This window comes from Streptomyces sp. Tue6028 (genome assembly GCF_002300165.1).
In the GTDB taxonomy this organism is placed as follows: Bacteria; Actinomycetota; Actinomycetes; order Streptomycetales; family Streptomycetaceae; genus Streptomyces; species Streptomyces siamensis.
This window is the reverse complement of the sequence record NZ_MLCE01000032.1, coordinates 62,562-120,232: the sequence shown is the minus strand read 5'-3', so window position 1 is coordinate 120,232 and position 57,671 is coordinate 62,562. Positions and strand designations below refer to the sequence as shown.

At 72.8% G+C, this 57,671-nt stretch carries 37 protein-coding genes and 2 pseudogenes (1 of these 39 only partly in view); 23 read left to right on the top strand and 16 right to left on the bottom strand.

The features are described 5' to 3' along the window. The 3 genes in view from BKI49_RS30630 to BKI49_RS30620 are tightly spaced (at most 59 nt apart) and all read left to right on the top strand, a layout consistent with a single transcriptional unit that may run on beyond the window. Positions 1-881 carry the 3' portion of an MFS transporter gene (locus BKI49_RS30630; protein WP_095937530.1) on the top strand. Its footprint begins 589 nt before the window's first position, so the window shows 881 of its 1,470 coding nt (coding positions 590-1,470); its start codon lies beyond the left edge, outside the window; it ends in the stop codon at positions 879-881. Beyond that, on the top strand, positions 865-2,475 hold the full coding sequence (locus tag BKI49_RS30625) for an FAD-dependent oxidoreductase (RefSeq protein ID WP_179332638.1): 1,611 nt from the start codon (positions 865-867) through the stop codon (positions 2,473-2,475). Before BKI49_RS30630 ends, BKI49_RS30625 begins: the two co-directional genes overlap by 17 nt. Positions 2,476-2,534: 59 nt before the next feature. Then, positions 2,535-3,092 carry a TetR/AcrR family transcriptional regulator gene (locus BKI49_RS30620; RefSeq protein ID WP_095937528.1) on the top strand — a complete coding sequence of 186 codons (558 nt, stop codon included), beginning with the start codon at positions 2,535-2,537 and terminating at the stop codon, positions 3,090-3,092. Positions 3,093-3,142: 50 nt separating this feature from the next. Here the strand turns inward: BKI49_RS30620 and BKI49_RS30615 are convergent, their stop codons facing one another. From BKI49_RS30615 to BKI49_RS30605, 3 genes are read right to left on the bottom strand one after another with little or no spacing between them, the layout of a single operon-like run. Next, on the bottom strand, positions 3,143-3,352 hold the full coding sequence (locus tag BKI49_RS30615; RefSeq protein ID WP_095937527.1) for an acyl-CoA carboxylase epsilon subunit: 210 nt from the start codon (positions 3,350-3,352) through the stop codon (positions 3,143-3,145). A gap of 21 nt (positions 3,353-3,373) precedes the next feature. Beyond that, positions 3,374-4,948 (bottom strand): acyl-CoA carboxylase subunit beta, encoded by a 1,575-nt coding sequence (locus BKI49_RS30610; protein ID WP_095937526.1) that lies wholly within the window; start codon positions 4,946-4,948, stop codon positions 3,374-3,376. After that, the gene (locus BKI49_RS30605) at positions 4,945-6,030 is read right to left on the bottom strand and encodes a 3-oxoacyl-ACP synthase III family protein (RefSeq protein ID WP_095937525.1); all 1,086 of its coding nucleotides are present in this window, start codon (positions 6,028-6,030) and stop codon (positions 4,945-4,947) included. Before BKI49_RS30605 ends, BKI49_RS30610 begins: the two co-directional genes overlap by 4 nt. A 170-nt stretch (positions 6,031-6,200) precedes the next feature. Between BKI49_RS30605 and BKI49_RS30600 the strand changes: the two genes are divergently transcribed. Together BKI49_RS30600 and BKI49_RS30595 are read left to right on the top strand one after the other, a co-directional pair. Next, positions 6,201-6,806, top strand: a complete 606-nt coding sequence (locus BKI49_RS30600; protein WP_095937524.1) for a TetR/AcrR family transcriptional regulator — start codon at positions 6,201-6,203, stop codon at positions 6,804-6,806. A gap of 281 nt (positions 6,807-7,087) precedes the next feature. Continuing rightward, positions 7,088-7,717: a TetR/AcrR family transcriptional regulator gene (locus BKI49_RS30595; protein ID WP_179332637.1), complete on the top strand. Its 630-nt coding sequence runs from the start codon at positions 7,088-7,090 to the stop codon at positions 7,715-7,717. 606 nt (positions 7,718-8,323) lie between these two features. Here BKI49_RS30595 and BKI49_RS30590 read toward each other — a convergent pair. Further along, the gene (locus BKI49_RS30590; protein ID WP_095937522.1) at positions 8,324-9,385 is read right to left on the bottom strand and encodes a type III polyketide synthase; all 1,062 of its coding nucleotides are present in this window, start codon (positions 9,383-9,385) and stop codon (positions 8,324-8,326) included. 578 nt (positions 9,386-9,963) lie between these two features. On the opposite strand from BKI49_RS30590, the pseudogene BKI49_RS36070 reads away from it, so the two are divergent. The 3 genes and pseudogenes from BKI49_RS36070 to proB all read left to right on the top strand — a co-directional run. Further along, positions 9,964-10,218: pseudogene (locus BKI49_RS36070) on the top strand (WhiB family transcriptional regulator); the annotation flags it as partial. A 302-nt stretch (positions 10,219-10,520) separates the two neighbouring features. Continuing rightward, a complete protein-coding gene (locus BKI49_RS30580) occupies positions 10,521-11,522 on the top strand; it encodes an alpha/beta fold hydrolase (RefSeq protein ID WP_179332636.1) in 1,002 nt (333 codons plus the stop codon). Continuing rightward, on the top strand, positions 11,519-12,754 hold the full coding sequence (gene proB, locus BKI49_RS30575) for a glutamate 5-kinase (protein ID WP_373557610.1): 1,236 nt from the start codon (positions 11,519-11,521) through the stop codon (positions 12,752-12,754). The genes BKI49_RS30580 and proB overlap by 4 nt, the downstream gene beginning before the upstream one ends. A gap of 597 nt (positions 12,755-13,351) precedes the next feature. Here proB and BKI49_RS35455 read toward each other — a convergent pair. Genes BKI49_RS35455 through ccrA form a run of 5 tightly spaced genes read right to left on the bottom strand, consistent with a single transcriptional unit; the run spans position 13,352 to position 18,249 of the window. Next, positions 13,352-13,516 (bottom strand): hypothetical protein, encoded by a 165-nt coding sequence (locus tag BKI49_RS35455; RefSeq protein ID WP_179332635.1) that lies wholly within the window; start codon positions 13,514-13,516, stop codon positions 13,352-13,354. A gap of 16 nt (positions 13,517-13,532) precedes the next feature. Beyond that, the gene (locus BKI49_RS30570) at positions 13,533-14,981 is read right to left on the bottom strand and encodes a glutamate-5-semialdehyde dehydrogenase (protein WP_257005021.1); all 1,449 of its coding nucleotides are present in this window, start codon (positions 14,979-14,981) and stop codon (positions 13,533-13,535) included. Next, positions 14,978-15,142 carry a hypothetical protein gene (locus tag BKI49_RS36065; protein WP_257005020.1) on the bottom strand — a complete coding sequence of 55 codons (165 nt, stop codon included), beginning with the start codon at positions 15,140-15,142 and terminating at the stop codon, positions 14,978-14,980. The genes BKI49_RS30570 and BKI49_RS36065 overlap by 4 nt, the downstream gene beginning before the upstream one ends. A gap of 24 nt (positions 15,143-15,166) precedes the next feature. Next, positions 15,167-16,873: a 3-hydroxyacyl-CoA dehydrogenase family protein gene (locus BKI49_RS30565; RefSeq protein WP_095937519.1), complete on the bottom strand. Its 1,707-nt coding sequence runs from the start codon at positions 16,871-16,873 to the stop codon at positions 15,167-15,169. Continuing rightward, positions 16,870-18,249: a crotonyl-CoA carboxylase/reductase gene (gene ccrA, locus BKI49_RS30560; RefSeq protein ID WP_095937518.1), complete on the bottom strand. Its 1,380-nt coding sequence runs from the start codon at positions 18,247-18,249 to the stop codon at positions 16,870-16,872. The genes BKI49_RS30565 and ccrA overlap by 4 nt, the downstream gene beginning before the upstream one ends. Positions 18,250-18,511: 262 nt before the next feature. Between ccrA and BKI49_RS30555 the strand changes: the two genes are divergently transcribed. The 5 genes from BKI49_RS30555 (at position 18,512) to BKI49_RS30535 (ending at position 24,770) form a co-directional block, all read left to right on the top strand. Next, positions 18,512-19,846, top strand: coding sequence for a cation:proton antiporter (locus BKI49_RS30555; protein ID WP_179332634.1), 1,335 nt, complete (start codon positions 18,512-18,514; stop codon positions 19,844-19,846). A gap of 209 nt (positions 19,847-20,055) precedes the next feature. After that, complete coding sequence (locus tag BKI49_RS30550) at positions 20,056-21,471, top strand: citrate/2-methylcitrate synthase (protein ID WP_179332633.1); 1,416 nt, start codon at positions 20,056-20,058, stop codon at positions 21,469-21,471. 51 nt (positions 21,472-21,522) lie between these two features. Further along, on the top strand, positions 21,523-22,662 hold the full coding sequence (locus tag BKI49_RS30545; protein ID WP_095937515.1) for an acyl-CoA dehydrogenase family protein: 1,140 nt from the start codon (positions 21,523-21,525) through the stop codon (positions 22,660-22,662). Next, positions 22,659-24,134 carry an amino acid adenylation domain-containing protein gene (locus tag BKI49_RS30540; protein ID WP_095937514.1) on the top strand — a complete coding sequence of 492 codons (1,476 nt, stop codon included), beginning with the start codon at positions 22,659-22,661 and terminating at the stop codon, positions 24,132-24,134. The genes BKI49_RS30545 and BKI49_RS30540 overlap by 4 nt, the downstream gene beginning before the upstream one ends. 105 nt (positions 24,135-24,239) lie before the next feature. Next, positions 24,240-24,770 carry a flavin reductase family protein gene (locus tag BKI49_RS30535; RefSeq protein ID WP_095937636.1) on the top strand — a complete coding sequence of 177 codons (531 nt, stop codon included), beginning with the start codon at positions 24,240-24,242 and terminating at the stop codon, positions 24,768-24,770. A 258-nt stretch (positions 24,771-25,028) separates the two neighbouring features. On the opposite strand, the gene BKI49_RS30530 is transcribed toward BKI49_RS30535, so the two are convergent. After that, the gene (locus BKI49_RS30530) at positions 25,029-25,799 is read right to left on the bottom strand and encodes a thioesterase II family protein (protein WP_095937513.1); all 771 of its coding nucleotides are present in this window, start codon (positions 25,797-25,799) and stop codon (positions 25,029-25,031) included. Beyond that, positions 25,787-26,890 (bottom strand): 4'-phosphopantetheinyl transferase family protein, encoded by a 1,104-nt coding sequence (locus BKI49_RS30525; RefSeq protein WP_179332632.1) that lies wholly within the window; start codon positions 26,888-26,890, stop codon positions 25,787-25,789. Before BKI49_RS30525 ends, BKI49_RS30530 begins: the two co-directional genes overlap by 13 nt. Before the next feature lie 173 nt (positions 26,891-27,063). Between BKI49_RS30525 and BKI49_RS30520 the strand changes: the two genes are divergently transcribed. The 7 genes and pseudogenes from BKI49_RS30520 to BKI49_RS30490 form a co-directional block, all read left to right on the top strand. Next, positions 27,064-27,333: an acyl carrier protein gene (locus tag BKI49_RS30520; protein WP_095937511.1), complete on the top strand. Its 270-nt coding sequence runs from the start codon at positions 27,064-27,066 to the stop codon at positions 27,331-27,333. A gap of 74 nt (positions 27,334-27,407) precedes the next feature. Then, on the top strand, positions 27,408-28,766 hold the full coding sequence (locus BKI49_RS30515; protein ID WP_095937510.1) for an NAD(P)/FAD-dependent oxidoreductase: 1,359 nt from the start codon (positions 27,408-27,410) through the stop codon (positions 28,764-28,766). Positions 28,767-29,017: 251 nt separating this feature from the next. Continuing rightward, on the top strand, positions 29,018-37,705 hold the full coding sequence (locus BKI49_RS30510) for a type I polyketide synthase (RefSeq protein ID WP_095937509.1): 8,688 nt from the start codon (positions 29,018-29,020) through the stop codon (positions 37,703-37,705). Next, the gene (locus BKI49_RS30505; RefSeq protein WP_095937508.1) at positions 37,705-43,098 is read left to right on the top strand and encodes a type I polyketide synthase; all 5,394 of its coding nucleotides are present in this window, start codon (positions 37,705-37,707) and stop codon (positions 43,096-43,098) included. The genes BKI49_RS30510 and BKI49_RS30505 overlap by 1 nt, the downstream gene beginning before the upstream one ends. Before the next feature lie 91 nt (positions 43,099-43,189). Beyond that, positions 43,190-44,857: an NAD(P)/FAD-dependent oxidoreductase gene (locus BKI49_RS30500; RefSeq protein WP_095937507.1), complete on the top strand. Its 1,668-nt coding sequence runs from the start codon at positions 43,190-43,192 to the stop codon at positions 44,855-44,857. 14 nt (positions 44,858-44,871) lie between these two features. Beyond that, positions 44,872-47,058, top strand: coding sequence for a hypothetical protein (locus tag BKI49_RS30495; protein ID WP_095937506.1), 2,187 nt, complete (start codon positions 44,872-44,874; stop codon positions 47,056-47,058). A gap of 229 nt (positions 47,059-47,287) precedes the next feature. Continuing rightward, positions 47,288-47,941: pseudogene (locus BKI49_RS30490) on the top strand (TetR/AcrR family transcriptional regulator); the annotation flags it as partial. Here the strand turns inward: BKI49_RS30490 and BKI49_RS36385 are convergent. After that, a complete protein-coding gene (locus tag BKI49_RS36385) occupies positions 47,885-48,877 on the bottom strand; it encodes a DMT family protein (protein WP_373557609.1) in 993 nt (330 codons plus the stop codon). The pseudogene BKI49_RS30490 and the gene BKI49_RS36385 sit on opposite strands and share 57 nt — an antisense overlap. Before the next feature lie 220 nt (positions 48,878-49,097). Further along, positions 49,098-50,846 carry an MFS transporter gene (locus BKI49_RS30485; RefSeq protein ID WP_095937504.1) on the bottom strand — a complete coding sequence of 583 codons (1,749 nt, stop codon included), beginning with the start codon at positions 50,844-50,846 and terminating at the stop codon, positions 49,098-49,100. 320 nt (positions 50,847-51,166) lie between these two features. Here BKI49_RS30485 and BKI49_RS30480 point away from each other — a divergent pair, with 320 nt between their 5' ends. Continuing rightward, a complete protein-coding gene (locus tag BKI49_RS30480) occupies positions 51,167-51,652 on the top strand; it encodes a hypothetical protein (RefSeq protein WP_095937503.1) in 486 nt (161 codons plus the stop codon). A gap of 351 nt (positions 51,653-52,003) precedes the next feature. Here the strand turns inward: BKI49_RS30480 and BKI49_RS30475 are convergent, their stop codons facing one another. Then, entirely contained in the window at positions 52,004-53,617 is a 1,614-nt protein-coding gene (locus BKI49_RS30475; protein ID WP_095937502.1) for a serine/threonine-protein kinase, read from the bottom strand. A 256-nt stretch (positions 53,618-53,873) separates the two neighbouring features. Here BKI49_RS30475 and BKI49_RS30470 point away from each other — a divergent pair, with 256 nt between their 5' ends. Beyond that, positions 53,874-55,076: an IS110 family RNA-guided transposase gene (locus BKI49_RS30470; protein ID WP_095937501.1), complete on the top strand. Its 1,203-nt coding sequence runs from the start codon at positions 53,874-53,876 to the stop codon at positions 55,074-55,076. Positions 55,077-55,094: 18 nt separating this feature from the next. Here BKI49_RS30470 and BKI49_RS30465 read toward each other — a convergent pair whose 3' ends face one another. Continuing rightward, complete coding sequence (locus BKI49_RS30465) at positions 55,095-55,328, bottom strand: hypothetical protein (RefSeq protein ID WP_086737115.1); 234 nt, start codon at positions 55,326-55,328, stop codon at positions 55,095-55,097. 202 nt (positions 55,329-55,530) lie between these two features. Then, positions 55,531-56,076 carry a TetR/AcrR family transcriptional regulator gene (locus tag BKI49_RS30460; RefSeq protein ID WP_095937500.1) on the bottom strand — a complete coding sequence of 182 codons (546 nt, stop codon included), beginning with the start codon at positions 56,074-56,076 and terminating at the stop codon, positions 55,531-55,533. A 354-nt stretch (positions 56,077-56,430) separates the two neighbouring features. Here BKI49_RS30460 and BKI49_RS30455 point away from each other — a divergent pair. Further along, positions 56,431-57,671: 2-oxoacid:acceptor oxidoreductase family protein (locus tag BKI49_RS30455; protein ID WP_373557608.1), on the top strand; the 1,241-nt coding region annotated here is incomplete at its 3' end.

Here is a 57,671-nt window from a genome sequence, read left to right as displayed (position 1 = left end):
CGGCGGCCGCGCTCGACGGTGGGCGGCCGCTGCCGTGGAAGCGGCGGTTCAGTGTGTTCCGGGACCGCCGCTTCGCTCTCCTGACCGGGCTCAACTCGGTGGTCAGCCTGCACGTCACCGTGCTGACCGCCGGTGTCCCGCTGTGGGTGCTCGCCCATGACCGCCTCCCGCGGGCGGCCATCGCCTGGACGCTGGTCCTGAACACCGTCGTGGTGGTGCTCTTCCAGGTGCGTGCCACCCGGGGCATCGAGAGCGCCGGGGACGGCGGGCGCGCGTTGCGGCGCAGCGGGCTGCTGCTCGCGGTGGGCTGCGGCGGGCTCGCCGTGACCGGGGCGGTGCCGACCCCGTTCGCCGTCGCGCTGCTGCTCGGCGCGGTCGCCTTCCAGGCGTTCGCCGAGATGCATCAGCAGGCGGGGGCCTGGGCGATCTCGTACGACCTGGCGCCCGAGGACAGCCGCCAGGTGTACCTGGCCTTCTTCGGCCTGGGGAACGCGGCCCGCAACACCTACGGGCCGCTGGTCGTGACCTTCCTGGTGGTGCGGCAGGGTGCGGTGGGCTGGCTGCTGCTCGGGGCCCTGGTGCTCGCCGCCGGGACCTGGTCCGCCCGTGCCGGCCTGTCGTCCTTCCCCTCACCCGGCGCCGGTTCCACCGGGGAGAACGCGGCTCCGGCCGCGGCGCCGTCGGCCGGCCCCGCCGTTCCGCCCTCGGCCGGCCCGGCCCTTGCGCCGTCCGCGGACCCGATCCCGGCCCCTTCCGCAACCCCTGTTCCCGCGCCGCACGCGGACCCGGTCCCGGCGCCGTCCGCAGACCCGGCCGCCGCGCCGCACGCGCCGTCATCCGTGCCCCACGTCCAAGGAGGAATCCGTGGCCATCGCTCCTGAGCAGTCCGTCATCGTCGTGGGAGCCGGGCCCACCGGGCTCGCCCTGGCGTGCGAGCTGGCCGCGGCCGGCGTGTCCTGCACCGTCCTCGAACGCCGGCTCGCGCCGTCCACGCAGTCCCGGGCGATGGGCCTGTACAGCAGGACCATGGAGGTGCTCGACCTGCGCGGTCACGCCGACGCCCTGGTGGCCCTCGGCCGGCCGGTGGGCCGGATGGTGCCGGCGCGCGGTGCCCGTGTCGACTTCGCCGAGCTGGACACCCGCTTCCCCTCCCTCAACGTGATCCCGCAGAGCCGCACCGAGGAGGTGCTCCAGCAGCGGGCCCTCGACCTCGGCGTCACCATCGAGCGCGACGCGGAGGTGTACGGCCTGACGCAGGACGGCTCCGGCGTCACGCTCCAGGTACGCACCGCCGACGGGGAGTGGGAGGAGAGCGCCGACTTCGTCGTCGGCTGCGACGGCGCCCACAGTGCCGTACGCGAGCTGGCCGGCATCGCCTTCCGCGGCCGTACGTACGACATCGCGCCGATCCTCGCCGACGTGCGGCTGCGCAAGCCGCCGCCGGACGACGTGCTCGTCGTCTCCGGCGGCGGCGGGGTGATGGTCTCGGTGCCGTACGGCGACGGGCTGTACCGGATCGCCGTGGCACGCCGCGACCGGCCCTGGACGCGGGAACCGGTGACGCTGGAGGAGCTCGGCGAGGTCCTCACGCGGGCGCTGGGGTTCGATCCCGGACCGTACGAGCCGGAGTGGCTGGCCCGGTTCAAGATCCACCAGCGGATCGCCGACCAGTACCGGACCGGGCGGGTGCTGCTCGCCGGGGACGCGGCGCATCTGCACTCGCCGCTGGGCGGGCAGGGGCTGAACCTCGGCATCCAGGACGCGGTGAACCTGGGCTGGAAGCTCGCCGCCGAGGTGCAGGGCTGGGCGCCCGCCGGGCTGTTGGACTCGTACGAGACGGAGCGCCGGCCGCAGGCCGAGCGGATTCTCGCGGCCACCGACCGGGCCACCCGGCTGGCCACCACCTCGTCCCCGCTGGTGACCGCGCTGCGCCGTGCGGCGATGGCCAGGGCCCTTTCCCACCGGCGGATCCGGAAGGCCGCCGGCGAGGCGATCTCCGGGCTGCGGACCGGGTACGCGCGGCGCGGGGCGTCCGGCGCCCGGCTGTCCGTGCGGGCGGGGCAGCGGGTGCCCGACCTCACCGTGCCGCGCGCCGGAGGTGCTCCGGTGCGGCTGTACTCGCTGATGCGCGACGGGCGGTTCCTGCTGCTCGACCTCGGCGAGGACGGGCGGTGCGCCGCGGTGACCGAGGCGTGGGGGTCGCGGGTCAGCCCGGTGCGTGTCGGCGCCCCACTGCCCGAACTACCCGGTGTGGGCGCCCTGCTGGTGCGCCCTGACGGCTACACCGCCTGGGTGGACGGGACGGGCGACGCCGACGGGCGCGAGGGGCGGATGCGGTCGGCTCTGCACGAGTGGTGCGGCGAGGAGGGACCCGCGCCGCAGCCGGCGGCCCGCGAGGCCGGCCGGGCGGGCGCCGCAGCGCCCGGTGCGGCGACGGCCGCCGAGCAGGAAGCCTCGCCCGTCGAGCAGGCCTGAGGGCGCAACGCCCGGTCCCGCCGGACGGTGGGGCCGGGCCCGGGTGAGGGAGGAAGGCCGTGGTGACAGTTCGTTCCCAGCGGACCCGCGAGGCGATCCTGTACGCCGCTCGCGTGCACTTCGCGGCCGACGGGTACCAGCGGGCGACCATACGGGCCATCGCCGCGACGGCGGCCATCGACCCCTCGATGGTCATGCGGTACTTCGGGAGCAAGGAGCGGCTGTTCGAGGCCGCCCTCGACGTCGATCTGGGCCTGCCCGACCTGACGGGCACGCCGGTGGAACGGCTGCCGCACGCCCTCGTCGCGCATTTCCTGGCGCCGTGGGAGCAGGACACGGCCGAGGGGTCGCTGCGCCTGCTGCTGCGTTCGGCGGCCACCAACGAGCGGGCCGCGGAGCGGCTGCGCAGCGTGCTGCACGAGCAGTTCACCAGCAGTCTGACCGGTGTGCTGGGCGTGGAGCGGGCGGCGGCCGGCAGCGGACTGGTCGCCGCACAGCTGCTGGGGGTGGCCTTCGCGCGGTACCTGCTGCGGCTCCAGCCGATCGCCGAGTTGTCCGTGCAGGCCCTGGCCGACCTGGTCGCCCCGTCGATGAGGGCCGCGCTGGCCGGTCTGTGAGACATGGGGAAGGGGCCCGACGCCGACGGCGTCGGGCCCCTTCCCCTGTGTCAGCTGCGCCAGCTCTGCGGCGAACGGTAGGACGCCGGGCGGTCCCAGAGGGGGACGACCGGCGCGACCGGCACGGGCGGTGCCTCGTCGGCGGCGGGCGTGGCCCGGGCCAGGAGGACCGCGGTCAGGGCGGCCAGCTCCTCGGCGGGGAGCGCGCCTCCCCTGACCACGCGGACGAGGGGCGCTGCTGTTTCGGTGGCTGTGGTCATGACGCTCCTTCGGGTGCGCGGTCACTGAGGGGGGTTGCCGTGTTTGCGGGATGCCAGGTCGGCGTGCTTGGTGCGCAGCATGCGGAGCGACTCAGCGAGGACGCGGCGGGTCTCGACGGGGTCGACGACGTCGTCGAGCAGTCCGCGCTCCGCGGCGTAGTACGGGTGCATCAGCTCGGCCTTGTACTCCTTGACGAGCTGGCGGCGGGTGGCCTCGGGGTCGTCGGCGGCCCGGATGCGGCGGCGGAAGATGACATTGGCGGCACCCTCCGCGCCCATCACCGCGATCTCGTTGGAGGGCCAGGCGAACGAGAGGTCGGCGCCCACGGAACGGGAGTCCATGACGATGTACGCGCCGCCGTAGGCCTTGCGCAGGATCAGGGATATCCGGGGCACGGTGGCGTTGCAGTACGCGTAGAGGAGTTTGGCGCCGCGCCGGATGATGCCGTTGTGCTCCTGGTCGACGCCGGGCAGGAAGCCGGGGACGTCGACCAGGGTGACCAGCGGGATATTGAACGCGTCGCACATCTGGACGAAGCGGGCCGCCTTCTCGCTGGCGTCGATGTCGAGGACACCCGCCAGGACCAGGGGCTGGTTGGCGACGATCCCGACGACCTCGCCGCCGATGCGGGCGAGGGCGACGATCACGTTGGCCGCCCAGCGTTCGTGGATCTCCAGGTACTCGCCGTCGTCGACGATCTCCTCGACGACCCGTCGCATGTCGTAGGGCCGGTGTCCGCCGGCGGGGACGAGGTCGAGGAGCGGGTCGCAGGGCCGGTCCACCGGGTCCTCGGGGTGGACGACGGGCGCGGTCTCCCGGTTGTTCTGCGGGAGCAGCGAGAGGAGGTAGCGGACCTCCTCCAGGCAGGTCTCCTCGTCGTCGTACGCGAAGTGCGCGACGCCCGACACCTCGGCGTGCACGTCGGCGCCGCCGAGCCCGCCCAGGGTCACCTTCTCGCCGGTGACCGCCTGGACGACGTCGGGTCCGGTGATGAACATCTGCGAGGTCTCGCGGACCATGAACACGAAGTCGGTGAGCGCCGGAGAGTAGGCGGCACCGCCCGCGCAGGGACCGAGCATCACGCTGATCTGCGGGATCACCCCGGAGGCGCGGGCGTTGCGGCGGAAGATCCCGCCGTAGCCGGACAGCGCGGTCACGCCCTCCTGGATCCGGGCGCCCGCACCGTCGTTGAGCGAGACGAGCGGGGCCCCGGCGGCGAGGGCGCGGTCCATGATGCGGTGGATCTTCTCGGCGTGGGCCTCGCCCAGGGCGCCGCCGAAGATGCGGAAGTCGTGGGCGTAGACGAACACGGTCCGTCCGTGGACGGTGCCCCAGCCGGTGATGACACCGTCGGTGTGCGGCCGGCGGTCCTCCAGGCCGAATCCCGTGGCGCGGTGCCGGCGCAGCGGCTCCACCTCGGTGAAGGTGCCCTCGTCCAGGAGGAGTTCGATGCGTTCGCGGGCCGTCAGCTTGCCCTTGGCGTGCTGGGATGCGGTCGCCTTCTCGTCCGGGCCGCGGCGGACCTGCTCGCGCAGTCCGCGCAACTGCGCCACGCGTGCCCTGATGTCGGGGGCGGCCGGGTCGTCGGCGGTCACGGCGCGAGGGGGCCGACACGGCCGCCGACGGTGAGGAGGTGCGGGACGGCGGGGTCGGCGTCGGGCGCGGGGGCGCCCGCACGGGGGTCCATCGACCAGTTCAGCAGGGCGATGCCGAGGCTCATCCCGCCGCCGAACGCGGCGAGCACGACGAGGTCTCCCGGTGCGGCGGCTCCGCTGCGGTTCATCTCGGCGAGGGTGATCGGAACGGAGGCCGCCCCGGTGTTGGCGTAGCGCTCCAGGGTGAGGTGGAGGGCGGCGCGGTGCAGCCCGAGGTCGGGCCAGAGTTCGGCGAGCATGATGCCGTTGGCCTGGTGCGGGACGAAGTGCTGCACGGCGTCGGCCGGGACGCCCGCCCGGCGCAGCAGCCGGCCGGTCTCGTAGGGCAGGGTGCGGGTGACGAAGTCGCGCACACCCCGGCCGTCCATGCGGAAGTAGTGGTCTCCGTCGGTCACGGTCTGCGGGGAGGGCGGGCGGCGGCTGCCGCCGGCGGTGACCTCGATCAGCCGGTGCGCGTCGCCGCGGGAGACCAGCGATATCTCGCGCAGGCCGAGTCCGGAGGCGACGGGCCCGAGTACGGTCGCGCCGGCACCGTCCCCGAAGAGGGCGGCGGTGCGGCGGTCGCCGTAGTCGAGGATCCGGGAGTAGATGTCGGCGCCGATGACGAGCCCGTGGCGCGGTTCGCCGTCGGGGGCGCCGCCGAGCAGCTTCTCCACGGTCTTGAGCGCGTAGACGAAGCCGCTGCACACCGCGTTGACGTCGAAGGCGGCGGCCCGGCGGGCTCCGATGCGGTGTTGCACGAGGGCGGCCGTGGCGGGCTGCGGATGATCGGGGGTGGAGGTGGCGACGACCACATAGGCGAGCTGATCGGCCGTCAGGCCCGCGCTCTCCAGCGCCCGTTGCGCCGCCGCGACGGCGAGGTCCGAGGTGGCCTCGTGCGGGGCGGCGCGGCGTCGCTCGCGGATTCCGGTCTTGCGCACGATCCACTCGTCGGTCACGCCGGCGCCGTGCCCGATCTCCGCGTTGCTGATGATGGCCTCGGGCAGGTAGGAGCCCACTCCGATGATGCCGATGGACTGCACGATTCCTCCTCGGGCAGCGGCGAGCCACTCCTTAACTCACCAGGCGTTGAAATCATCGCAGAGCCGCTTGACAAATTCAACACCGAAAGAGTTCACTGACGCATGAATTAATCGGCGCGCACCGCCCGCCCCGCCGACGAAGACGCCCCACACCAACGGGAGTTGCCGCGATGACCGCCACCGACACAGCGACCACGTCCGAGGCCCGCGCCGAGGCGACCCAGACCCTGATCTCCGCGGGTCGCACCCTCTTCACCCGGCTCGGATACCGGCAGACCGCCTTCGCGGAACTGGCCGCCGCGGCCGGCCTCGACGAGGACCGCGCGCGCGAACTCCTGCCCGACAAGGCCGCGGTCTTCGGCGCCCTCGTCGAACGGACCGTCAAGGTGGCCGGAATTCTTCGCCCCGCGGTGACCGAAGGTGTCGACGAGGACCTGCCCGTCCGTCTCGCCCGCACCTATCTGTCCCTGTGGGAGCCCGGCGAGGAGGACTCCCCCATGGTCGAGCTCTACCGGGTCGCACTCTCCGACCAGGAAGCTTCCCTGATCCTGCGCGACCGGGTCAGCAGGGCCCTGAACAGCCAGGTCGACCACGAGCTGCCCGGCGCCGAGGCCGAGCTGCGCACCGCGCTCTTCGGGGCGCAGCTCGGCGGAGTAGCCTTCGTGCGACACCTCATGAGGGTGGACTCCGTCGCCGCGGCGGACCTGGAGACGGTCGTCGAGACGATCGCACCGGGACTGCGGCAGACTCTGCTCGGGAGCGACACCACACGATGACCACACCCCGGCCGCGTCGGTGAACACCACCCGGACCGGAGTCGTCGCGCACGCCAACGCCCGGACATGACCATGTACTTGCCGAGCGCTTCCTGTGGATGGAATCCCGGGGGACCGCCTGATAGGATAGTTTTCACTACTCAGTGAATTATTCGCTCACGGACCCCCCGAAGTGCAGTGATCCCATGACATCCAGGCGCACAGACGGTTCGCCCACCCCCGCCCGCAAGCCCGGCTCGCCTCGGCGGGCCGCCTCTCCCGCAGCGAAGAAGCCGCGCCCGGTGCGCGCGCGCAGCGGGCGCCGGCCCGGTGACAGCGGCACGAGAGAACAGATCCTGGAGTCGGCGCTCCAGCTCTTCGCCGACCGCGGCTACGCCAGGACCACCATCCGCGCCATCGCGGAGGACGCCCAGGTGGACCCGGCGCTGGTGCACCACTTCTTCGACAACAAGGAAGGCGTGTTCGACGCCGCGGTGAACTCGCCGCTCAGCGTCTCCTCCGTCTTCGACGAGATGCCCCCCTCCATGGAGGAGACGGGCACCTCGGAGGCCTCCTGGCTCGCCCGCGCGTACCTCACCTTCTGGGAGAACGAGGAGACCCGGCACGGCATGACCGCCATCTACCGGGCCGGCCTCGCCGACAGCGCCACCTCGGAGACGCTGCGCGCCCGTGTCGAGGCGAGCACCAAGAGCTGGGCGGCGAGTTCGGGCTACAAGGACCGGCCGGACGCGGAGACCCGCGCCGCCCTGGCCTCGGGCCACCTCGTCGGCCTGGCTCTCATGCGTTACGTGCTCAAGATCCACCCGCTGGCCTCGATGGACTTCGAGGAGTTCCTCGCCTGGGTCGTACCGGCCCTGGAACAGCGCCTGTCCAGCGAGCTGGAGCCGCGCACGGCTCCGGCGCAGGACTGACGCGCGGCACCGAGCCGGGCCCCGGGCCCGGCTGTCACCTCGGACGCCCTCGCGGGCCCGGGTTCGGCGGCAGGTCCCGCGGGGCCGCCGGGCCGGAAGGGCGTACGGGGGACGGCGCGTCCGGGGGCGGTGGTCGTGCGGTACGGCGGTACGGGGGCCGCACGTCACGCACGGGCCCGCCCCCGCGTGGGCGGCGCCGGTACCGGTGCCTGCCGCGGGTGCGGATTCGGGCACGGGTACAGGTGCGGGTGCGGGTGCGGGTGTGTACGGACGGCCGACACGGTCGCGCGCGCCGGGGGTGCGACCGATGCGGTCACGGACCCATGCGGGTGCGGTCGATACGGTCACGGACGCGCGGGTGGGGTCGCTGCGGTCACCGACCCGTGCGGGTGCGGCCGACGCGGTCGAGGGCCGAGGACGGACGGCCGGTGCGATCGCCGGGCCGTGCGCACCGGGTCGGCGCGGTCGCGGGAGCGGGGGACGAGAGTCGGGGCGAAGGGCCGGTGCGGTGTCCGTCCTCGCTTCGACGGCCCGACGCACACGGTGATGTGACCGTGCGTCAGACCCCTGGCGGGCGGCCGTGGTGCGAGGCGCGCAGCCCCGGGGTCACTGCCAGGGTCGCCAGACGGCTCGGGCGGCGAACAGGGAGACGCCGGGACCGGCCGCGAGGACGAGCCCGTGGTCTCCCTCGGCGGGCGACTTGACGAAGGTCCGTTCCAGGACGTCGAGGACCGAGACCGAGCCCACGTTGCCCAGTTCCCGCAGCGAGTCGCGGGCCAGGTCCACCATCGCGGGGTCGCAGCCGAGGCCGCCGACGATCGCGTCCAGGATGCGGGGGCCACCGGTGTGCGAGACCACGAAGCGCGGCACGGGGTCCGTGCCGGGCGGCGCGACGCGCTCCAGCCATTCGAGGATGCGCGGCATCGTGCCCTCGATAACGTTCCGCAGCTTCGGGGAGTTGTAGGCGTGCAGCCCGTCGCCCTCCGTGCGGCTGCCGACCAGGTCGCGGCTGTCGGGGTGGAGGTACTCCCAGGAGTGGGTGAGCTCCATGCGGGGGCCCTGGGCCTCGGGACGCACCACGCAGGCGCCGGCCGCGTCGCCGAACAGCCCCTTGAGGATCATGCCGTCGAGGCCGGCGTCCCCGCGGTGCAGATAGTGGCTGAACACGTCGGCGCAGACCACGAGAACCGTGGCGCCGGGGTGGGCCGCCACCATGTCCATGGCCCGGACCAGCGCGAACACCCCACCTCCGCAGCCGACTTGGGTGACGGGTATGCGCCGCACCGAGGGGGGCAGGTCGAGCCGTTCCATCAGGAAGACGTCGAGCCCCGGCATGGTGTGGCCGGTGGCGCTGAGGACGACCAGGCCGTCGATGTCGGCGGCGGTCAGGCCCGCCTCGACGAGGGCCCCGCGTGCGGCCTTCTCCGCCAGGTCCAGGCTGTCCTCCAGATGCCTGCGCGTACGCTCCGCGAGCGGCAGGGTGTCGTCGAACTGCTCCTCGAGCGGCCGGGTGTACCAGCGCGCTCGGACCGTGGTGGACCGGACGACCCGCCGGGCGACGGCGAGACCGGGATGACCCTCGTACAGCTCCGTGATGCGGTCGAGCAGTTCGTCGGTGGTCACTTGATGGCGCGGCAGCGTGACGACGGGCGCGGTGACGACGGACATGGGACCTCCAAGAGCTCTCGGACAGGTGCGAACTGGGAACGAGCCCGCTCAGGACGGGGCGGCCACGGCCCGGATCATCCGAGCGTGGTGCCGGCCACCGGTGCGTTCGACAGCTCTCGCCATGGAAGTCTGCGCACGCGAAACACCCCCCAGGTGTCGACCGTGCTCCCCCCGTTGGGAGCGCCGTACAGCGCGGATGGAATACGTCGAGCTCGATGGCGCATGACGTTCAAGAACATTGGTTCTCGGCGCTCCCCGCGAGCGCGCAGAGGACGGTGGGGGCGTCCGGGCACAGCCCGGAGCACGTCCGTCGGCGCTTCCCGAGGCCCCGTGCGGTGGGCCGGCGGGTGAAGCCAACGTGACCGTACGCCAGCCGAGTTGATGCCAGCAAGCCCCTATTTCAACAAGCGTGGAATCCACAGGAAGACCGTCCCACCTTCAACTTTTCCCCTCTTACACCCCCTCGGAGCACATGACTTCAGGCCAGATATCAACAACCATTGAAATCATTGCATGTTGAGTTTACTCTCGGTTCCGTGCCCACCGTCCCCGCCCACAACGAGGAAGGGCTGACCGCCATGCACGCACCGGCGCACCACCGCGCGGACATCGACCCCTGGGTGGAGCGCGCGGCCTGCCGTGACACCGACCCCGAGACCTTCTTCCCGCCCGCCGGCGGCACGGACGAGGACCGGGAGAGCGTCGCCAAACAATGGTGCGCCGCCTGCCCGGTGGCCCGGCAGTGCCTGGACGAGGCGCTCCGCAACGGCGAGAGCACCGGCATCTGGGGCGGACTCAACGTCCGCGAACGCCGCGAACTGCTCCGCGTCGCCGCCACCCTCGGCACGATCAGCTCCGAACTGGCGGCGTTCCTCGCGAACGGCGGCCGGCGCATCGAGACGCACCCACGACAGCGGCCGGCGTACGTATGGTTCCTGCGGCGCCGCGGCTGGAGCCCTCGGCGGATCGCCGGCGCGCTGGGACTGACCTTCGGCCAGGTCCAACAGGCCTGGCAGACGGCCGAGTCGGCGTCCGTGTACGTCCGGGTTCCCGAGGCGCGCGCCTCGGGCCCCGCTGCCCGCGGGCCGCGTACAGGCATGACCGGGGCGCTCGCCGCCGGCCATGGCGGGGCGTCATGACCGCCCTCGCCCTCGACGGACCCCGCCACCTGGCGGGCCCGGTCACCACCGACGACGGCGCCGAGATCGCCGTCTACGCGCACGGCGATCCCCACGCGCCCGTCACCGTCCTGCTGTGCCACGGCTGGACGACGTCCGCCCGGGACTGGCGGCCGCACATCGACGCGCTGACCCGGCCCCGCCAGGGTTTCCCTGCGGTACGCGCGATCAGCTACGACCAGCGCGGCCACGGCCGCTCGACGCGCGGCGGCGCCGCGCTCGACATGGCGCTCCTCGGCGGGGACCTCGGCCAGGTGATCGAGCAGGCCGTCCGGGACGACTCCGGCGTCGTGGTCCTCGGCCACTCCATGGGCGGCATGGCCATCCAGCAGCTGGCCGCCCGGCAACCCACCCTGTTCGGGGCGCGGGTGACCGCCGTGGGCCTGGTCTCCACCTGCCTGAACGAGGTGGCCGAGGGCCTGACCGTCCCGGCCGACCGGCCCGGGGCGGCCGTACGCCGGCTCACCCGGGCCCGGCAGCGGCTCGCGGACGGGCTGATGCGTTCACCGCGCTCGGCCAGGACCGTGCACCGGCTGCTCACCGGGCCGCTGTCGCACCCCAGTTCCGCGCCCCTGTGGCGGGCGGTGCTGGGAGCCGGGCCGCACACCGAGACGGTCCGCGAGGGAGCCCGCGCCTTCCGGGACATCCCCGCGATGGCCATCGCCGAGTTCTACGCCGCCCTGACCACCCACGACTGCGCGGGCCGGCTCGGCGCGCTGGCCCGGGTGCCCGTGCGCATCCTGGTCGGCGCCCTGGACTGTGTCACCCCGCCCGCCCAGGCGCGGCGGCTCGCCGCGGACATACCGGGAGCGGTGCTGCAGACCGTGCCGGGGCAGGGGCACGACCTGCCGTACGAACGGCCCGTGCTCGTCGTGGAGACCGTGCACGCGCTGCTGCGTGAGATGTCCTCCCGGAGCCTGCCGGGAGACCTCGCCCTGTCCGCCGCGGGCGCCCGGTGAACCGCCCTCCGCACTCCGGCGCGCCAGGTGAACCGGCCCTGCGCACCGATGTTCTGACGGCCCGTCGCATCGTCGTCAAGGTGGGCTCCTCCTCGCTCACCACCGCCTCCGGAGGCCTCGACTCCGACCGGGTCGACGCCCTGGTGGACGTCCTCGCGCGGTCGCGGACGACCGACACCGAGGTCGTCCTCGTGTCCTCGGGCGCGATCGCCGCGGGGCTCGCCCCGCTCGGCCTCACCGAGCGGCCCCGGGACCTGGCCAGGCAGCAGGCGGCGGCCTGTGTCGGCCAGGGCCTGCTGGTCGCCCGCTACACCGCCTCCTTCGCCCGCCACGGGCTGCGCGTCGGCCAGGTCCTGCTGACCGCCGACGACATCAGCCGCCGCGCGCACTACCGCAACGCGTACCGCGCGCTCGCCCAGGTGCTCGCCATGGGTGCCGTCCCGGTCGTCAACGAGAACGACACGGTGGCCACCGCTGAGATCAAGTTCGGCGACAACGACCGGCTGGCCGCGCTCGTCGCCCATCTCGTCCGCGCCGACCTGCTGGTCCTGCTCTCCGACGTCGACGGCCTCTACGACGGCGACCCCCGCAGGCCCGGGTCACGGCGCCTGCGGGAGATCCGCGGCGGCCAGGACCTCGTGGGCGTGGAGATCGGCAGCGCGGGCAGCTCGGGCGTCGGCACCGGAGGCATGGTGACCAAGGCGGAGGCGGCCCGCATCGCCACCGACGCGGGGATCCCCGTCGTCCTCACCGCCGCCCGGCACGCCGCGGACGCGCTCGCCGGACGCGAGACCGGCACGTTCTTCCACCGCACCGGGGAGCGGGCCGCCGACCATCTGCTCTGGCTGGAGCATGCGAGCAGCCCGCGCGGCACGGTGCGGCTGACCCCGCCCGCGGCCCGGGCCGTCCTCCAACGCCGCGGGCCGCTGCTCGCCGACGGCGTGACGCACGCCGACGGGGACTTCGTGGCCGGCGATCCGGTCGAGCTGCTCGACGAGAACGGGCGGGTGGTGGCCCGCGGGCTGGCCGGCCTGGACGCCCGCGAACTGCCCCGGCTCCAGGGCCGTTCCACGCGTGAGGTCGTCCATCAGGACGACCTGGTGCCGCTGGTTCGGCCCGCGCCGTCCGGCGACGCGACACCTCCGCCCGCGCCGGCACGCGTGCGTGTCCGTATCCGGACGGCGGCGGAGTACGCCCGCGCGGGCACCGCACCGGACCCGTCCGACGGCTGAGCAGTCCGGCACGCGCACACGTGTCCTCGTCGGCACGGCAGCCGAGCAGGCACGCGCGGGGAACACACCCGACCGCATCGGTGTCTGAGCCACCCCGTACACGTGTGCCTGCCCCCGTCCACACAGCAGCCGAATACGCCCGCGCGGCGACCACACCCCACCACACCAGCGCCTGAACCACCCCGCACACGCATGCCTGCCCCCGTCCGCACAGCAGCCGAATACGCCCGCGCGGCGACCACACCCCACCACACCAGCGCCTGAACCACCCCGCACACGTGTGCCTGCCCCCGTCCGCACAGCAGCCGCGATGCCCGGCCTGGCGGTACCCCGCCGTGCGCAGTGAGCCGCACACGCGCCGCGGCCGTACGTCCGGCGGCCGGTGCAGGAGTGCCCTCTCGACGCTCCTGCGCGGACCGGCGGCACACGTCCACGTCATGTGCTCTGCAGCCTCGTCGAAGGTCCGAGGACGTTGCACTGCGGAGAGGGCGGTGGTCGCCCCTCTCGGGGTGACCACCGCCCTCTCCGGCCGGACACACAGGTGTCGCGCCCGCCTCCCGGTCCGGAGGCGGGCGCGGCTTCCTGCGTCGGGGCGCGCTAGTCGATGCCGCGCACGATGTGGAACTCGGCCGGGTCGTCGTCGACCCCGGCGAGCACCAGCCTCGGCCGTGGCGCCGGCAGCACGTGCCGTTCCCCGCGCGGCTGCTCCTCGTAGAGCAGCCGGCCCGCGGGTTCCGTCGCGGTGATGATGCGTACGTACATGACCGGACCTCCCGATCTAGGGCAGCGGGGCGGCGGCTCCGCCCCGGATGTGCCCGTCGCCCACGAGGACGTACTTGGTGGTGGTCAGCGCGGCCAGTCCCATCGGGCCGCGTGCGTGCAACTTCTGTGTGGAGATGCCGAGTTCGGTGCCGAGCCCGATCTCGCCGCCGTCGGCGAAGCGGGTGGAGGCGTTGACCGCGACGACCGCCGTGTCCAGGGCCGCGACGAAGCGGCGCGCGGCGCCGTGCGAGTCGGTGACGATCGCCTCGGTGTGTCCGCTGCCGTGGCGCCGGATGTGGCGGACGGCCGCGTCGAGGGAACCGACGACGGCGGCGGCGAGGTCCAGCGAGAGGTATTCGCGCCCCCAGTCCTCCTCGGTGGCGGCCACCACCGACGGGTGGAGGGACCGTACGCGTTCGTCGCCGTGCACGGTCACCCCGTGGCCCGCGAGTGCGGACAGGGCTCGGGGCAGGAAGGCCGGCGCGACCTTCTCGTGGACGAGCAGCGACTCGGCGGCGTTGCAGACAGAGGGCCGCTGCGTCTTGGCGTCGAGCAGGATCGCCAGGGCCTTGTCCAGGTCGGCGTGTTCGTCCACGTACACATGGCAGTTGCCCACGCCCGTCTCGATCACCGGAACCGCGGAGTCGCGCACGGTGGCCTGGATGAGGTCGTGGCCGCCGCGCGGGACGAGGACGTCCACCAGGCCGCGCAGCGACATGAGTTCGCGGACGCTGTCGTGGGTCGTGCCGGGCACGAGCTGGACGGCGTCGACGGGCACGGCGGTGCCGGCGAGGGCCTCCCGCATGGCGTGCACCAGGGCCGCGTTGGTGTGCCGGGCCGTGGAAGAGCCGCGTAGGAGGGCCGCGTTGCCGCTCTTGAGGCAGAGCGCCGCGGCGTCGACGGTCACGTTCGGCCGCCCCTCGTAGATCATGCCGACGACTCCGAGGGGTACCCGTACGCGCCGTACCTCCAGGCCGTTGGGCATGACGGAGCCGCTCGCGGTCCCGCCGACCGGGTCGGGCTCGGCCGCCAGCGCGTCCGCCGTCCGCGCGAGGTCGGCGAGCTGCCGCTCGGTGACCGTGAGGCGGTCCAGCACGGTCGCGGACCGCCCGGCCTCGCCGGCCTCCCGCACGTCCTGCCGGTTCGCGGCGAGGATCCACGGGGCTCTCGCGGTCAGCCCGCGGGCGACGGCGGTGAGCGCGGCGTTCCGTTCCGCTCCCGTGGTGGTGGCCAGCCGGGTGGCGGCGGCGCGGGCCGCCACGGCCGCCTCACGGACGGTGGCCGCACCCGGGCTTGTCGCGCCCGGGGTCGTCGTGTCCGGAGACGTCGTGTCCTGCCTCGTCGTGCCCGGAGGCGCCGTGTCCTGCCTCGTCGTGCCCGCGGCCCTCGTGCCCGGCGTCGCGTCCTCGGTCGCCGGGCCCGGACCCGTCGTACCGGTGCCTCCCCCGGTGCCGACGGCGGTCACCGTTCCGCTCCGTCCTGTGTCGCGGTGTCGGCGGTAGCCGCGGGTTCGCCGGGCGGGGGGCCGCCGAGGGCCCAGGCCACGTCGGCGCAGCCGGTCAGTTCGGCCAGCATCGCCCATCCGAGGGCGTCGGCGGCGCTGCGGTCGGAGTCCTGGCTCGTCATGTATGTCCTCCTCGAGGCGGGCCGTCAGCCGTAGACCCTGAACCCGGCGCCGGACTTGCGACCCGCGCGGCCCGCGGCCACCAGGTGCCCCAGCAGGGGTGCGGGGACGGTCCGGGGGTGCCGGTCGGCGTCGTGCAGGACCCGCTGGATGCTCAGCGAGATGTCCAGGCCGATGATGTCGAGCAGTTCGAAGGGGCCGAGCGGATAGCCGCAACCCCGCTTCATCACCTCGTCTATCTCGTCTGCGGTGGCGTAATGACTCTCCGTCAGCCGCACCGCGCCGTTGAGGTAGGGGAACAGCAGCGCGTTCACGATGAAGCCGGGCCGGTCCATGCACTGGACCGGATGCTTGCCGAGCCGGCCGCACAATTCCCGTGCCGCGTCGACGTGTCGGGACGCCGTCTCCAGCGACGGGATCACCTCGACGAGCCGCATGAGGGGCGCGGGGTTGAAGAAGTGCAGCCCGATCACGTCCTCGGGGCGTCCGGAAGCCAGACCGCACTCGATCACGGGAAGGCTGGAGGTGGTGGTGGCGAGCAGGGCGCCCGGCCGGCAGAGGCGGCCCAGTTCGGCGAACAGCTGCTTCTTGACCTCCAGATCCTCGGCGATGGCCTCGACGACCAGGTCGCAGTCGGCCAGCCGGGTCCGGTCGCCGACGGGGGTCAGCCGCTCCAGGGCGGCCTCCCTCTCGGCCTCGGTCAGCTTTCCGCGGCGCACGGCCCGTGCCGTCGAGGCCGCGACGGCCTCCCGGGCGGTCCTGGCACGCGCGTCGGTGCGGCCGACGAGCACGGTGACGATCCCGCTCTTGGCGAAGACCTCCGCGATGCCGGTGGCCATGGTGCCGGTGCCGACGACGCCGACGGTGCGCAGGGCGTGGTCCGCGGGCGGGCCGACGGACGCGGGCGGTGCGGCGGCGTCGGTGGGTTGCCGGTAGTCGTAGAAACCGCGTCCGGACTTGCGGCCGAGCAGACCCGCCAGTGCCATGTGCCGCAGTCTGCGGGCGGGCTGCAGCGACGGCTCGGCCGAGCGGGCGGACAGGACGTCGAGGATGTCGCAGGCGGTGTCCGTGCCGATGAGGTCGAGGAGTTCGAGCGGTCCGAGGGGCAGTCCGCAGCCGTGGCGCATCGCCGCGTCGATGTCGTCGCGGCCGGCGAGCCGCTGGTCGTACATCGTGACGGCCTGGTTGAGGAAGCCGAACAGGAGCGCGGTGGAGATGAGGCCGGGCCGGTCGCCCACGGTGACCCGGCCCAGGCCGATGCCGTCGACGAGGTCGCGGACCCGGGTGAGGGCGCTGTCGTCGGTCATCACCGTGCGGCCGATCTCGGCGAGGCCGGCCGTCGGCAGGGCGAGGTGGAGGCCGACGAGTCGTCCGGGGCGTCCGGAGGCCGCTGCGAGGTCGGTGAGCGAGAGGGCCGCCGCGGTGCTGGCCAGCACGGTCCCGGGCGGGCAGGCCCGGTCGAGGGCGCGCAGCACCTCGGCCTTGGTGTCGCGGCGCTCGGGCACCGCCTCCAGCACCGTGGCGGCGGGCGCGAGTTCGTCCCAGCGGTCGACGAGACGGATCCGTCCGCGCGCCTCGGGGGTCGCGTCGAGGAGCTGTGCCAGCCGCTCCTTCGTGCGCGCGCCGGGGTCGAGGACGAGGACGGGGTGTCCGGCCGCCGCGGCCCGGGCGGCGATCGCGCCGCCGATGGTGCCGAGGCCGACTACGCCGAGGGTGTCGTGCCGGGCGCTCATGCCGCGACCTCAGTCAGTACGGGCGCCGTGGTCCCGGGCCGCGGGGTACGGAAGCGGTTGATGGCACTCTCGTGGAGTGCGCGGAATTCGGGGGCCGTGACGCCGAGTCCCTCGGCGGGGGCGAGGCAGCGCACTCCGACCTTGCCGTGGTGCTCGTTGCGGTGGATGGACTGGACCGCCCGGGCCACCTCGTCGAGGGCGTACGTCCGGGACAGCGTGGGATGGATCCTGCCCTTGGTGACGAGCCGGTTGGCCTCCCAGGCCTCGCGGTAGTTGGCGCAGTGCGAGCCGATGATCCGCTTGAGGCTCATCCACAGGTAACGGTTGTCGTACTCGTGGGTGTAGCCGGCGGTGGACGCGCAGGTGACGATGGTGCCGCCCTTGCGGGTGACGTAGACCGAGGCGCCGAAGGTCTCGCGGCCGGGGTGCTCGAAGACGATGTCGACGTCCTCGCCGCCGGTCAGCTCGCGGATGCGCTTGCCGAAGCGCTTCCACTCCTTCGGGTCCTGGGTGTGCGGGTCCCGCCAGAAGCGGTAGTCCTCCTTCTTGCGGTCGATGATCAGTTCGGCGCCCATGTCCCGGGCGAGGGCGGCCTTTTCGGGGGAGGAGACCACGCAGATGGGGTGGGCGCCGCCGGCCAGGGCGAGCTGGGTGGCGTACGAGCCGAGTCCGCCGACGGCGCCCCAGATGAGGACGTTGTCGCCCTGCTTCATGCCGGCGCCGTTCGGTGTGACGAGCTGGCGGTAGGCGGTGGAGTTGACCAGGCCCGGCGAGGCCGCCTCCTCCCAGGTGAGGTGTTCGGCCTTCGGGAGCAGCTGGGTGGCCTTGACGAGGGCGAGTTCGGCGAGCCCGCCGTAGTTGGTCTCGAATCCCCAGATGCGCTGCTCGGGGTCGAGCATGGGGTCGCCGTGGCCCTCGGCGTCCTCCAGTTCGACGGAGACGCAGTGCGCGACGACGCGGTCGCCGGTGCTCCAACGCCGCACCCCGGGGCCGCACTTGAGAACCACTCCGGCGAGGTCGGAGCCGATGACGTGGTACGGCTGGTCGTGCCGGGCGGCGAGGCCGCCGAGACGCGCGTAGCGCTCCAGGAAGGCGAACGTGGGGACCGGCGAGAACAGGGCGCTCCAGACGGTGTTGTAGTTCACGGCGCTGGCCATGACGGCCACCAGCACCTCACCCGGTCCCGGGGCCGGCGTCGGCACGTCCTGGATGTGGATGGAGTCGGCGGGGCGCCGGTCGCGCAGGTCCACTCCCTCGAACATGCCGGCCTCCTCCTTGTGGAGGACGGCCGCCCGGAAGGACTCGGGGACTCCCAGGGCCGCCAGATCGGCCGGCGCCGAGTCCGGGGACTCGATCACCTCCACCAGTTCGCGCATGGTCAGGCACCACCTTCCGCGGTTCACACTCGACAAGAACTCAACAACTAGTGAACTCAACAAGTAGGGAGTTTTGCATGAAGCGGAGACCCGGGCAAGCCCCGACCCCTTTGCCCGGCACAGCTCTTGACTTCGAGGCGGACATCCCGTCGACGCCTCTTGTGTGGGCACCGCGCCGCATGCAAAACTCATCAGCGGTTGAGTTCAACGGGCAGTGAATTAAGTTCAAAACGAGACCATTTCCGATGCCGGAGGACATGCCGTGACGCATCCGCACGCCGCCGAAGCACTGCAAGCCACCGCCATCGCCGGCATCGCCGTCATCCTGATCGCGGGTACGGCCCTCGCGCATGCCGCACGACGCATACGCCAGCCCGCGGTGATCGGCGAGATCACCGCGGGCATCCTGCTGGGCCCCAGCCTGCTGGGACTGCTGCCCGGGAACCCGACGGACCGTCTGTTCCCCGACGAAGTACGGCCGTTACTGTCGATGGTCGCCCAGATCGGCCTGCTCCTCTTCATGTTCACCGTGGGCTGGGAGCTCGACTGGACGACGATGCGGCGCAGGAAGAGCTCCGTCGCCGGAGTGACCGCGGGCAGCATCCTCGCCCCGATGCTGCTCGGCCTCGGGGTCGCCGCGCTGATCTACCAGAACCACTCGCACGTCAACGGCGAGAAGGTGCCCTTCAGTTCGTTCGCCCTCTATCTCGGCGTCAGCATGTCGATCACCGCGTTCCCGGTGCTCGCCCGCATCCTCAAGGACAACAACCTCAGCCGTACGAAGATCGGGGCGCTCGCACTGACCAGCGCGGCCTTCGGCGACGTCCTCGCCTGGTGCCTGCTGGCCGGGGTCGTCGCCATCGTCACCGCCTCCGGTCCCTCCGGATTCACCGACACCCTCTGGATGTCCGCCGGCTACGGCGCCGTGATGATCGCCGTCGTCCGCCCGCTGCTGGCCCGGGCCGTCGCCTGGATGTCCCGGCGCGGAACGGGTCTGTATCTGGCGACCCTGGTCACGGCGGGCGTCCTGCTGTCCGCGTACACGACGTCGAAGATCGGCATCCACCCCATCTTCGGCGCCTTCGCCTTCGGCCTGGTCATGCCGCGCAGGCCCACGGCGCTGCTGGAGGAGAAGATGCTCCGCCCCATCCAGCACGCCGGGGAACTCATGCTGCCCGTCTACTTCATCGTCACCGGACTCTCCGTCGATGTCGCCGGCATGTCGCTCACCGCCTGGGGCGAGCTCGGTCTCATCCTCGCCGCCGCCATCCTCGGCAAACTGTTCGGCGCCGGACTCCCCGCCAAGTCCTTCGGGCTCACCTGGCGGGAGTCGACGGGCGTCGGCGTCCTGATGAACACCCGGGGCCTGACCGAACTGATCATCCTCGGCGTCGGGCTCAGCCTGGGCGTGCTCGACCAGACCCTGTTCACCGAGATGGTCCTGATGGCACTGATCACCACGGCCATGACCGGGCCCCTCCTCCCCTTCGTCCTCCCCCGTTCCCGGATGGACCTCATCGCCAGCCCGGCCAAGGCCTCCCCGCTCGTCCGGATCCCCGGTCCGGCCGACGAGCAGGCGTCCGACCTGGCCGGATGACCGAGCGCGGCCCGGACCACCGGGCCGCCCCGCCGGTCAGGCTCCGCGCGCCCGGTTCCCGGGCAGGCTCCGCCCTGCCCGCGCCCGGCCCTGCCCGGGGACCGGCGCCCGCCCGTCCCCACAGCCGACGGCCGGCACGTCCGCGACGCGCGACACCACCCCCCTTCGTCGCTCGGCACCCGCAGGAGAGGCGACGCACAGACAAGGAGATGGCCCAGGTGCACCCCGTCATCAGCACTCTTTCCCGCGTCTTCGACATGCCGTCGGAGTTCATCGGCGACGAGATGCAGCTCCGCGCCGTGGCCAGCTGGGACGACCTCACCGCAGTGGAACTCCAGGTCCACCTGGAGCACGAGTTGGGCACCACCCTCGACGACCACCTCATCGAACACATCGACTCGGTCGGTCAGTTGCGCGCCTTCTACGACGAACGGCTCGCCGAACTCTCGTACATCAAGGCCCCTCCGGACGCCTCCGCCATCGCGCCCGCCCTGCCCGGCCCCGTGCCGCCGGCCGTCGTGCAGGAGCTCACCGACATCTCCGACGTGGTCGTCGGTGAGACGGGCATCTCCGAGGTCGACCCGGTCCGCGGCAGGCTCGCCTACCGGGGCTATCCCATCGAGGAACTGATCGGCCGGGTCACCTTCGAGGAGGTCGTACATCTGCTGATCCGCGGCTGGCTGCCCGACGCCGAGGAACTGAGCGCCTTCAGGGCCCGGCTCGCCGCCGCCCGTGAACTGCCGCCCATGGTCGCGACGAACCTGGTGCTCAACGCCAGCTCCAGCACCTCGTCGGTGCTGCGCACCGCGGTCCCCGCGCTCGGCGTCGCCGCGGAGGCGAACGCCGACCCGGCCGCCCACATCGATCTGCGCGAGCGCCTGGTCGCCCGCATTCCGACGATCTTCGCGACCCAGCAGGCGGCCCGCGCCGGACGGCGGCTGCCGAAACCGGCGCCCGAGCTGTCGCACGCCGAGAACATCCTCTACATGCTCGGGCTGCCGCACGACCCGGAGCGGGTACGGCTGGTCGACCTCTGCCTGATCCTGCAGGCCGAACACGGCTGCAACGCCTCGGCGTTCGCGGCCCGTGTCGCGGCCGGCACCGGCGCCGACACCTTCGCCACCATCACCGTCGCGCTCGCCACGTTCACCGGGCCGCTGCACGGCGGCGCCGCCCACCAGGTGATCGACCTGGCCCGCGAGGACGGCAGCCCGGACACCGCGGCCGCGTATCTGCGCGGGCGGGCTGACCAGGCGTCCGCCACCCGTACCCGGCCCGTCGCGCCCGCCGAGGAGGACCCCCGGGTCAGGCCGCTGCGCGACGCCGCCCGGCGCTTCAACGCGGGCCCCGGCAGCGACCGCCTCCTGCGGGTCCTGGACGCCGTACGGGCCGCGGCCCACCCGTCCAAGGGGCCCCGCCCCTATCTGACCGTCGACTGCTACGCGGCCGCGATCTATCACCTGCTGGGCATGCCCTCCGACCTGTTCGTCCCGATGTTCGCGGCGGCCCGGGTCCCCGGCTGGCTCGCCCACGTCGAGGAGCAGCGCGCCCGCCAGGGACGCATCCATCCACGGCTGCGCTACGTGGGCCCGCGCAATCTGCGCCACTCCCCCGAGCAGAACTGACCAGCATCCGATGAGGGAGGGCGCCCCCTTCCCCGTACCCCAGGAGCAGATGTGGAGTTCGGCTGGAACGAGGGCCAACAGGCCCGCTACGACGAGGTACTGGAGGCGACGCGGGCGGCCTTCCCCGCGCCGCCCGGCGCGGGCCACGGCTTCTACACCCGCAAGGACTGGCTCCGGCTCGGCGAGATCGGCATGCTCGGGTCCTGCCTGCCCGAGGAGTTCGGCGGGCAGGGGCTCGGCGCGCTCGACACCGCTCGCGTGGTCGAGGCCGTGGGCCGCGGCTGCGCGGACACCGGCCTGGTGTTCGGTGCGGCGGCGCACACCTTCGCCTGCGCCGTACCGATCGAGCGGTTCGGCAGCGACGCCGTACGCCGCCGGCTGCTGCCCGAGCTGGCCGCCGGCCGGCTGATCGCGGGCAACGCGATGACCGAGCCGGACGCCGGGTCCGACTCCTCGCGGCTCGCGATGACCGCGACCCCCACCGACGGCGGGTTCGTCCTCAACGGCACGAAGAGCTTCGTCTCCAACGGACCGGCCGCCGACGTGTTCGTCACGTACGCGACGGTCAACCCCAAGGCCGGCTTCCTCGGTGTCACGGGTCTGGTCGTCGACCGGGACACGCCCGGCGTCGTCGTCGGCAAGCCCTACGAGAAGATGGGCATGCACTCCTGCCCCGCCGGAGCGGTCACCTTCGAGGACTGCTTCGTGCCCGAGGAACAGGTGCTCGGCGGCGCCGGCGCCGGCGCGGCGATCTTCCAGCACTCCATGGGCTGGGAACGCGCCTGCCTCTTCGCCCTGTACATCGGCCTGCTCGACCGGCTCCTCGACCAGTGCGTCACACACGCCCGCGAACGCCGTCAGTTCGGCCGCAGGATCGGCGACTTCCAGTCGGTGTCCAACCGGATCGCCGACATGAAGGTGCGCCTGGAGAGCGCCCGGCTGCTGCTGTACCGCGCCTGCTGGTCGATGGACCGGAACGACCCGTCCGTGCTGCACATCGCCCTGTCGAAGCTGGCCGTGTCCGAGGGCGTCCTGGCCTCCGCCGCCGACGCGGTCCGGGTCTTCGGCGGCCGCGGCTATCTGCGCGAGGACGGCATCGAGGCCGCGCTGCGCGACGCCGTGCCCAGCACGATCTTCTCCGGAACCTCGGACATCCAGCGCCAGTTGATAGTGAAGGAGATAGGACTGTGAGGCTCCACCAGCTCGTCATCGACTCGGCCCGGCGCGCCCCGGACGCCCCGGCCGTGCGCTCCTCCCAGGGGGTGTTCAGCTACCGCGAGCTGGACGACCTCGCCGACCGGTACGCGGCGGCACTGCACCGTCGCGGGGTACGCCCCGGCGACCGCGTCGTGCTGTGGACCCACAAGACCCTCGACGCCATCGCCCTCATGCAGGGCGCGCTGCGCATCGGCGCGATCTACGCGCCGGTCAGCGCCAACAACCCGGCCGCCCGGGTCCGCCGGATCGCGGAGGGCTGCACCCCGGCCCTGGTGGTGGCCGACGCGGACGGGATCCGCCGCGCGGCGGACACCGACTGGGACGAGGCCCTGCCGATCGCCTCCTTCGCCGAGGTGCGTGCGGAGGCACCGCCCGAGGACGCTCCGCCGCCGTACGAGAACGAGCCCGACGAGCCCGCGTACATCCTCTACACCTCGGGCTCCACCGGCGATCCCAAGGGCGTCTGCATCAGCCACCGCAACGCCCTCTCGTTCGTCGAATGGGCCGCCGGCGAGGTCGGCGTGACCGCGGACGACCGGCTCTCCAACCACGCGCCGTTCAACTTCGACCTCTCGGTCTTCGACCTGTACGCCACCTTCCTGGCCGGCGCGTCCGTGGTACTGGTGCCCGAGGGCCTCGCCTACGACCCGGCCCAGCTCGGCGCGCTGCTGCGCCGTGAGCGGATCACTGTCTGGTACTCGGTGCCGTCCGCGCTCGTCCTGATGATGCAGCGCGGCGAACTGCTCACCGGCGAGCCGCCGCAGGACCTGCGGGTGTGCGTCTTCGCGGGGGAGCCGTTCCCCGTCCAGCAGGTCCACGAGCTGCGCAAGGCGTGGCCGGACGTGCGGATGCTGAACTGGTACGGGCCGACCGAGACGAACGTCTGCACCAGTTACGAGGTCACCGACCGCGACCTGGGCAGCACCCGTCCGCTGCCCATCGGCACCGCCGTCAGCGGGGACCGCATCCGGCTCCACCCGCCGCGCGAGCGCGAGGGCGAGATCGTGGTCAGCGGCCCGACGGTCATGCTCGGCTACTGGGGCCAGGAGCCGCAGAAGGGCCCCTACTTCACCGGCGACATCGGCCGGATGGGGCCCGACGGCATGCTGGAGTACGTGGGTCGCCGCGACCACATGGTCAAGGTGCGCGGGCACCGCATCGAGCTCGGCGACATCGAGGCCGTCGTCGCCGCCAACCCCAAGGTCGCCTCCGCGGCGTGCGTCGTGGTGGGCGAGGGCCTGGACGCGAAGATCCACGCGGTGGTGGTGCCGGAGGGTCCGCAGGGCCCCGGCCTCCTGGAGATCAAGCGCGACTGCGCCGACCGGCTGCCGCTGTACATGGTGGTCGACGCCGTGCACTGTCTGCCCGAACTCCCCCTGACCGGCAATGGCAAGACGGACCGTCAGGAACTGCTCAAGCAGATCACCTCGCTCGACGCCCGGTGATCCCCGATGCCCGACGACCGGCACCGTCCGACGACCGCCACCCGGTGAACCCCGATGAGCTCCGCGGCCCTGACCCGCCTCGGCCTCAGAGACGAGGACCTGCCCATGTCTGAACGACTCAGCACTTCCGATCCCCTGCCGGACCAGGTGGACCTGCACACCTTCCGTTCGGTGATGGGGTCGCTGCCGACCGGGGTGAGCGTCGTCACCAGCCTCACCGCCGACGGCGAACCGCGCGGTCTGACGTGTAGCGCGGTGTGCAGCGTGTCGGCCTCGCCGCCGCTGCTCCTGGTCTGTGTGAAACAGCCCAGCGCGACCCTCCAGGCGATCCACGACAGCTCGGTGTTCGCGGTGAACTTCCTGTCCGCGGGCATGACCGAGACGGCCCGCACCTTCGCGTCACCGGTGCCCGAGCGGTTCGAGGGCGTGGGGTGGACGCCGGGCAAGCGCACCGAGGCACCGGTGCTCGACGACACCGTGGCGTTCGCCGAGTGCATTCTGACGAGCAGTCATCTGGCGGGCGACCACCAGGTGCTGATCGGCCGCCTCGTGCACGGCGACATCTCGGCCACCCACACGCCGCTGGCGTACTGGCGGGCCCAGTTCTCCGAACTCCAGGCCCACTCCGCCGCCTGAACCGGCCCCTCCCACCGCCGCCGGCCCTCCCCCTGCACATCGGGGCGAGGGCCGGCGGCGTGCCGTGCGGCGGTGTCGAGCCTCGTCGTCCGGCCGTCGCCCCGGGGTCTCGTCGGCCTCGGAGCATCGTCGGCCCCCGGACGTCGTCGGCACCGGCGCGTGCGGACACCGCCCCGGCCGCCGTCGCCCAGGCGGCCGTCTGCCCGGCAGCGCAGGCCACCGCCCCCGGGCGGCGCGCACCCGGGGGCGGTCCGGCCGTCAGTGCGTCGTGCCGGTGCGCGGCAGGGTCCGCAGCACGCCCGCGACATACGTGTGGAATGCCGGGTCGTCGAGGATGAAGTGGTTGCCGGGCAGCCACTCGATGGCGACGTCACCGGCGCCGTGGTGCTCCCAGTCGCGCAGTCCCGCGTCGTCGACCATCGGGTCGTCGACGCCCGCGCACACCCACAGCGGGCAGTCGAGCGGCGGTCCGGGCAGCGGTGTGTACGTCTCCGAGATGGTGAAGTCGGCGCGCAACACCGGCGTGAACAGCTTGATCAGCTCGGGGTGTTCGAAGAGCTGCGGCGGGGTTCCGCCGAGTCGGCGTACGGATTCCAGGAAGGCCGGGGCCGACAGTGTGTGCAGATCGGGCAGGATGCGCCGGGCCGTGGGGCCGTTGCGGCCGACCACGACGACCCCGGCCGGGGGGCGGCCCAGGGCGCTCCAGTAGCGGCCCGCCTCGTAGGCGAACGCCGCGCCCATGCTGTGCCCGAGGAGCACGTACTGCCCGGTGGTGTGCGGTGCGGAGCTGCGGATGAGGTCCTCGAAGACCGCGCCGAAGTCGTCGCGCACCGGTTCGGCCATCCGGCTGCCGTGGCCGGGCAGTTCCAGCAGGGCCGTCCGTGCCGCCCGCGGCAGTGCCGCCTCCAGGCCGGCGAAGGCCCGTGCGGCGCCGCCGGCGTGCGGCAGGCACAGCAGTGTGGGGAGGCCCTGGGGGGCGTCCTCGGCCACGGCGCCGGCGTCCGGGCCGGGGCTGCTCAGCTGCGGCATGACGGGGTCTCCTTCGTGGGGTGGGAGCCGGTGGCAGGCCGCGGCCGGGAACCGGACTCCGAAGGGCTCGCCGACCGTGAGGGCCAGGCGCGTACTACGGGCTCCGGGGCACCGGTCGGCGCCGCGGACGCGGGCCGGACGATCCCGCCCGAAGAACCGTACGGAGGACGGGCGTCGGCGTCCGAGGAAGCGGGCAAGGACCGGGTTCCACCGCCCGACGGACCGGACGGAGGCGGGACGTTCCCACCCGAGACACCGGACACAGAGCGGACACCGGCGCCCGAGGGAGCAGGCAGCGACCGGGCGTCGGCACCCGGAGGACCCGACCGGACGGGCGGGCGGGGCCGCTCGCCCGGTTCGAGGGCGAAGAGCCGGACGGTTCCGCCCCCGCCCGCGACGGCCACGGCGGCCCTGAACTCGGAGCCCACGTCGACGAGCCGCAGGTTCCAGCCGCGTGCGGCGGAGCCGGGCGCGGCGTGCACCCGGACGGGTCCCTCGCGCCGTGCGCCCGGGTCGACCCGTACGGAGGTGAGGTCGCCCGCCAGCCCGCTGCCGAGGGCCTTGAGGACGGCCTCCTTGCACGCCCAGTGGGTGAACAGGCCGCTGTTCAGGGGGCCTTCGCGGTCGGCGGGCCAGCGCTCGGCCTCCTCGTCGGAGAGCACCTGACGGCGCAGTCCGGCGGGGTCCCGGAGCGGTCTGATCCGTTCGACGTCGACGCCGACGGGGCCGTCGCGGCTGACCGCCACCAGGGACACGCCCTCGGTGTGCGCCAGGCTGACCCGCAGACCCGGGTCGCCGGCCACGTGGGGCTTGCCCAGTCTGCCCCGCACGAAGGCGACTTCGGACGGATGCCGCCCCGCGTAGGCGGCGGTCACGGAGCGCAGCGCGGCGTGCGCCGAGGCGTAGAGGGCGCGCTGCGAGGGCACCATGGTGCGCCGGCGGCGCAGTTCCTCGCGCGAGAGCAGGGACAGACAGCGCCAGAGCGCCTTCTCGTTCCCGGGGCCGGGCTCCCGCACCGCCCAGACATGGACTTCTCCGGCGGGCGGTCCGAGCCTGCGCGCGGTCGTGGTCCGGGTCATCACTTGGGTCATCGCATCTCCAACCAGTCGGTCATCACTGCCCGTTGGCCTCTTGACGATGAACTCAACACTAGTAGAGTTCATCAGGAAATGACATCATCAGGTGTTGAAATCAACGGCTGTTGAACTCCGTTGGTCCACCCGGCGGGACACCCGCCCGTCAACGCGTCTTTTGGAGGTACGGCGTGGCCAGTGACCGCGACGAACTGATCAACCAGCTCACCGAGTTCATCCAGGAGCGGCTGCTCGCGGAGCCCGACGCCCAGGGCATCGCCCCGGACACCCCGCTGCTCGAGTGGGGCATCCTCACCTCGATCAACACCGCTCAGCTGCTCACCTTCATCCGGGACGAGCTGGGGACGAACATCCCGCCGACCGAGCTGACCGGCACCAACTTCCAGAACCTGGACAGCATCACCGACCTGCTGCTGTCCCTGCGCACGCCCGCTCACTGATCCAGGGCCTGCCCGACGGGCCCTCGCGGCCACGGCACAGCGCCACCCACCCGAATTCGCGACAGGAGATCACGTTGTCCGAGACATCGGCGAACTACGACTACGACATCGGCATCATCGGCGGCGGACCGGCCGGCTCCACCGCCGCCTCCTACCTCGCCAAGGAGGGGCTGTCCGTGGTGGTCTTCGAATCGGAGACCTTTCCGCGCGACCACGTCGGCGAGTCGCTGGTCCCGGCCACGACTCCGGTGCTCATCGAGACCGGCGCCATGGAGAAGGTCGAGGCCGCGGGCTTCCCCAAGAAGTACGGCGCCGCCTGGACCTCCGCGGAGGACCGGGACATCGACCACATGGGCTTCCAGGGCCTGGACCACGACTTCCGCGCCGCCGAGGTCCTGTTCAGCGAGCGGGACCAGGCGGGCGTCGACCGGGACCACACCTTCCACGTGGACCGCAGCAAGTTCGACCAGATCCTGCTCCAGCACGCGGAGAGCCTGGGCGCGAAGGTCTACCACGGCGTGCGCGTGAACCGGGTCGACTTCACCGACCGGGACCGCCCCGTCATCCAGGCGAAGGTCGGCAACCAGTCGGTCGGTGTCCCCGTCCGCATGGTCATCGACGCGAGCGGCCGGCGCACCATGATGGGGAGCCAGCTCAAGGTCAAGGAGCCGGACCCGGTCTTCAACCAGTACGCGGTGCACACCTGGTTCGACGACTTCGACCGCAAGGCCCTCGCGGTCAACAAGGACCAGGCGGACTACATCTTCATCCACTTCCTCCCGCTGGAGGACACCTGGGTCTGGCAGATCCCGATCACCGACACCATCACGTCCATAGGTGTCGTGACCCAGAAGGCCCGCTTCAAGGAGGCCAAGAACGACCTGGAGACCTTCTTCTGGGACACCATCGGGAGCCGTCCCGCCCTCCAGGACGCGCTGAAGAACGCCAAGCGGGTCAAGGAGTTCAAGGCCGAGGGCGACTACAGCTACGCGCTCACCAAGATCGCCGACGACTCCCTCGTGATGATCGGCGACGCGGCCCGGTTCGTCGACCCGATCTTCTCCAGCGGTGTCAGTGTCGCGCTCAACAGCGCCCGCCTCGCCACCGCCGACATCATCGCGGCGCACAAGGCCGGCGACTTCCGCAAGGAGCGCTTCGACGGCTACGTCAACACGCTCCGCGGCGCGGTCAACAACTGGTACGAGTTCATCTCGATCTACTACCGCCTCAACATCCTCTTCACGGCCTTCGTCCAGGACCCGCGCTACCGCCTGGACGTCCTCAAGATGCTCCAGGGCGACGTGTACGACGGTGAGCCCAAGGCCCTTGCCGCGATGCGGGAGATCGTCGAGGCCGTCGAGAACGACCCCACCCACCTCTGGCACAAGTACCTGGGGACGCTCAAGGCGCCTTCCGCGGCGGCCAAGTTCTAAGGGCCTCGGGGAAGTCCCGGCACACACCGGGCACCACGGAGCCGCACCGGCACCTCCCCGCCGGCGCTCCACGGGTCCGCCGGGTCCGTACCGGCGGACCAGGGCCCGACCGGCCCCGTCCCGGCCGGCAGGCACCACGGCAGCCGACCGCTGCCGGGCACGACCCGGGTGGCGTGGACGCCCCTCCCGCCACCCGGCCCCGGACCTCGTCCGCACCCACTGTCTGTCGCACTCCCGGAGGGGGATCAGCCATGCCCGCCCGCAACGGAATCACCACCGATCCGGCCATAGCCCTTGTCGGCATCGGGTGCCGTTACCCGGGCGGGGTGGACGGTCCCGAGTCCTTCTGGCGCGTCCTGAGGGACGGCGTCGACGTCATCGGGGAGATCCCGCCCGAACGCTGGGGACCCGAGTACATCAGTGAGGACGGGTCCGCGCCGGGCACCGGCTACTGCCGCTACGCGGGAGTGCTGCCGGGGCTCGACCAATTCGACGCCGACTTCTTCGGCATCTCGTTCCGCGAGGCACGCGAGATGGACCCGCAACAGCGGCTCCTGCTCGAAGTCTCCTGGGAGGCCCTGGAGCACGCGGGGCTCACCAAGCCGCAGCTCGCCGGCTCCCGCACCGGCGTCTTCTTCGGCATGCTGGGCATGGACTACACCCTGCTGCACTCCAAGACGCGCGGTGTGAAGGCCATCGACCCGTACTACGCGAGCGGCAAGGAGTTCAGCTTCGCGCCGGGCCGCGTCGCCTACACGCTGGGGCTGCACGGGCCGGCGCTCGCCGTGAACACCGCATGCTCCTCGTCCCTGGTGGCCGTGCACCTGGCCTGCCGGGCGCTCGCGAGCGGCGAGGCGGACACGGCGCTCGCCGGCGGTGTGAACGTCCTCGCCGCCCCCGAACTGTCCATCTTCATGAGCAAGGTGCAGGCCCTGTCGCCCACCGGACGGTGCAAGCCGTTCGCCGCCGACGCGGACGGCATCGTCCGCGGCGAGGGCTGCGGCGTCGTCGTGCTCAAGCGGCTCGACGACGCGCTCGCCGACGGCGACCGGGTGCTCGCGGTCATCCGGGGCAGCGCCTTCAACCACGACGGCCGCAGCGCCGGCCTGACCGTGCCCAACGCCTCCGCGCAGGAGGCGCTGCTGCGGGAGGCGCTGCTGCGCGCGGACGCCACCCCCGACGAGGTCGCCTTCGTCGAGGCCCACGGCACGGGCACGCCGCTCGGCGACCCGATCGAGGCCTTCGCCCTGTCCGAGGTGTTCGGGCCCGGCCGCGACCCCGGTCACAAGCTCCACATCGGCTCGCACAAGGCCAACTTCGGGCACACCGACGCGGCCGCCGGCGTGGCCGCGCTGATCAAGACCGTACTGACCGCGCGGCACCGGGTGATACCGCCGCAGCTGCACCTCGGCACGCCCAACCCCGCCATCCCCTGGAACGACGGCCCGCTGAGCGTCTGTGCCGAGGCCCGGCCGCTGGACGAGGACGCGGGCACGCTGTTCGGTGTCAGCGCCTTCGGCCTCAGCGGCACCAACGCCCACCTGCTGCTGTCCGCGCCCCCGGCCCCCGCGCCCGAGTCCGCCGCTCCCCCGCAGGACGGCCCCCGGGTGCTGCTGCTCTCCGGCTCCACGGAGGCCGCCCTCCAGGCACGCGCACGGGACCTCGCCGAGACCCTCGACGGTCCGCAGCCGCTGGCCGACGTGCTGCACACCGCGGCCGTGCGCCGCACCCACCACGAGGCACGGGCCACCGTGATCGGCGCGGACGCGCACGAGCTGCGCGCCTCGCTGCTCGACCTGGCCCAGGGCGCCCCGGACGAGCGCACCGTCACCGGCACCGCGGAGTCCCGGCGCCGCCACCACACCGTGTTCGTCTTCTCCGGGCAGGGCTCGCAGTGGCGCGGCATGGGCCTGGACCTGTGGGACCGCGATCCGGTCGCCGCGGCGGGTCTGGAACGCGGCGACGCCGTCCTGCGCGAACTGGGGCTGCCCGGCCTGCGCCGACTGCTCGGCGACAGCGATCTCTCCGCCACCGAGCTGGCGCAACCGGCGGTCGTGGCGGTCCAGTTGGCCCTGGCCGAGGTGTGGCGCTCGCGCGGCGTGGAACCGACCAAGGTCGTCGGGCACAGCCTCGGCGAGATCTCGGCCGCCTGTTTCACCGGCGCCCTCGACCTGCCCACGGCGCTCGACCTGGCCGTGCGGCGCGGGCGCATCATGGCCGCCGCCGCGGGCACCGGGCGGATGCTCGCGGTGGCACTCTCCGAGGAGGAGGCGGCCGAGGCCGCCGCCGGGACCGGCCGCGCGGTCACGGTCGCCACGGTCAACGGGCCGGGCGCCACCGTGCTCGCCGGTTCCGAGGACGATCTGACGGCGATCGCCTCGCTGCTGCGCGAGCGGTCCGTCCCGGCCCGCTTCGTGCCTGGCGACTACGCGTTCCACAGCCCGGCCATGGCGCCGTTCGCGGAGGAACTGCGCGCGGAACTGGGCGACTTGACGGCCGATCGGCCCGAGGCGTTCGTGTCCACCGTGTGGCCCGATGAACCTCCGGCCACGCTGGACGCGGCCTACTGGGCCGCCAACGTGCTCCGCCCGGTCCGCTTCTGGCCCGCCGTGCGCACCCTCCTGAACGACCGCGGCGCGGACTTCGTCGAGATCGGCCCGCACCCCACGCTCGTACGCCCGCTGACCGAGGCCCTCACGTCGCTGCGGCGCCAGGGCGTCGCGGTCGGTTCGCTGCGCAGGGACACCGACGGCACGGCGACGATGCTGTCCTCGCTCGCCGCCCTGCACTGCGCCGGCGCCGACGTCCGCTGGGCGGACCTCGTCCCGGGCCGGCTCACGGAGCTGCCCCGGCACCCCTGGCAGCACGAGTCGTTCTGGCTGCCCGACGTGACCCCCGGCACCCAGTACGCACCGGCCGCGCGGCCCGACGCACAGGCCGCCCCCGCCCGGCTCGCCGTGCAACTGCTGGACCCCTCGGGCAGGCCGCTCGGGCCCGCGCGCCAACTCGACCTCGGCGTCACGCCCGAAGACACCGCCACGAACCCGCCGGAGCCCCTCGGTTCCGGCGGCACCGCCCCGGTCGCCGCCCCCACCCCCCTCGGGGCCGACCGGGAAGCCGCCTCGTCCGTCACCGCCCCGTACCATCCCCCGGCGGGAGCGGTGGCGGACGGGACCGGAACCGGCCCGGCCACGACGGAGGCCGGGAGCACCCGGGACGCCGCGGCGCCCGACCCCGCACCGGACGCGGCGAGCGCCGACCGCGAACGCAGGACCCTGATGCGGACGACGTCCGAGGTGCTCGCGGAGACCCTCGGCCAGGACCCGGGCCGGCGCATCCCGCCCCGGCGCGGCTTCGCCGACCTCGGTCTGGACTCGCTGAGCATCGTGGAGTTCGTGGACCGCCTGGGGATGCGGGTCGGCCTGGACATCCCGCTGTCGACCCCCTTCGAACGCCCCTGCCTGGACGAGCTGGTCGACCATCTGCTGCCGCAGGTGCTCGCGAAGAAGGCTCCGCGGCCGTCCTCCGCGGAGCTCGCCGCGACCGACCGGACACAGACCCAGCAGGCCGGCGCGCCCGCGCCCGCCGACGACCCGATCGCGGTGGTCGGCATGAGCTGCCGGTTCCCCGGCAGCCCCACGGTGCGGGACTACTGGCGGCTCCTGCTCGACGGCCGCGAGGTCATCCGCGACGTGCCCGCGGACCGCTGGGACGGCCAGGCCTTCCTGTCGGACGGGCCGTGGACGCCCGGCACGATGACCTCGCTGCGCGGCGGGTACCTCGACGACGTGCGCGGCTTCGACGCGGCGTTCTTCCGGGTCTCGCCGCGCGAGGCGCGCAGCCTCGACCCGCAGCACCGGCTGTTCCTCGAAGTGGCCTACGAGGCGCTGGAGGACGCCGGCGCGACCCGTGACCGGCTGCGCGGTTCGGCGACGGGTGTGTTCGTCGGCATGAACAGCTCGGACCACGCGCAGCACGTCGGCAGCCGGCTCCAGGACGTCGACCTCTACTACGGCACCGGGAACTCCTTCGCCGGAGCGTCCGGACGGCTCTCCTACTTCCTGGGCCTGACCGGGCCGAGCATGGCCGTGGACACCGCCTGCTCGTCCTCGCTCACCGCCGTGCACCTGGCCATGCAGAGCCTGCGCCAGGGCGAGAGCGACCTCGCGGTGGCCGGTGGCGTCAACGTGATCCTCAGTCCGGTGATCCCGGTCGCCGTGTCGGCCGGCGGCGCCCTCTCCCCCAGCGGCCACTGCCGTACGTTCGACGAGGCGGCCGACGGCTATCTGCGCGGCGAGGGGTCCGGTGCGATCGTCCTGAAACGGCTGTCGACCGCCCTCGCCGACGGCGACCGGATCTACGCCGTGCTGCCCGGCAGCGCGGTGAACCAGGACGGGGCGAGCAGCGGGCTGACCGTGCCGAACGGCACGGCGCAGCGCGCGCTGATCGAACAGGCCCTGAGCCAGGCGGGACTGACCGGACGCGACGTCGGCTACGCCGAGGCGCACGGCACCGGCACACCGCTGGGCGATCCCGTCGAACTGCGGGCGCTCGCCCAGGCGCTGCGCCCCGAGGGGGCCGACGGCGCCCCGCTCCTGGTCGGCTCCGCCAAGCCCAACATCGGGCATCTGGAGGCCTCGGCCGGCATGGCCGGGCTCATCAAGGCGGTCCTGTCGGTGCATCACGACCGGATCGCGCCGCACATCGGGGTGAGCACCACGCCGACGCGGCAGGTCGCCTGGGAGCGGCTGGGCCTGGAGATCGCCGAGGGCATGGAGGCGTGGCCCGAGGACGGCCGGCGCCGGGTCGCCGGGGTGAGCTCCTTCGGGTTCACCGGGACCAACGCGCACGTCCTGGTCGCCCAGGCACCGACGGCCGCGGAGAGCGGCGGCGAGCCCCCGGCACGCTTCGCGCTGCCGCTGTCCGCCGCGCAGGAGGCGGCGCTGCCGGCCGCCGCGAAGCAGTACCTCGCGCTGCTGGAGCCGGGCGACGCGACCGCCCTCGCCGACCTGTCGTACACGGCGTCGGCGCGCCGCAGTCACCTCGACCACCGGGCCGTCGTGGTCGGCCGGGACGTGGTCGGCGTCCGGTCCGCGCTGCGCGCCCTGAGCAAGGGCGAGGAGCACGCCCAGGTCCTCACGGGCACAGCCGAGCTGGAGCGCTCCTGTGTGTTCGTCTTCTCCGGCTTCGGCTCCCAGTGGGCGGGCATGGGCCGCCGGCTCCTCGAGAGCGAGCCGGTGTTCCGGGACGCGGTGCTGGCCTGCGAGGAGGAGATGCGGAAGTGGATCGCCTGGTCCCCGCTGGCCTCGCTGCGCGGCGAGCCGGACAGCCGCCCCTTCGACGAAGGCATCCCGCAGGAACTCATCTTCACCGTGCAGGTCGGCCTGGTCGCCCTGTGGCGCAGCTGGGGTGTGGTGCCCGAGGCGGTCGTCGGGCACAGCATGGGCGAGGTGGCCGCCGCCTGGGCCGCCGGGGCGCTGACCCTGGCGCAGGCCGCGGAGATCCTGTGCCTGCGCTCGCGGCTCCTCGACACGCTGGTGGGCACCGGCGGTTCGATCGTCGTCGGGCTGCCCCGTGCGGAACTGGCGCCGTATCTGGTGCTGTACGAGGACAAGCTGGGCGTCGCCACGATCAACGGGCCGCGCACCACGGTCGTCGCGGGCGACGTCGACGCCCTGGAGGAGCTGGCCGAGGAGCTCACCGAGGCGAACGTGTTCGTCCGCCGGGTCAAGGTGCCGGTGGCGCCGCACTCGCCGCTGATGGAGCCGCTACGTGAGCGGCTGGTGGCGGGGCTCGCGGATCTGGTGCCCGCCGAGGCCCGCGTCCCGTTCTACTCCTCCGTCGAGGGCCGCGAGGTGGCGGGATCCGCGCTCACCGCCGAGTACTGGGGCCGCAATCTGCGCAACACCGTGCTCTTCCAGGACGCGGTGAGCGCGGTGGAGGACCCGCAGGACCGGGTGTTCGTGGAGGTGTCCCCGCATCCCGTGCTGGTCTCCGGCACCGAGGAGTCGTTGCGGGCCGCCGGTGTGGCACAGCCCGTGGTGCTGCCCTCCCTCGTCCGTGACGAGGACGAAGTGGGCACGCTGCTGGGCTCGTTGGGCACGCTGCACGCGCAGGGCGTCCCGGTCGACTGGGCGGCGTTCGCCGGCCCGGGCCGCGCGGTGGTGGACCTGCCCGGCTATCCGTGGCAGCGCAAGGAGCACTGGCTGCAGGACACGCCCGTGGACCGTGCCGGCGGTTCGGGCTCCCTCGTCGGCGCACCGGTCCGGCCGACGACCGCGCCGTGGACGGCGCTGCTCCCGGTGACGGTCGACGGCACCCGCAGCCCGTGGCAGGTCAGCGGCGCCGGAGCCGGTACGACGGTCTCGGCGCCCGCACTCCTGGAGGCCGCCCTCGCCGGGGCCGCGGCGACGGGCTCACCCGCGCCGGTGCTCCACGACGTGCGGTTCGGCACGCCGCCGCGAGCGGACGAGGACGGTCGTGCCGGTCTCCAGGCCGTCGTCGACACCCGTCAGGGCACGGTCGTGCTGCGCCGGCTGTCCGGTGACGGCGACGGCGACGGGCCCGCGCTGACCGCGTCGACCGACGGGTCGCACGGGCCCGCCGCGAGCGCTCCCGATCCGTCGGCGCTCGCCGACGACGAACCCCTCAGGGCCACGCTGGCCGAGCGCTTCCCCGCGCTCGGGGTGCGGGCGGCCGGCAGCGGCCGGGGCGGCGCGGACGTCACCGTGGAACTGGCGGACGGCGCCTCCCGGCACCGGCTGCCCGCCGAACTGCTGCGGCTGGCGCTGCATCTGATCGCGGACGGCGCCGGCGGCGACGCGGGAGGGGACGGCGAACCGCTGCCCGCCGCCATCGCGTCGGTCCGGGTCCGCGCCGCCGTGGAGGGCACCGTACGGCTGTTGCGGGGACAGGTCCGGGCCGGCACGGACGGGCGGCCCGAGGCCGATGTGGCCGTCCTCGACGCGGCCGGACGTGCCGTCGTGGAGCTGGCCGGGCTGCGCCTGGCGGGCCCGACCGAGCCTGCCGCGGCCGACGCGGACCGGGACCGGGTCGCCGACCTGCTGTACCGGATGGTGTGGCACCCCGCGGGCCAGCGGCCGGCCGGCCGTGACGGCGCGCAGGCCGCGCCCGCGACACGTTGGCTGGTGTGCGGTGACACCGAACATCTGGCGGGCGTCGTCGCCGACGGGCTGCGGGCGGCGGGCTGCGAGGTGCGCCGGGTGCGTTCCGCCGACGTACCCGGCGAAGCGGGTCTCGTCGTCGATCCCACCGACCGGGACGCGTGGCGGACGTTTCTCGCGGTGCACGCGAACGAGGGGACCACGGGCATCTGCGACCTGTGGCCGCTGGAGGACCTCGACTCCCGGCCGGACGGGTGGCGCGTCACCACCGCGCTGACCGCCGCCCTGGCCGAGGCCGAGGGGACCCCGCCCCGCCTGTGGCTGGTCACCCGGCAGGCCCTGCTGCCGGCCGGTCACGAGGGCTTCCCCGACGGGAACCAGGGCGCGCACGCCGGGCTCGGCCGGACCCTGGCGATGACCCGCCCCGAGGCCTGGGGCGGCCACGTCGACCTGAGCCGCGGCAGTGCGGAGGAACTGCGGGCCCTGGTGACACGGCTGCTGTGCGCGCCGGGCGACGAGCACGTCCGCGTCGAGCACTCCTCCGTCCAGGTGGGCGCGCTGGTGCGGGCCGACGTGCCCGACCGGCCCGGCAGGCGGCCGCTGTCCGCGGAGCGCTGGCATCTGGTGACCGGTGCGGGCGGCGCCCTGCTGCCCCCGGTGGTGGACTGGCTGGTCGGCGCGGGCGCCCGGCGGATCGTGCTCGCGGACACCGAGCCCGAGCAGGCCGAGCGGCTCCCGGTCGACGACCGGATCGCCGGGTGGCGCGCCGCGGGCGCCGAGGTCCGCGCGGTCCGTACCCGCGGCGCTCGCGAGGAACTGGCCTCGTTGGTCGAGGAGTTGCGTGCCGACACCGGGATCGCAGGTGTGGTGTGCGCGGCGGCTCCGGAACTGGCGACCCCGCTGGAGGAGACCACCGAGGCCGCGCTGCGGGCGGAGTGGAACCGCGCGGAGACGGCCGAGCTCCTGCACCGGCTCACCGCGAAGGACCCGGTGCGTCTGTTCGTCCTGCTGGGGTCCGTTCCGGGCACGTGGGGCGGCGCCGTGACGGGCGCCGCGGCACCCTCCGACTGGTCGCTGCGGGCGCTGGCCGCGCGCCGCAGGGCCTCGGGACTGCCGGTGGCGCACGTGGAGCTGATGCCCCTCGAAGGCAGCCAACTCCTCGACGAACGGACGACTTTACTGCTGAAGTCCAGCGGGGTCGCCCCGCTGCGGGAGCGGGACCTGGTCACCGCCCTCGACCTGCTGGTCTGGGACCACACGGTGCACGCCTGCGTGGCCGACGTGGACTGGGAGCTGTTCGGGAGCGCGCTCGCCGACGCCCCGCACCGGGAGCTGTTCCGCACCGTCCTGGGGGCGGCGCGGCAGACCGGCGGCACCGAGTTCGTGGCCGGGCTGCGGGGCCTGGATCCCGGGCAGCGCCGGGACCGGATGCTCGACTGGGTGTGCGCGCAGGTCGCCGCGGTGCTCGGGCTCGCGGAGGACGATCTCCGCGCCGACCAGGGCTTCTTCGAGCTCGGCATGGACTCGGTGATGTCGCTGACGCTGCGGCTGCGGCTGTCCCGGGAGCTGGAGACCGAGCTGTCCTCGACGGTCGCCTTCGAGCACCCGACGGCGCTGGCGCTCACCGCGCACCTGCTGGAGCAGCTCGGCCTCCCGGCCGCCGGCTCCGACGACGCGGCCGCCGATCCGGTCGCGGTCGACGAGGACGGTGCCGAGCCCGCCGACGACCTGGACGACCTCGACGACGACGAACTGCTACGCCAGCTGGAGGCGGAGATCTCCGACTCACGGGCGCTTGGATTTGAGGAGAACTGATGACGAAGAGCCAAGCCGAGCAGCCGAGCCAGGAGGTCCTCCGCGGTCGGCTCAAGGACTCCCTCGGCACGATCCGCAGTCTGCGCGCGCGGGTTCAGGAGCTCCAGCAGCCACAGCCGCTGGCCGTGATCGGTCTGTCCTGCCGGCTGCCGGGCGGCGCGACGCCCGAGGCGTTCTGGGAGTCGCTGGCCGAGGGCCGTGACTCGACGTCCCAGTTCCCCGAGGAACGGCACTCCGTCGCGGGGTTCTACAACCCGGACCCGGACCACCCGGGCACCGCGTACACGCTGTCGGGGAACTTCCTCGACGGTCCGGTGGACACCTTCGATCCGACCGTGTTCGGGATCTCGCCGCGGGAGGCGGCGGGCATGGACCCGCAGCAGCGGCTGGTGCTGGAACTGGCCTGGGAGGCCATGGAGAACGCCTGCCTGCCGCCGAGCGAGCTGGAGGGCAGCCGGGTCGGCGTGTTCCTCGGCGCGAGTACCAGCGACTACGTACGGATGCGGCAGCAGAAGGGCTCGATGGCGGACGTCGACGCCTACCAGCTGATCGGCGAGCCGAGCTTCCTGGCCGGACGGATCTCCTACACGTTCGGGTTCCAGGGTCCCAGCATGGTGATCGACACGGCGTGCTCGTCGTCGCTGGTGGCGCTGGAGCAGGCCGTGCTGTCGCTGCGTTCGGGCGCCTGCGACATGGCGCTGGTCGGCGGCGTGAACCTGATGCTGTCGCCGTACGGATTCGTCCTGGTGAGCAAGTTGCGGGCGCTGTCGCCGGACGGACGGTGCAAGACGTTCGACGCCTCCGCCGACGGGTACGCGCGCGGTGAGGGCGGCGCGCTGTTCGTGCTGAAGCGGCTGAGCGAGGCGGAGGCCGCCGGGGACCGCGTCCTCGCGGTGGTGCGCGGCGTGGCGACGGAGCACGACGGACGCAGCAGTGGTCTGACGGTCCCCAACCCGGCCGCGCAGCAGAACGTCATCACCTCCGCCCTGAAGGACGCGGGGGTCTCCCCCGCCGAGCTGACCTATGTCGAGGCGCACGGCACCGGCACCCAGCTGGGCGACCCGATCGAGCTCAAGGCGCTGAACGCGGTCACCAGCACCGGGCGCGCGGCCGACCGTCCGCTGCTCGTCGGCTCGGTGAAGACGAACATCGGCCATCTGGAGCCGGCCGCGGGAGCGGCGGGCCTGCTGAAGGTCGTCCTCGCCCTCCAGCACGACACGCTGCCCCGGCATCTGCACCTCAAGGACCCCAACCCGCAGGTCCCCTGGGACGCCATCAATCTGAAGGTGACCGCGGAGGACACCGTCTGGCCGGACGGGCCGAGGATCGCCGGGGTGAGCAGCTTCGGGGCCAGCGGCACCAACGCGCACACCGTGCTCGGCGAGGCGCCCCGGCCCGCTCCCCGCGAGGGCACCCCGCGCGAGGTGGGACTGCTCACGCTGAGCGCCAACAGCCCGGAGGCGCTCCGCGCGATGGCGGGCGTGTACGAGGAGCGGGTGCGGGAGGCGGACCCGCGGACCCTGTCGGACATCTGCTACTCGTCGCACATCGGGCGGGCCCGGATGAAGCACGGCCTCAGCGTGACCGGCGATCGCGGTCAACTCGCCGCGGGGCTGGCCGCGTTCGCCGCCGGTGAGCGGGCCGACCAGGTCACGGCGCACGGTCCGTCGGGCGCCAAGGCCCGTCGGCTCGGCTGGATGTTCACCGGGCAGGGCTCGCAGTACGCCGGGATGGCCTCCTCCCTCGCGGCGGCGGAGCCGGTCTTCGCGGACGCCCTGGCCCAGGTGGTCGAGGCTCTCGACCACCATCTGGACGAGCCTCTCGGCCCGGTCCTGTCCGACGGCGAGCGCATCGACCGGACGGGTTTCACCCAGCCCGCGCTGTTCGCCGTGGAGTACGCGCTGGCGAAGATGTGGGAGTCGTGGGGGGTGCGGCCGACCGCGCTGATCGGGCACAGCCTGGGCGAGATCACGGCGGCGTGCGTCGCCGGGGTGCACTCGCTCGACGACGCCGCGCGGCTGGTCACGGCCCGCGCCCGGCTCATGGAGGCCCTGCCCACGGGCGGTGTGATGGAGACCCTGGTCTGCGACGAGGAGACCGTGCGCGCGGCGATCGCCGAGGCGGGCCCGGTGCCTTCGGTCGCGGTGGCGGCGGTCAACGGCCCGACGGACGTGGTCCTGTCGGGCCCCGAGGACGAGGTCGCCCGGGTCGTCGAGGTGCTGGCGGACCGGGGCGTGAAGCACCGCAGGCTCGTCGTCTCGCACGCGTTCCACTCCCCGCTGATGGCGCCGATGATCGACGAGTTCCGCAAGGTCACCGAGACGCTGACCTTCCATCAGCCCAAGTACCCGATCATCTCGAACGTGACGGGCCGCGAGTGGGGGCCCGAACAGCTGCGCCCCGCCTACTGGTCCGAGCACGTGCTGGCGCCCGTGCGCTTCTACGCGGGCGTCACCACCCTGTACGAGACGGGCTGCCGCACATTCCTCGAACTCGGCCCGGCGCCGGTGCTCCTCGGTCTGGGCGCGCGCTGCCTGCCCGAGGACGGGGTCGGCTGGATCCCGTCGCTGCGCCGTGACCGCGAGGACGCGCACATCGTGGGCCAGGCGCTGGGCGCGCTGCACCACCGCGGTGTGCCGGTCGACTGGAACGCGGTGCACCGCGACGAGAAGCCGCGCCGCACCTCGCTGCCCAGCTATCCGTGGCAGCGCGAGCGGTACTGGTTCAACGACGACGCGCCGGGCGACGCACCGGAGTTCGCGGCCGACGACGCGCCGGGGGCGCTCTTCGAGGGCCATCTGCTGTCCGGCGCGCCCACCTTCTCGCCCCAGCTGGACGACCTGTCCGACGTGTTCGTGCAGACGGGCCCGGACGGCCGGCGGTCCGTGTCGGCGGGCGGCTTCTGCCACTGGGCGCTGGCGGGCGCGGCGAAGCTGCCCGGCGCGCAGCCCCGCCTCGTGGACCGTTTCGTGGTCGGTGAGCCGCTGCTCCTCGACCCGGAGCACCGCCCCGCCCGCATACGGGTCTACGTGCTGCCGCAGGACGACGAGGGCCGCTCGCTGTTCCTCTGCTTCTCCCGGCAGGGCGTCGACTCGGTGGAGAGCGGCAGCTGGCGCCTGCACGCCCGCGGTGTGCTGGTGCGCCGTCCCACGGACACTCGGCGCGCCGACGGCGACCTCGACGCCGTACGGGCCCGGTGCGTGCCGGTCGACCCCGCCGACATCACGGTGCCCGACTGGGCCGAGCCGGTCCTCAACGAGGTGTACCAGGGACCCGGCGAGGTGCTCGCCGAGGTCAACCGTGCCGCCGAGGACCTGCCCCGCGGCGCCCTGCTCGACCTGACGCTGGGCCTGCTGCGCCAGTCCGAGAACGCCCCGCGGCCGGGCGGCACCCCGGTGCCCACGGCGGTGCCCGAGGGCACCCGGCGTTACGTCCACGGCTGGCTGGACCCGTCCGGGGAGGACGGTGAGCTGCGCGGCGGCCTGGAGATCCTGGGATCCGACGGCAGCGTGCTGATCATGATGCGGGACGTCCATCTGCGGTCGTCGACGCAGCCCGCGCCGGACGTGCCGCGCACCGCTCGCGAGGAGACGGTGTGGGAGCAGGTCTGGCGGCCCGCGGCCCCGGAGGCGTTCGCCGAGGGGAGTCTGCGCGACGAGCGGGTGCTGCTGGTCGGCTCGGACCGCGCGGACACCGGTCTGATGGAAGCGGTGGCGAAGCAACTGACGCTGCGCGGCGCGGTGGTGGCGCAGTCCGAGCCGTCGGCCGAGGCGGTGCTCCAGGCGCTGGACGCGGGCCGTCCGTACGGGCATCTGGTCCTGCTCAGCGGCCTCGAACTCCCGCTGACCGGGTACGACGCCGAGTCCGTGGGACAGGCACGGGCCGCGGCGGAGCACGTCTTTCTGGCCGCCGCCCGGCAGCTCGCCCTCGACGAGGCGGCCACGCGGCTGTGGGTGGTGACACGCGGCGCCCAGTGGACCGGCACCGGGCAGCAGGAGATCTGTCTGCCGGCTGCTCCGCTGTGGGGTCTGGGCAAGGTGGCCGCGCTCGAACACCCGGAGCTGTGGGGCGGACTGCTCGACCTGGACCCGGCCGGAGAGGCGGACGAGGCGGCGCGGATCGCTGACCTCGTCGCGACCCGCAGCGCCGAGGATCTGACGGCCCGGCGCGGCGGCACCGTGCTGGTGCCCCGGCTGGTGGCGGCCGGCTCGGGCGACGAGGACACGCCCCGGCCGACCCCGCAGCTGAGCGACCTCGGGAGCTATCTCGTCACCGGCGGACTCGGCAGCCTCGGCCTGCTGATGGGCGAGTGGCTGGCCCGCAACGGCGCGGGCACCGTCGTCCTGGCCGGACGGTCGGGCCTGCCGGACCGCGCGGCCTGGGACGACCCGCAGCACGACGACACCACCGCGTCCCGGATCGCCGGAGTGCGCCGTATCGAGGCCCAGGGCGCGGACGTACGGGTGGTGGCGCTGGACGCCGCCGACGAGACGGCGCTGCGCTCGCTGACCGACCAACTCGGCCTGGCGGGCCGCCCGTTGCGTGGTGTGGTGCACGCGGCCGGCCTGTCGGAGCCGCAGTTCCTGCGGGAGAGCGACCCGGACACCTACGACCGCTGCCTGCACGCGAAGGTGGACGGCACCTGGGCGCTGCACAACGCCACCGTCGACCAGGAACTGGACCTGTTCGTCTCCTTCTCCTCGATCGCCTCGGTGTGGGGCTCGCAGCACCTGGCGGCGTACTCCGCCGCCAACGCCTTCCTCGACTCCTTCGCCCACTTCCGGCAGCTGCGGGGACTGACCGCCACGACGGTGAGCTGGGGGCCGTGGGCCGCCAGGTCCGGGCTCGCGGACGACTCGGTGATGGCGTTCCTGCGCTCCATCGGGCTGCACCAGCTCAACCCCGACCACGCGCTGGAGCTGCTCGGCGAGGCCGTGGTCGACGGCGTCGCGCACCGCACCGTGTGCTCCGCGGACTGGACGCTGTTCCGCGACCTGATGGAGGCGCGCCGGGAGCGGCCCATGCTCGGCGAGGTCCGCAGCGCGCCCGCCGCGGGCCGGGCGGACGACTCCGAACTCGGGCCGCTGACGGCCCGGTTGATCGGTCTGAGCCGCACCGAGCGGCTGGCCGAGCTCAACGAGTACATCCGCGTGCAGCTGTCGGAGATCCTGCGCCTGGAGCTCGACAGCCTCAGCGAGGACACCCGGCTCGCCGACATGGGCCTGGACAGCCTCATGGTGATGGAGCTGATCAGCCGGTGCCGCGACGACCTCGGCCTGGAGATCAACAGCCGCGACTTCTTCGCCTGCCCCGGCATCCACTGGGGCTCCTTCCTCCACGAGCTGATCGAGGAGAAGTTCCCGGCCGGCAGCCGGCCGACGGACCCGGCATGACACCCCTGGGTCCGGGGTGCGCGGCACGTGCCGCGCGCCCCGGACCCTCCCGTACCACCACTCCGCCCCGACCCCTGGAGGAACGAGCATCATGCAACCGCTGCCCGCGTCCGACTCGCCCGACAAGGCCGTCCACGACGTCGCCGTCCTGGGCGCCGGAATCGCCGGCTCCATCCTCGCTGCCATCCTGAGCCGCAACGGGGTGAAGACGGTCCTGATCGACGCCGGCACCCACCCGCGCTTCGCGGTGGGCGAGTCCACGATCCCGTACACGTCCGTGATGCTGCGCATCCTCGCCGCCCGCTACGGAGTGCCGGAGATCGCGCATCTGAGCCACTTCTCGACGATGCGCTCCAAGGTGTCCTCGAACTCCGGCCAGAAGCGCAACTTCGGCTTCGTCTACCACCGCGAGGGCGAGAAGCAGGTCGCCGACGAGATCAACCAGTTCGTCATCCCGGTGGCGCTGTCCACCGAGTCCCACATGTTCCGCCAGGACGTCGACTCGTACATGTTCAACGTGGCCGTGCGCTACGGCGCGGTGCCGCGGCTCGGCACCCGGGTGTCCGAGGTCGAGGTGGACGGCTCGGGCGTCACGCTCGCCGTGGACGGCGGGCCCTCGATCCGCGCCCGCTACGTCGTCGACGCGGGCGGCCACAACTCGCCGCTGGCACGGAAGTTCGGACTGCGTGACGAGGTGCCGCAGCAGCGCACGCACTCGCGCACCCTCTTCACGCACATGATCGGGGTGCGGCCGTACGACGACTGCCCGGCCGGCCGGGCGCACGACAACCCAAGTCCGTGGCACCAGGGCACCCTGCACCATGTCTTCGACGGAGGCTGGGTGTGGGTCATCCCGTTCGACAACCACCGCGGCGCCACCAACCGGCTGTGCAGCGTCGGCCTGACCCTGGACCCGCGCAAGCACCCGAAGACGGATCTGCCGGCGGAGCAGGAGTTCGCGCAGTTCCTGGAGCGGTTCCCGGACATCGCCCCGCAGTTCAGGCACGCCAAGGCCGCCCGCCCGTGGGTGTCCACCGGGCGTCTGCAGTACTCCTCGCACCAGGTCGTCGGCGACCGCTTCTGTCTGACCTCGCACGCCGCGGGCTTCGTGGACGCGCTGTACTCGCGCGGACTGACGAACACCACCGACGTGGTCAACTCGCTGGCCTGGCGGCTGATCGAGGCGGCGAAGGACGACGACTTCTCCGCCGAACGGTTCGGGCACATCGAGACGCTCCAGCAGGGTCTCGTGCGCGCCCACGACGAAGTGGTCGCCTCCTCGTTCACGTCGTTCCGGGACTACGGGATGTGGAACGCCACGTTTCGTATGTGGGCGCTCGGCACGGTGCTGGGCACGCTCAACGCGCAGGACGCGCTCGTACGCTTCCAGCGCTCCAAGGACCCGATGATCTGGCGGGAGTTGGAGGCGCAGCCGCACCCGGGGGCACTGTTCCCCGCGAGCGTCGGCTTCAACAAGATCACCGATGCCGCGTGGGCGGCCTGCCGGGACGTCGAGGCCGGTCTGATGACTCCGGACCGGGCCACCGGCGAGCTGTTCGACCTGTTGCAGGACGACGGCTACGCGCCGCCGCCGTTCGGTCTGCACGACCCGGCGAACCGGTTCTACAACCCCAATCCGGCCCGCATGATCCGCACCATGCACTGGGCCCGCCGCGGCTCCGCGGCCGCGGACACCGGCCCCGTGGTGGCCGGCGCACTCGGCGGATTCCTGCGCTCCCGGCTGCGCAGGCACTCATGAGGAAGGACCGGCGCATGCCCAAGGAAGAACGCGCGGAGCGACCATCCCCGGCGGGCCCGGCCCGGCCGCCGGACCAGAGCTGGGCGGAGGGTGCCGAGGCGGTGGGTGCGGCCGAATCGGCGCTGCCCTACGAGCCGACGGCCGGCGCGGAGCCCGCGATCCGGACGGGCGGGGCCGACCCGGTGACCGGTACGCCGGCGACGGCCGCCGCCCGGACAAGGACCGGCACGGCGTCGACCGTCGCCCGCTCAAGGACCGGCAGGGCGCCGGCCGCCGCCTCCCCGGACAGCGGGTCGACCACCGGCGCCCGTGAGGGCGGTGACGCAACGAGCGCCGTCCGCAGGGGCGACGCGTCGGCGTCGGTCCGTACGGGCGGTGACTCGACGACCTCCGGCCGTACGGGCGGTGACGCGACGGCCTCCGGCCCCTCGGGCGGGACGGCGGACGCGTCGGCCCGTGCCGCACGGCCCGCCGGCGCGAGCGCACCGACCGGTGCCGCACAGCCCGCCGGCGCCGGCACGCCCACGGGCGCCGACGCCCCGGCCCGTCCGGCGCCGCGGCCCGCCCCCGCGCACCCCGGCCGCCGGACGCGGCACACCGTGGCCGTGCTCGGCGCGCACCTCGGCGGCGGCATGCTCGCCGCGATCCTGGCCCGCGCCGGGATCGACGTGGTGCTGGTGGACTCGCCGCACGACGCGACGACCCCGGCGGGCGAGACGACCGTCCCCTACACCGCGGAGGTCTTCGAACTGCTCGCGCGCCGCTACGGCGTGCCCGAGCTGTCCGCCCTAGGCCACTTCGGGCAGTTGCCGGCCGAGGTGCGCAGGACCTCCGGGGTCAAGTCGAGCATCGGCTTCGTGTACGCGCGGCCCGGCGCTCCCGTACGGCCGCACCAGGTGGTGCAGTTCAACGTCCCCAGCGAGCACGGCGAGTCGCATCTGTACCGGCCCGACGTCGAGGCCTGGGTGCACCGGCTCGCGGCGGGACACGGCGCGAAGGTTCCGCAGGGCCGCCCGGTCTTCACCGAAGTACGCGGCGAGGCGGGCGACTTCACGATCGAGCTGGCCGACGGCAGCGAGGTCGGGGCGGCGTTCGTGGTCGACATGTCGGGCCCCGACGCGCCGATGCTGCGCCGCCTCGGACCCGACCCGGCCCTGCGTCCGCTGCGGCATTCCTCGCGGGTGCTCACCGCGCACCTGCGGGGGGTGCGTCCGCTGGAGCGGCGGGTGGACCCCGGCGAGGGCGGCACGCCCTGGACGGGCGGCACCACGCAGGTGGTCTTCCCGGGCGGCTGGATCCAGCTCGTCCCGTTCGGCGACGACCGCACCGGCGAGAACGGGCTGACCAGCGTGGCGGTGAGTCTCGACGCCAAGCTGTGGCCGCAGCGGTCGGCGTCCGCCGAGGAGGACTTCCAGCAGCTGATACGTCAGTTCCCGGATCTGGAATGGCAGTTCGCAAAGGCCACCGCGGTGCGGGCGTGGACCGGTTCCGAGCCGTGGCAGTACGGCGCCAACACGGCCGCCGGCGACGGTTTCGTGGTCCTCGACCGCTCCGCCGTCCGCTGCGACTTCACACTGTCCCGGGACGTCACCCTGACCGCGGAACTGGTCCACGAGGCCGCCGCGCACCTCATCGCCGCGGCGGACAGCGGCGACTGGTCGGTGGAGCGCTTCCGGCCCCTGGAGTCCTTCCAGGCCGCGCTGATCGAGCACGGCGACCGGCTGCTGCGTACGGCACTCACCGCGACCACCGACTTCAGGCTCTGGAACGCCTTCTGCCGAGTGTGGCTGCTGCACTCCATGTTCGCCGCCCTCTCCCTCAAGCGGGCCCGCAACGACGCCCTGTCCGCGCCCGGACGGGCCGACCGGTGGCGGGAGTTGGAGCGGTACCGCGGCGCGGGGCTGTGGTTCCCGGTCTACCCGGGCTTCGTCGCCCTGTTCGACGACATGGACCGGCTGGCGCGCCAGGTGGCCGACAACCGGCTGGCGGCCGGTGTCGCGGCCGAGCGGATTTTCGGCCAGTTGCGCAGGGCGTCCTTCGTGCCGCCGCTGTTCGCCTTCGGTGATCCCACCGACCGCTACTACAACTTCACCCCGCTGAAGCGGGTCAAGGTCCTGTTGTGGGCGAAGCGCCGGGCGCCGTACATGGTCCACCGGGTCCTCACACGGGGGGCCACCGTACTGCCCGACGTGGAGCGGTAGGCGGACGCTTCGGGGAGATCGCAGGAATTCGGGCAGAGGAACCGCCGTCCCGCAAAGGCTCGCCCGAACGGGCCCGGGACGGCGGTTCCTTGTCGCGCGACGGCCGCGGAGCGCGAAAAGGGGCCGCCGCTGATCGGATCCGGCCAGCCCGCGCGCGGTCGCGCGATTCGGGCTCGACACCGCCGCGTCCTGCCGGAATGCTCCCTACCGGGGGGTCTTCCCATGTGGGATGCTGATATCGTCGATTTCCTACACGCATGAATTAATACCCGAAGGGGGACTGGTGAGCGCCGGAAACGGGATCCCCTGTGCCACGCAGGCGAACGCGCAGCCGGGCGACGCAGCCCGCGGCAGGCGGTCGTCCTCACGCGGCGGAGGCCGACGTCCGGGGCAGAGCAGCACCAAGGAGCAGATCCTGTCGGCCGCGCTCGCCCTCTTCGCCGAGAAGGGCTATTCGGGCACCACGATGCGTGGCATCGCACAGCAGGCACAGGTCGACCCGGCCCTCATCCACCACTTCTTCAGCAACAAGGAAGGCGTGTTCCAGGACGCCGTCCAGTCCCGCCTCGACGTGTCGGCCCTCTTCGACCCGCTGACGGACGACGACGCCGAGCCGGTCCTGGAGCGCCGCGGCGAGCGGATCGTGCGTACGTTCCTGTCGTACTGGGAGGACGAGTCGACGCGGCCCGCGCTGGTCGCGATCTATCGCACCGGACTGTCGGACGAGTCGACCTCGAAGGCGTTCCGTGACCGCATCGAGGAGGGCTTCGCGGCCTGCGTGCGGCGGATCGTCCCCGAGCGGAGCGACCGCACCCAGGCACTGGCGTCACTGGTGTCCGCGCAGCTCGCCGGCCTGGTGATGCTGCGGTACGTCCTGCGGATGGAGCCGCTCGCCTCGCTCGACTTCGAGGAGCTCGTCGAGTGGTTCGCGCCCGCCGTGGACGTGCACTTCGACCGGCTCTCGGAGGGCTAGCCGCCCCCGGGCGGCGGCCTCGGTGTGCGTGCGCGCGAGGACGAGGACGCCCCGTACGGCGGCGGCCGCCGCGGCACATCCCGCCGGCGCCGCGGGAAGGCCACCGGGGTAGCGGTCCCCCAGGACCAGGACCCCGACGACCACGGCGAAACCGGGGTTGACCAGAGTGAGGGTGGCCAGCGGCGCCTCCAGGCCGCCCCGGTAGGCGAGTTGGGACAGTGTGAGGCCCGCGACGGCCAGGCAGGCCACGCCGGCCGCGAGCGCGACGGCGGACAGCGGCAGCCGTAGGGCGCCGCCCCGGGTCAGTTCCAGGACCGCGGTCTGGGTGAGCGCCGAGGCCGCGCCGAACGCCACCCCCGCGGCCACCGCGTGCCAGAGGCTGGTGGTGATGCCGCGCCGGGCGGTGGCAGCCGCCACGACGGAGATCCCGAGCACGGCGACGGTCAGGCCCAGGACGCCGGCCGTCTGCGCCGGGGTCAGTGTCCGGCTGGCCTGTGCGGACCGGGTCAGGAAGAGCAGTCCGGCGACACCGGCGACGGCGCAGGCGATGCCGGAGCACTGGGCCGCGGTGGTACGGCGCCGCCGCGCGAGCGCGGACAGCAGGGGCGCCGCGACCAGGGTGAGCACACCGAGCATCTGCACGGCCACCAGCGAACCGAAGCGCAGTGCCGCCGTGTGCAGCGCCGCGCCCAGCAGGTTGAGCGCCAGTGACGCCCACCAGGTCGCTCCGCGCAGGGCGGCGCGGCGCCCGTGTCCGGTCGCCGTGGTGGCCACCGCCCGTTGCGCGACGGCCGCACCGGCGTACGCCAGCGCCGAGGCGGCGCCGAGCGCGAGAACCGAGAACACGGTTCGTCCTTTCACCGCGCGGGCGCGGGTGCTGGAGGGCGGACCGGCACGGGGCCGGGACGAACGGGAGGAAGGGGAACGGGAGAACGAGCAACGGAGGGAGGGGAGGAAGGAGTTGGCGGGCGAAGGGCCGCGCACGACGGCGCCGCCCGCCCGGTCGCGACGGGCGTGCGCCCGTCGCGACCGCCGCCGGCGGCGTGTCGTTCCGCACCGGGCCGGGTCAGGCTCCCCCGGGCACGTCCTGGACGTCCTCGGGACGGATCTTCGGGAGGGCGAGAACGAGTAGGCAGGACAGGCCGAAGCAGCCGATCTGCCAGAACACCACCTGCTCGAAGCTGTCGCCGAAGTTGGACTTGCGCGCCTCGGGCACGGCCTTGCCGAGCACCGCGGCCTGCACCTGCGCCTTGGTCTGCGCCGGCACCGGCGCGCTCGCCATCTGCTTCTCGATGCGCGCGCAGCTCGGCGGTGTGGCGGTGAGGTCCTTCTGGTTCATCTTGTCGTGGAAGCAGGTCCGGAATCCCGTGGTGACCTGCGTCTGCTGCGCCTCGGAGAGTCCGGCCGCGGCGAGATCGGCGCGCAGTTCGGGCAGCGCGGTCCGACTGGCGCCGTCGGCGTTCGACCCGAGCAGTCCGTAGAAGAGGATGCCGGCGACGGCGATGCCGATGGCGATGCCGACCTGCTGCACGGTGGCGAGCATGCCGGACGCCGAACCGGCCTCACGGGAGCGGATGCCGGCCAGGATGATCCCTGTGCAGGGGGCGAGGAAGAAGCCGCCGCCGAGGCCGGCGACCATCAGCGAGGGGATCAACTGGTAGCCGTGCAGGTCCGATCCGGCCCAGTGCAGGGTGCCGATCACACCCGACATGCCGACGAGCAGCAGGCCGGTGCCGACCGCGAGGGTCTTCGTGCCGAGCCGCTTCACGACGGCCGCCGAACGGGCCGAACCGACCGCGATGAGCGCGGCGAAGCCGAGGCTGACCAGTCCCGCGGAGATCGGGGTGTAGCCGAAGCCGATCTGCAGGCTCATGAAGAAGACCATGAAGAACGACGGGATGCCCGCGAAGAACACCACACTGATCACGAGGCCGACCGTGAACGAGCGCTCCTTGAACAGCCCGCTCGGCACCAGCGGTGACCTGTCGGCCAGCTTCGACAGCTTGTTCTCGTACACGAAGAACTCGGCGAGCACGAGCGGACTCAGCACGAGGAGCACCAGGCTCCAGCCGGGCCAGTCGTGTTCACGCCCGATGACCAGCGGCAGGATCAGGCTGAAGAGTCCGGCGCTGAGGATGATCGCGCCGGTGACGTCGAGCCTCCGGGCACCGCCGCCCGAGGACTCCGGGATCTTGGCGAGGCCGAGGAGCAGGGCGATCAGGCCGACCGGCAGGTTGACGTAGAAGATGGCCCGCCAGTCGGTGTCCATGATGTTCAGCTCGATCAGCCAGCCGCCGAGCACCGGACCGAGCACCGTGCCGAGTCCCACCGAAGCGCCGTACATCGCGAGCGCCTTGGGGCGTTCCTTGGCCGAGAACGTGACCTGGATGATCGACAGCACCTGAGGGAACATCAGGCCCGAGCACATGCCCTGGAGCACCCGGGACACGATCAGGAAGGTCGAACTGGGGGCCGCGCCGCACAGCGCCGAGGCGAGGGTGAAGCCGAGCATGCCGATCAGGAAGATCTTGCGGCGCCCGTAGATGTCGCCGAGCCGGCCACCGGTCACCAGGACGCACGCGAAGGCGAGCGAGTAGACGGCGACGACCAGCTGGATCTCGGCGAACGTCGAGCCGAGGTCGCTCTGCAGCGAGGGCAGGGCGACCATCGTGATCGTGGTGTCCAGCATCTGCATGAAGATGGCGGACAGCGTGACGGCGAGGATCACCCAGCGTGCGGGGTTGGCCGGGGATCCCGGGACGGGCGAAGTGCCGGGCGGGGCAGCCGCCTTCACGCCCGCGTCAATCGATTCCATGTTCCCTCCTTGGGTACGCCGTCCGCTGACAGCACCCCGAGTTATTCATTCTCCAATGAAGTCTACGAGTACTGAATTCTAATCCGCAAGGTCGATGGCTGTGTTCCGGACAGCGCTGTCCGCTCCAACGGCCGTTCATGTGCGGCTCGTTGACGTGCGGGTACTGCTACGGGACAGTCAGGAGCGGCTGTGAGCAGGCGCGTTCCGGATCAGCGACGGGCGGCCGAGTCCGGCCTCCTCGCGCTCCCGTGCCGTCGCCGGGTCAACACCTGCCGAACCGCCCGGCACCTGTGGCCGGACCGGCGTGACAGCATGCGGTCATGTCTGTCCCGCACCCCGGCGGCGCCCCCTATGCGATCACCGTGCTGTACTCCGTGCCCGATGACGCCTGGTACCTGGAACTGGAGCTCGTCGGCGAGCGACCAGCCCTGGTGACCGCGATCGTTCCCGACGAGGACCCGGCACGGGAGCCGACGGTCTGCTTCGACCCCGGGCGGCACCTGGACGTGCCGTACGAGGTGATGCGCTGGTTCATGGACCAGGTCGAGGAGGAGATCCGCACGTCCCGCGCCTGGATGCGGCTGCGCCCCGAACTCGTCGAGGTCGTCCACCGACTGCGCCAGGAGCACATGGGTGCCGTCGAGGACGACCGCTTCCCTCAGGTCCTTGAAGAGGTGCGCGCGGCGGTTCCGGAGGCCGACCTCCCCGCTATGCTCGCCGCCGCGTTCGGGCGGAGGCCCGACGGAACCACCATGGACGGTCCGCGGGCGCCCCGGCCCGCGGACGACCGGGGAGCCGGAACCTGAGCGGGCTTCAGGAGAGGGCTCGCGACGCTTCCACGGCCTCGGACAGGCACGCGCGGTCGTGCGCGCCGATCAGCCCGTCCGGCATCGTCCCGTCGTCCGGCAGCGCGCGCAGCGATGAGGGATGTGCGGCGAACGCGGCCCGGCACCGAGCGCGTTCCAGGTGATCGCGGCCCGGCACCGGGCGCGTTCCAGGCAATCACGGTCGACACCGGGCGCGTTCCAGGCAATCACGGTCGACACCGGGCGCGTTCCAGGCAATCACGGTCGACACCGAGGAGCGACACCTGGCGTTCGTCGTCCGCGTCGACGGGCCGGGACAGCTCCGCGGCGACGCCTTCCGGCACGCCCGCCTCAGGCCGCCCGCCAGACCGTCATGTCCGCGGTCACGAAGCTGGACCCGCTCTGCGGCAGCGCGGTCGACTTCACCTGGATCACCAGCAGCGCGATGTCCCCGGAAGGGTGCCTGACGCAGATCTCGCTGCCGGCCGCCGCCGCGGCGAGCGGGAGGCGGTGACTGTCGGCGCCCTTGAGGATGAGACGGCACGAATCGAGGGTGGCTCCCGGCTTGCCGTACACCATCGCGATCACGCTGCTGTCGCTCTCCAGCGCGCAGGTCTCGCCACAGACGAAGCGGACGTCCCCCTTGCGGTCCTTCCGCTCGACCGGTTCCTCGATGTCCAGCGAGTTCTTCTCGTCCAGCCACTGGAAGGGGTACGGGACGGCTCGCGGCGGCCCGGACGCGCTCTGGGAGGGGTGCGCGGCTCCGGCTGCCCGGCCGTCCGCTCCCGAGGTCGCCACGGATGCGGGTGAGGACGCCGACGAGCGTGCGGACGCCGCCGGACCGGATGCCGAGGGTCCGGCCGCGTTCCGATGGCCGAGCCGATCCTTCGCGTCCATCACCGTCCACGCCAGGCCGACCAGGCCCGCCAGCAACAGCGCGCCCGCCGTGACGACGGCGCCCGTGACCAGCGCGGTGCGCCGGCGGCGGGACCGTCGGGCGTCCGTTCCGGCCGGCTGAGGCCTGGCGAGCAACGGCAGCGTGTGCACCGGGGTGGGATCGGGGACCGGAGGGGGCACCGTCACCTCCGGCCCGGCGACCTCCCGCCAGACGGACGGCCCCGCCCCCGCGTCGGCGTCCCGGCCCAGCCGCTGCCGGCACCAGGCGACGACCTCCGCCGGGGTGACCCGCTCCTCCGGATCGGCCGCCAGACACCGGGCGACGACCGGACGCAGCTGCTCGGGAAGGAGGGACAGGTCGGGTTCCGAATGCACGATCCGGTAGAGCACGTTGACGGCGGGTCCGTCCCCGTACAGCGGCTCGCCCAGCGCCGCGAACGCCGCCGTCTGACCGAGCGCGAAGACATCGCTGGCCGCGGTGACCTCCCCCGCGGACGCCTGCTCGGGCGCCATGAACGACGGGGTGCCGATGGCGGTGCCCGTGGCGGTGTGCGACGTGGCGTCGGAGGCCAGCGAGATGCCGAAGTCGATCACGCGCGGCCCGTCGGCGGCCAGCAGCACGTTGGACGGTTTCAGGTCCCGGTGCACGATTCCGGCACCGTGGATGGCCTGAAGCGCCTCGGCGACCCCCGCCATCAGCCACAGCACGGCGGGCACCGGCAGTGGTCCGCGCCGGGCGACGGCCTCCGCCAGGGAGGGCCCGGGCACGTACAGCGTGGCCAGCCAGGGCGGTACGCCTTCCGCGTCGGCGTCGATCAACTCGGCGGTGTACGCACCCCGGACCCGCCGGGCCGCCTTGATCTCCCGGCGGAACCGCCGGCGGAAGTCCGGGTCGTCGGCCAGCTCCGGGCGCACCGCCTTGATCGCCACCGGTCGCCCGCCCTGTGTGTGGGACAGGTAGACCCGGCCCATGCCACCCGCACCGAGCCGGGCGGCGAGGCGGTACCCGGCCACCTGGGTCGGATCGTCCGCCTGAAGTGGCTGGAACACCTCGGTGGCGTTGTCCATCGGCCCTCGTCCCCCCCCCCGTTACCTTTTTCGTGGCTCCGCAATGGGGCCTCCGGCCGTCGGGTCCGGCATGGCTTCCCCCTCCTGTTGTTGATGATCCGGGGGGTGGTGTCACCGGGTCCGGAGGCATCGACGGACCGCTGATGAGGGGCTTGAGCACCGGCTTCACTGGAGCCGGAAGAGCTCTCCGTAACGTGGATGTGGCAGCTCGGTGCCCTGCCAGGGCCGGACGAAAGCGTGATGGAGGGGCCTGCACGTGCTCGACACCGGCGACATCGACGTCTTCCTCGGCCTGGACGTCGGCAAGGGCGAACACCACGCCACCGCCGTCACCCCGGCCGGGAAGAAGGCGTTCGACAAGCGGCTGCCCAACACCGAGCCCAGGCTCCGGGAGCTGTTCGCGAAACTCCAGGCCAAGCACGGAACGGTGCTGGTCGTCGTCGATCAGCCCGCCTCGATCGGGGCTCTGCCGCTGGCGGTTGCGCGGGACATGGGCTGCCCGGTCGCCTACCTGCCGGGGCTGACGATGCGACGCATCGCCGACCTCTACCCGGGTGAAGCCAAGACGGACGCGAGGGACGCATTCGTCATCGCGGACGCGGCCCGCGCGATGCCTCACACGCTGCGGGCGATCGACGGCGAGGACGAGACGATCGCCGAGCTGGAGATGATCGTCGGGTTCGACGACGACCTGGCCGGCGAGGCGACCCGGGTCACGAACCGGCTGCACGGCCTGCTGACCCAGATCCATCCGTCGCTGGAGCGGGTACTGGGGCCGCGGTTGCAGCACCCGGCCGTCCTCACGCTGCTGGAACGGTTCGGGTCACCGGCCCAGATACGCAAGGCCGGCCGCCGACGGCTGGTCACTCTGCTGCGGCCGAAGGCGCCGAGGATGGCCGAGCGGCTGGTCGAGGAGATCTTCACCGCGCTGGACGAACAGACCGTGACCGTCCCGGGGACCGAGGCGGCCGCGCTGATGGTCCCGAGCCTCGCCGCCTCGCTGACAGCCGTCCTTGACCAGCGCAAACTGCTGGCTGGACGGATCGAAGAACTCCTGGAGGACCACCCTCTTTCCAAGGTCCTGACGTCGATGCCGGGAGTCGGCGTGAGGACCGGAGCCCGCATCCTGATCGAGGTCGGCGACGGCAGGACCTTCCCGACCGCCGGCCACCTCGCCGCCTACGCCGGTCTCGCCCCGGCGACCCGAAGCTCAGGCTCATCGATCCGCGGCGAACAGCCCTCCAGGAGGGGAAACAAACAGCTCAAACGAGCCTTCTTCCTCTCCGCGTTCGCCGCCCTGGGCGACCCGGCTTCGAGGGTCTACTACGACAAGAAGATCGCCCAGGGCAAGCACCACACTCAGGCCCTGCTCTGCCTCGCCAGACGCCGGGCCGACGTCCTTTTCGCCATGCTCCGCGACGGAACCTTCTACGAACTCCGACCGGCTGCGGCCAGGTGAGGAGTCCAAACCGCTCGATCAGTCCTCCGGCCGAAGCCGCTGACGGGCAGCCTCAAGCCGCTGGTCATAGTCAGGCGCGAACAGCTCAGGAAGCGTCTTGTCGAGCGTTCCGGCGATTCGATGGATCGGTGCCCAGACCGCCGGATCGTCGACAACGCGGCTGAGGTCCGTCATCTGGAGCTTCTCCAGCCAGTGCGACAGCACCAGTGCCTCGTCACTCGTGAGCTTGATCGTGACCTGGCTATCACTCATGCACACCCCTACAGCTCGGCCCGTCCTCGACCGCACGAACCTACTGGCCTTGGACCTTGACCAAACGCATAGGGGCACCACCCCCCGCACCGGCGGTCGTCGCTTCCACGGCAACGGAGCGGCGTCCGCGAGCCGCAGAGCCCGTGAGCCCGTGAGCCCGTGAGCCCGTGAGGGCAACGACGACTGCGGCCCGCGACGCCCCTCAGTCTCCGGCCGGGGCGTGAACCGCCCCTGTCGGATCCGCCGCGAGAAACGCGGCCACCGCCGGAGCAAGCACACGCACGAGTTCCGAGGAGTCGCCCTCCGCACTCAACTCCGATGGCAACAGGCCCATGTGACGTGACGTCATGACACCGACGAGCAGACTGCTGATCAGCGCCAGCCTGATCTCGTCCGCTCCCCCGACCCCTTCCGGGACCAGGGACTGGCTCATCCGTTCCCGGGCCGCGGGCAGGTCGAGCGCGGAGCGCAGCACACCGAGGATGCGCCGCCGCTGGACAGGGTCGCCCCAGTCGGTCACCGCGTGCCGCAGGAGCCACTCGGCCGTGCCCGGATCGCGTCGCGCCATCGCCTCGCGGAAGATCTCGGCCGGCCTGACCGTCTCCGCGACGACGGCGTCGTACAGCGCCTCCTTGGAGGTGAAGTAGTGGCCGATCAGCGCGGGATCACAGCCCGCGTCCGCGGCCACCGCGCGGAGCGAGGTGTTGCGGTAGCCGAGTTCGGCGAAGAGATCCGCGGCGGAGCGCATGATGGCCCGACGACTCCCTGCCGCGCCTCTGGTTTCGGCCAAGGCGGCACTTCCTCTCGATCACGAGTTCCCCCGAAGGACGTGCCTCCCGCCCGGTCTCCACACGGGTGCTTTCGCGGCGACGGGGCAGCGTGACGCCACCCTCCACATCAATTCATCCAGCCATGAAGTCTACACACAGTGACTTCTTGGGTCAAAGCTTTCGCGACATCCGAGACGTACGCCAACACCCTTACAGGCGTGGGCGTTTGGCACGTTACCAGCACGGGTGATCGATACCCGGAACGCGCGCCGAGTGCTTGCCACCGCGCCTCCCCGCACCCCGCCGCACGCAATTCAACGCCCATTGAAATTGTGCGGCGATCCCCCTACGCTCGCAGCGGGCGCCCAACCCTCGTTCAGTGCGACGGCTCTGCGGGTGCGCATGCCCGCGCACGCGCACTCCGCCCCAGGGAGAGGCACTTGCAGGTGACGAAACAGACGGACCGGCTCGACCGGGTGATCATCCGGTTCTCGGGTGACTCGGGCGACGGCATGCAGCTCACGGGTGATCTGTTCACCTCTCAGACGGCGTCCTTCGGCAATGACCTGGCGACGCTGCCGAACTTCCCCGCCGAGATCCGCGCGCCCGCAGGCACCCTGCCGGGGGTGTCCAGCTTCCAGTTGCACTTCGCGGACCACGACATCCTCACGCCCGGTGACGCGCCGAACGTGCTGGTCGCGATGAACCCGGCCGCCCTGAAGGCGAACATCGGCGACGTGCCGCGCGGCGCGGAGATCATCGTCAACACGGACGAGTTCACCAAGCGGGCGATGACGAAGGTCGGCTACGCGAACAGCCCGCTGGAGGACGGCTCCCTGGACGGCTACCGCGTCCATCCCGTACCCCTCAACACCCTCACCGTGGAGGCGCTCGCCGACTTCGGCCTGGCCCGCAAGGACGCCGACCGCTGCAAGAACATGTTCGCGCTGGGTCTGCTGTCGTGGATGTACCACCGGCCGACCGAGGGGACCGAGAAGTTCCTGCGGAGCAAGTTCGCGAAGAAGCCGGACATCGCCGCCGCGAACATCGCCGCCTTCCGCGCGGGCTGGAACTTCGGCGAGACCACCGAGGACTTCGCCGTCTCCTACGAAGTCGCCCCCGCGGCAGAGGCCTTCCCCGCCGGCACCTACCGGAACATCTCCGGGAACCTGGCCCTCTCGTACGGTCTCGTCGCCGCCTCGCAGCAGGCCGACCTGCCGCTGTACCTCGGCTCGTACCCGATCACGCCGGCCTCGGACATCCTGCACGAGCTGAGCAAGCACAAGAACTTCGGCGTCCGCACCTTCCAGGCCGAGGACGAGATCGCCGCCGTCGGCGCGGCCCTGGGCGCCGCGTTCGGCGGTTCACTCGCCGTCACCACGACCTCCGGCCCCGGCGTCACCCTCAAGGCCGAGGCGGTCGGTCTGGCGGTGTCGCTCGAACTGCCGCTGCTGGTCGTCGACATCCAGCGCGGCGGCCCCTCCACGGGCCTGCCGACCAAGACCGAGCAGGCCGACCTGCTCCAGGCGATGTTCGGCCGCAACGGCGAGGCACCCGTCCCGGTCGTCGCCCC

What these genes read in the sequence shown, in the direction of transcription:
- BKI49_RS30615 (WP_095937527.1), bottom strand. Translation starts at nt 3,352, where the DNA reads ATGACCACAGCCACCGAAACAGCAGCGCCCCTCGTCCGCGTGGTCAGG.
- BKI49_RS30600 (WP_095937524.1), top strand. Translation starts at nt 6,201, where the DNA reads ATGACCGCCACCGACACAGCGACCACGTCCGAGGCCCGCGCCGAGGCG.
- BKI49_RS30590 (WP_095937522.1), bottom strand. Translation starts at nt 9,385, where the DNA reads ATGTCCGTCGTCACCGCGCCCGTCGTCACGCTGCCGCGCCATCAAGTG.
- BKI49_RS30580 (WP_179332636.1), top strand. Translation starts at nt 10,521, where the DNA reads ATGACCGCCCTCGCCCTCGACGGACCCCGCCACCTGGCGGGCCCGGTC.
- BKI49_RS35455 (WP_179332635.1), bottom strand. Translation starts at nt 13,516, where the DNA reads ATGTACGTACGCATCATCACCGCGACGGAACCCGCGGGCCGGCTGCTC.
- BKI49_RS36065 (WP_257005020.1), bottom strand. Translation starts at nt 15,142, where the DNA reads ATGACGAGCCAGGACTCCGACCGCAGCGCCGCCGACGCCCTCGGATGG.
- BKI49_RS30565 (WP_095937519.1), bottom strand. Translation starts at nt 16,873, where the DNA reads ATGAGCGCCCGGCACGACACCCTCGGCGTAGTCGGCCTCGGCACCATC.
- ccrA (WP_095937518.1), bottom strand. Translation starts at nt 18,249, where the DNA reads ATGCGCGAACTGGTGGAGGTGATCGAGTCCCCGGACTCGGCGCCGGCC.
- BKI49_RS30550 (WP_179332633.1), top strand. Translation starts at nt 20,056, where the DNA reads ATGGCCCAGGTGCACCCCGTCATCAGCACTCTTTCCCGCGTCTTCGAC.
- BKI49_RS30535 (WP_095937636.1), top strand. Translation starts at nt 24,240, where the DNA reads ATGTCTGAACGACTCAGCACTTCCGATCCCCTGCCGGACCAGGTGGAC.
- BKI49_RS30530 (WP_095937513.1), bottom strand. Translation starts at nt 25,799, where the DNA reads ATGCCGCAGCTGAGCAGCCCCGGCCCGGACGCCGGCGCCGTGGCCGAG.
- BKI49_RS30525 (WP_179332632.1), bottom strand. Translation starts at nt 26,890, where the DNA reads ATGACCCAAGTGATGACCCGGACCACGACCGCGCGCAGGCTCGGACCG.
- BKI49_RS30510 (WP_095937509.1), top strand. Translation starts at nt 29,018, where the DNA reads ATGCCCGCCCGCAACGGAATCACCACCGATCCGGCCATAGCCCTTGTC.
- BKI49_RS30505 (WP_095937508.1), top strand. Translation starts at nt 37,705, where the DNA reads ATGACGAAGAGCCAAGCCGAGCAGCCGAGCCAGGAGGTCCTCCGCGGT.
- BKI49_RS30500 (WP_095937507.1), top strand. Translation starts at nt 43,190, where the DNA reads ATGCAACCGCTGCCCGCGTCCGACTCGCCCGACAAGGCCGTCCACGAC.
- BKI49_RS30495 (WP_095937506.1), top strand. Translation starts at nt 44,872, where the DNA reads ATGCCCAAGGAAGAACGCGCGGAGCGACCATCCCCGGCGGGCCCGGCC.
- BKI49_RS30485 (WP_095937504.1), bottom strand. Translation starts at nt 50,846, where the DNA reads ATGGAATCGATTGACGCGGGCGTGAAGGCGGCTGCCCCGCCCGGCACT.
- BKI49_RS30480 (WP_095937503.1), top strand. Translation starts at nt 51,167, where the DNA reads ATGTCTGTCCCGCACCCCGGCGGCGCCCCCTATGCGATCACCGTGCTG.
- BKI49_RS30475 (WP_095937502.1), bottom strand. Translation starts at nt 53,617, where the DNA reads ATGGACAACGCCACCGAGGTGTTCCAGCCACTTCAGGCGGACGATCCG.
- BKI49_RS30465 (WP_086737115.1), bottom strand. Translation starts at nt 55,328, where the DNA reads ATGAGTGATAGCCAGGTCACGATCAAGCTCACGAGTGACGAGGCACTG.
- BKI49_RS30460 (WP_095937500.1), bottom strand. Translation starts at nt 56,076, where the DNA reads ATGCGCTCCGCCGCGGATCTCTTCGCCGAACTCGGCTACCGCAACACC.